54 protein-coding genes and 2 pseudogenes (1 of these 56 running past the window's edge) are annotated in these 56,489 nt (G+C 71.7%); 40 read left to right on the top strand and 16 right to left on the bottom strand.

From position 1 onward, the window contains the following. From hisB to hisF, 7 genes are all read left to right on the top strand, one after another. A protein-coding gene (hisB, locus tag FF096_RS16590) for an imidazoleglycerol-phosphate dehydratase HisB (protein ID WP_155219117.1) crosses the window boundary here: on the top strand, nt 1-458 show its 3' portion. The gene continues 154 nt to the left of window position 1, outside the view; 458 of the gene's 612 nt are visible here — the last part of the coding sequence; its start codon lies beyond the left edge, outside the window; the stop codon is at nt 456-458. Nucleotides 459-492: 34 nt separating this feature from the next. Then, on the top strand, nt 493-666 hold the full coding sequence (locus FF096_RS16585) for a hypothetical protein (protein ID WP_155219115.1): 174 nt from the start codon (nt 493-495) through the stop codon (nt 664-666). Beyond that, nucleotides 663-1,328, top strand: coding sequence for an imidazole glycerol phosphate synthase subunit HisH (gene hisH, locus FF096_RS16580; RefSeq protein WP_155219113.1), 666 nt, complete (start codon nt 663-665; stop codon nt 1,326-1,328). Before FF096_RS16585 ends, hisH begins: the two co-directional genes overlap by 4 nt. A 30-nt stretch (nt 1,329-1,358) precedes the next feature. Beyond that, on the top strand, nt 1,359-1,679 hold the full coding sequence (locus FF096_RS16575) for a hypothetical protein (RefSeq protein ID WP_155219111.1): 321 nt from the start codon (nt 1,359-1,361) through the stop codon (nt 1,677-1,679). A gap of 22 nt (nt 1,680-1,701) precedes the next feature. Continuing rightward, complete coding sequence (priA, locus tag FF096_RS16570) at nt 1,702-2,427, top strand: bifunctional 1-(5-phosphoribosyl)-5-((5-phosphoribosylamino)methylideneamino)imidazole-4-carboxamide isomerase/phosphoribosylanthranilate isomerase PriA (RefSeq protein WP_155219109.1); 726 nt, start codon at nt 1,702-1,704, stop codon at nt 2,425-2,427. Between the two features lie 51 nt (nt 2,428-2,478). Next, nucleotides 2,479-3,477 carry an NADP-dependent oxidoreductase gene (locus tag FF096_RS16565; RefSeq protein WP_309223415.1) on the top strand — a complete coding sequence of 333 codons (999 nt, stop codon included), beginning with the start codon at nt 2,479-2,481 and terminating at the stop codon, nt 3,475-3,477. 67 nt (nt 3,478-3,544) lie between these two features. Then, a complete protein-coding gene (hisF, locus tag FF096_RS16560; RefSeq protein WP_155219107.1) occupies nt 3,545-4,312 on the top strand; it encodes an imidazole glycerol phosphate synthase subunit HisF in 768 nt (255 codons plus the stop codon). A 21-nt stretch (nt 4,313-4,333) separates the two neighbouring features. Here the strand turns inward: hisF and FF096_RS16555 are convergent, their stop codons facing one another. Together FF096_RS16555 and FF096_RS16550 are read right to left on the bottom strand one after the other, a co-directional pair. Continuing rightward, entirely contained in the window at nt 4,334-4,795 is a 462-nt protein-coding gene (locus FF096_RS16555) for a hypothetical protein (RefSeq protein ID WP_155219105.1), read from the bottom strand. Nucleotides 4,796-4,935: 140 nt separating this feature from the next. Further along, nucleotides 4,936-5,589, bottom strand: coding sequence for a hypothetical protein (locus FF096_RS16550; protein ID WP_309223414.1), 654 nt, complete (start codon nt 5,587-5,589; stop codon nt 4,936-4,938). A gap of 58 nt (nt 5,590-5,647) precedes the next feature. Between FF096_RS16550 and FF096_RS16545 the strand changes: the two genes are divergently transcribed. Together FF096_RS16545 and FF096_RS16540 are read left to right on the top strand one after the other, a co-directional pair. After that, nucleotides 5,648-7,102 carry a PLP-dependent aminotransferase family protein gene (locus tag FF096_RS16545; RefSeq protein ID WP_155219101.1) on the top strand — a complete coding sequence of 485 codons (1,455 nt, stop codon included), beginning with the start codon at nt 5,648-5,650 and terminating at the stop codon, nt 7,100-7,102. A 59-nt stretch (nt 7,103-7,161) separates the two neighbouring features. After that, complete coding sequence (locus FF096_RS16540) at nt 7,162-8,475, top strand: low temperature requirement protein A (RefSeq protein WP_309223413.1); 1,314 nt, start codon at nt 7,162-7,164, stop codon at nt 8,473-8,475. A 64-nt stretch (nt 8,476-8,539) separates the two neighbouring features. On the opposite strand, the gene FF096_RS16535 is transcribed toward FF096_RS16540, so the two are convergent. The 3 genes from FF096_RS16535 to FF096_RS16525 form a co-directional block, all read right to left on the bottom strand. Beyond that, the gene (locus FF096_RS16535) at nt 8,540-10,360 is read right to left on the bottom strand and encodes a long-chain fatty acid--CoA ligase (protein WP_155219100.1); all 1,821 of its coding nucleotides are present in this window, start codon (nt 10,358-10,360) and stop codon (nt 8,540-8,542) included. Between the two features lie 141 nt (nt 10,361-10,501). Beyond that, complete coding sequence (locus FF096_RS16530; protein WP_155219098.1) at nt 10,502-11,440, bottom strand: terpene synthase; 939 nt, start codon at nt 11,438-11,440, stop codon at nt 10,502-10,504. A gap of 123 nt (nt 11,441-11,563) precedes the next feature. Further along, entirely contained in the window at nt 11,564-12,193 is a 630-nt protein-coding gene (locus tag FF096_RS16525; RefSeq protein ID WP_155219096.1) for a TIGR03085 family metal-binding protein, read from the bottom strand. A 191-nt stretch (nt 12,194-12,384) separates the two neighbouring features. On the opposite strand from FF096_RS16525, the gene FF096_RS16520 reads away from it, so the two are divergent. From FF096_RS16520 to FF096_RS16510, 3 genes are all read left to right on the top strand, one after another. Then, complete coding sequence (locus FF096_RS16520; RefSeq protein ID WP_155219094.1) at nt 12,385-14,214, top strand: ABC transporter ATP-binding protein; 1,830 nt, start codon at nt 12,385-12,387, stop codon at nt 14,212-14,214. A 53-nt stretch (nt 14,215-14,267) separates the two neighbouring features. Then, complete coding sequence (locus tag FF096_RS16515) at nt 14,268-16,043, top strand: ABC transporter ATP-binding protein (protein ID WP_309223411.1); 1,776 nt, start codon at nt 14,268-14,270, stop codon at nt 16,041-16,043. 64 nt (nt 16,044-16,107) lie between these two features. Further along, nucleotides 16,108-16,872 carry a DUF2470 domain-containing protein gene (locus tag FF096_RS16510; RefSeq protein WP_155219092.1) on the top strand — a complete coding sequence of 255 codons (765 nt, stop codon included), beginning with the start codon at nt 16,108-16,110 and terminating at the stop codon, nt 16,870-16,872. Here the strand turns inward: FF096_RS16510 and FF096_RS16505 are convergent. The 3 genes from FF096_RS16505 to FF096_RS16495 form a co-directional block, all read right to left on the bottom strand. Then, a complete protein-coding gene (locus tag FF096_RS16505) occupies nt 16,850-17,446 on the bottom strand; it encodes a TetR family transcriptional regulator (protein ID WP_155219090.1) in 597 nt (198 codons plus the stop codon). The genes FF096_RS16510 and FF096_RS16505 overlap by 23 nt on opposite strands. A gap of 78 nt (nt 17,447-17,524) precedes the next feature. Continuing rightward, nucleotides 17,525-18,280: an ABC transporter permease gene (locus FF096_RS16500; protein ID WP_155219088.1), complete on the bottom strand. Its 756-nt coding sequence runs from the start codon at nt 18,278-18,280 to the stop codon at nt 17,525-17,527. After that, nucleotides 18,280-19,014, bottom strand: a complete 735-nt coding sequence (locus tag FF096_RS16495) for an ABC transporter ATP-binding protein (protein ID WP_155219086.1) — start codon at nt 19,012-19,014, stop codon at nt 18,280-18,282. The genes FF096_RS16500 and FF096_RS16495 overlap by 1 nt, the downstream gene beginning before the upstream one ends. A 116-nt stretch (nt 19,015-19,130) precedes the next feature. On the opposite strand from FF096_RS16495, the gene FF096_RS16490 reads away from it, so the two are divergent. The 5 genes and pseudogenes from FF096_RS16490 (at nt 19,131) to FF096_RS16475 (ending at nt 23,140) form a co-directional block, all read left to right on the top strand. Continuing rightward, the gene (locus FF096_RS16490; protein WP_155219084.1) at nt 19,131-19,523 is read left to right on the top strand and encodes a MerR family transcriptional regulator; all 393 of its coding nucleotides are present in this window, start codon (nt 19,131-19,133) and stop codon (nt 19,521-19,523) included. A gap of 128 nt (nt 19,524-19,651) precedes the next feature. Next, nucleotides 19,652-20,338, top strand: a pseudogene (locus FF096_RS26705) (phosphoribosyl-AMP cyclohydrolase); the annotation flags it as partial. Nucleotides 20,339-20,518: 180 nt separating this feature from the next. Then, nucleotides 20,519-20,947 carry a phosphoribosyl-AMP cyclohydrolase gene (hisI, locus tag FF096_RS26700; protein ID WP_309223469.1) on the top strand — a complete coding sequence of 143 codons (429 nt, stop codon included), beginning with the start codon at nt 20,519-20,521 and terminating at the stop codon, nt 20,945-20,947. A 76-nt stretch (nt 20,948-21,023) separates the two neighbouring features. Next, nucleotides 21,024-22,577, top strand: coding sequence for an anthranilate synthase component I (locus tag FF096_RS16480; protein ID WP_155219083.1), 1,554 nt, complete (start codon nt 21,024-21,026; stop codon nt 22,575-22,577). 8 nt (nt 22,578-22,585) lie between these two features. After that, nucleotides 22,586-23,140 carry a Trp biosynthesis-associated membrane protein gene (locus tag FF096_RS16475; RefSeq protein WP_309223410.1) on the top strand — a complete coding sequence of 185 codons (555 nt, stop codon included), beginning with the start codon at nt 22,586-22,588 and terminating at the stop codon, nt 23,138-23,140. Between the two features lie 21 nt (nt 23,141-23,161). Here FF096_RS16475 and FF096_RS16470 read toward each other — a convergent pair whose 3' ends face one another. Beyond that, nucleotides 23,162-23,413 carry a hypothetical protein gene (locus FF096_RS16470; RefSeq protein WP_155219081.1) on the bottom strand — a complete coding sequence of 84 codons (252 nt, stop codon included), beginning with the start codon at nt 23,411-23,413 and terminating at the stop codon, nt 23,162-23,164. A gap of 441 nt (nt 23,414-23,854) precedes the next feature. Between FF096_RS16470 and trpC the strand changes: the two genes are divergently transcribed. The 5 genes from trpC (at nt 23,855) to FF096_RS16445 (ending at nt 29,155) form a co-directional block, all read left to right on the top strand. After that, entirely contained in the window at nt 23,855-24,658 is an 804-nt protein-coding gene (gene trpC / locus FF096_RS16465; protein WP_309223468.1) for an indole-3-glycerol phosphate synthase TrpC, read from the top strand. Between the two features lie 38 nt (nt 24,659-24,696). Next, nucleotides 24,697-25,935, top strand: coding sequence for a tryptophan synthase subunit beta (gene trpB, locus FF096_RS16460; protein WP_155219077.1), 1,239 nt, complete (start codon nt 24,697-24,699; stop codon nt 25,933-25,935). A 4-nt stretch (nt 25,936-25,939) separates the two neighbouring features. After that, on the top strand, nt 25,940-26,755 hold the full coding sequence (gene trpA, locus FF096_RS16455) for a tryptophan synthase subunit alpha (RefSeq protein WP_155219075.1): 816 nt from the start codon (nt 25,940-25,942) through the stop codon (nt 26,753-26,755). Nucleotides 26,756-26,816: 61 nt separating this feature from the next. After that, nucleotides 26,817-27,959 carry a prolipoprotein diacylglyceryl transferase gene (gene lgt, locus FF096_RS16450; protein ID WP_309223409.1) on the top strand — a complete coding sequence of 381 codons (1,143 nt, stop codon included), beginning with the start codon at nt 26,817-26,819 and terminating at the stop codon, nt 27,957-27,959. A 14-nt stretch (nt 27,960-27,973) separates the two neighbouring features. Then, nucleotides 27,974-29,155: an NAD(P)/FAD-dependent oxidoreductase gene (locus FF096_RS16445; RefSeq protein ID WP_155219073.1), complete on the top strand. Its 1,182-nt coding sequence runs from the start codon at nt 27,974-27,976 to the stop codon at nt 29,153-29,155. Between the two features lie 116 nt (nt 29,156-29,271). On the opposite strand, the gene FF096_RS16440 is transcribed toward FF096_RS16445, so the two are convergent. Then, complete coding sequence (locus FF096_RS16440) at nt 29,272-30,135, bottom strand: GNAT family N-acetyltransferase (RefSeq protein WP_309223408.1); 864 nt, start codon at nt 30,133-30,135, stop codon at nt 29,272-29,274. A 147-nt stretch (nt 30,136-30,282) separates the two neighbouring features. Here FF096_RS16440 and gltB point away from each other — a divergent pair, with 147 nt between their 5' ends. From gltB to FF096_RS16405, 7 genes are all read left to right on the top strand, one after another. Beyond that, nucleotides 30,283-34,998, top strand: coding sequence for a glutamate synthase large subunit (gene gltB, locus FF096_RS16435; RefSeq protein ID WP_375335352.1), 4,716 nt, complete (start codon nt 30,283-30,285; stop codon nt 34,996-34,998). Beyond that, nucleotides 34,991-36,493, top strand: coding sequence for a glutamate synthase subunit beta (locus FF096_RS16430; protein WP_309223407.1), 1,503 nt, complete (start codon nt 34,991-34,993; stop codon nt 36,491-36,493). The genes gltB and FF096_RS16430 overlap by 8 nt, the downstream gene beginning before the upstream one ends. A gap of 182 nt (nt 36,494-36,675) precedes the next feature. After that, the gene (locus FF096_RS16425; protein ID WP_155219071.1) at nt 36,676-37,476 is read left to right on the top strand and encodes an SGNH/GDSL hydrolase family protein; all 801 of its coding nucleotides are present in this window, start codon (nt 36,676-36,678) and stop codon (nt 37,474-37,476) included. Nucleotides 37,477-37,656: 180 nt separating this feature from the next. Continuing rightward, nucleotides 37,657-40,263: an FtsK/SpoIIIE domain-containing protein gene (locus tag FF096_RS16420; protein ID WP_309223406.1), complete on the top strand. Its 2,607-nt coding sequence runs from the start codon at nt 37,657-37,659 to the stop codon at nt 40,261-40,263. 3 nt (nt 40,264-40,266) lie between these two features. After that, nucleotides 40,267-41,142: a hypothetical protein gene (locus FF096_RS16415; protein ID WP_309223405.1), complete on the top strand. Its 876-nt coding sequence runs from the start codon at nt 40,267-40,269 to the stop codon at nt 41,140-41,142. Nucleotides 41,143-41,269: 127 nt separating this feature from the next. Then, the gene (locus tag FF096_RS16410) at nt 41,270-41,533 is read left to right on the top strand and encodes a DUF6244 family protein (RefSeq protein WP_309223404.1); all 264 of its coding nucleotides are present in this window, start codon (nt 41,270-41,272) and stop codon (nt 41,531-41,533) included. 31 nt (nt 41,534-41,564) lie between these two features. Further along, entirely contained in the window at nt 41,565-41,993 is a 429-nt protein-coding gene (locus FF096_RS16405; RefSeq protein WP_155219069.1) for a hypothetical protein, read from the top strand. Between the two features lie 52 nt (nt 41,994-42,045). Here the strand turns inward: FF096_RS16405 and FF096_RS16400 are convergent, their stop codons facing one another. The 4 genes from FF096_RS16400 to FF096_RS16385 all read right to left on the bottom strand — a co-directional run bounded on the left by FF096_RS16400 (nt 42,046) and on the right by FF096_RS16385 (nt 44,671). Continuing rightward, nucleotides 42,046-42,519 (bottom strand): RloB family protein, encoded by a 474-nt coding sequence (locus FF096_RS16400; protein ID WP_309223467.1) that lies wholly within the window; start codon nt 42,517-42,519, stop codon nt 42,046-42,048. Between the two features lie 108 nt (nt 42,520-42,627). Beyond that, nucleotides 42,628-43,941, bottom strand: a complete 1,314-nt coding sequence (locus FF096_RS16395) for an ATP/GTP-binding protein (RefSeq protein WP_155219066.1) — start codon at nt 43,939-43,941, stop codon at nt 42,628-42,630. A gap of 176 nt (nt 43,942-44,117) precedes the next feature. Further along, the gene (locus tag FF096_RS16390; RefSeq protein WP_309223403.1) at nt 44,118-44,372 is read right to left on the bottom strand and encodes a flavin reductase; all 255 of its coding nucleotides are present in this window, start codon (nt 44,370-44,372) and stop codon (nt 44,118-44,120) included. Beyond that, the gene (locus FF096_RS16385) at nt 44,369-44,671 is read right to left on the bottom strand and encodes a hypothetical protein (RefSeq protein WP_155219064.1); all 303 of its coding nucleotides are present in this window, start codon (nt 44,669-44,671) and stop codon (nt 44,369-44,371) included. Before FF096_RS16385 ends, FF096_RS16390 begins: the two co-directional genes overlap by 4 nt. 321 nt (nt 44,672-44,992) lie before the next feature. Between FF096_RS16385 and FF096_RS16380 the strand changes: the two genes are divergently transcribed. Then, nucleotides 44,993-45,739 carry a helix-turn-helix transcriptional regulator gene (locus tag FF096_RS16380; protein ID WP_155219062.1) on the top strand — a complete coding sequence of 249 codons (747 nt, stop codon included), beginning with the start codon at nt 44,993-44,995 and terminating at the stop codon, nt 45,737-45,739. Further along, on the top strand, nt 45,727-45,921 hold the full coding sequence (locus tag FF096_RS16375) for a DUF397 domain-containing protein (RefSeq protein ID WP_155219060.1): 195 nt from the start codon (nt 45,727-45,729) through the stop codon (nt 45,919-45,921). Before FF096_RS16380 ends, FF096_RS16375 begins: the two co-directional genes overlap by 13 nt. 21 nt (nt 45,922-45,942) lie before the next feature. Here FF096_RS16375 and FF096_RS16370 read toward each other — a convergent pair whose 3' ends face one another. Beyond that, nucleotides 45,943-46,425, bottom strand: a complete 483-nt coding sequence (locus FF096_RS16370) for a hypothetical protein (protein WP_155219058.1) — start codon at nt 46,423-46,425, stop codon at nt 45,943-45,945. Between the two features lie 149 nt (nt 46,426-46,574). Between FF096_RS16370 and FF096_RS16365 the strand changes: the two genes are divergently transcribed. The 6 genes and pseudogenes from FF096_RS16365 to FF096_RS16340 form a co-directional block, all read left to right on the top strand. Beyond that, nucleotides 46,575-47,384 (top strand): TerC family protein, encoded by an 810-nt coding sequence (locus tag FF096_RS16365; RefSeq protein ID WP_155219056.1) that lies wholly within the window; start codon nt 46,575-46,577, stop codon nt 47,382-47,384. Between the two features lie 270 nt (nt 47,385-47,654). Beyond that, on the top strand, nt 47,655-48,467 hold the full coding sequence (locus tag FF096_RS16360) for a triacylglycerol lipase (RefSeq protein ID WP_155219054.1): 813 nt from the start codon (nt 47,655-47,657) through the stop codon (nt 48,465-48,467). Nucleotides 48,468-48,870: 403 nt separating this feature from the next. Further along, on the top strand, nt 48,871-49,236 hold the full coding sequence (locus tag FF096_RS16355; RefSeq protein ID WP_155219052.1) for a YciI family protein: 366 nt from the start codon (nt 48,871-48,873) through the stop codon (nt 49,234-49,236). A gap of 240 nt (nt 49,237-49,476) precedes the next feature. Next, nucleotides 49,477-50,925 (top strand): pyruvate kinase, encoded by a 1,449-nt coding sequence (pyk, locus tag FF096_RS16350; protein WP_155219050.1) that lies wholly within the window; start codon nt 49,477-49,479, stop codon nt 50,923-50,925. Continuing rightward, nucleotides 50,922-51,803: an acyl-CoA thioesterase II gene (locus FF096_RS16345; RefSeq protein ID WP_155219048.1), complete on the top strand. Its 882-nt coding sequence runs from the start codon at nt 50,922-50,924 to the stop codon at nt 51,801-51,803. Before pyk ends, FF096_RS16345 begins: the two co-directional genes overlap by 4 nt. Nucleotides 51,804-51,962: 159 nt before the next feature. Next, a pseudogene (locus FF096_RS16340) lies at nt 51,963-52,262 on the top strand (transposase); the annotation flags it as partial. A gap of 97 nt (nt 52,263-52,359) precedes the next feature. Here FF096_RS16340 and FF096_RS16335 read toward each other — a convergent pair. Next, nucleotides 52,360-54,138 (bottom strand): reverse transcriptase/maturase family protein, encoded by a 1,779-nt coding sequence (locus tag FF096_RS16335; RefSeq protein WP_196222556.1) that lies wholly within the window; start codon nt 54,136-54,138, stop codon nt 52,360-52,362. Nucleotides 54,139-54,722: 584 nt separating this feature from the next. Here FF096_RS16335 and FF096_RS16330 point away from each other — a divergent pair. The 3 genes from FF096_RS16330 to FF096_RS26690 all read left to right on the top strand — a co-directional run bounded on the left by FF096_RS16330 (nt 54,723) and on the right by FF096_RS26690 (nt 56,416). Continuing rightward, nucleotides 54,723-55,610 (top strand): IS701 family transposase, encoded by an 888-nt coding sequence (locus FF096_RS16330; protein WP_375335351.1) that lies wholly within the window; start codon nt 54,723-54,725, stop codon nt 55,608-55,610. Between the two features lie 199 nt (nt 55,611-55,809). Further along, nucleotides 55,810-55,989, top strand: coding sequence for a helix-turn-helix domain-containing protein (locus tag FF096_RS26695; protein WP_309223402.1), 180 nt, complete (start codon nt 55,810-55,812; stop codon nt 55,987-55,989). Next, nucleotides 55,985-56,416: a transposase gene (locus FF096_RS26690; protein WP_309223466.1), complete on the top strand. Its 432-nt coding sequence runs from the start codon at nt 55,985-55,987 to the stop codon at nt 56,414-56,416. The genes FF096_RS26695 and FF096_RS26690 overlap by 5 nt, the downstream gene beginning before the upstream one ends. Nucleotides 56,417-56,489 lie beyond the last annotated feature (73 nt).

Genomic DNA, 56,489 nt, shown 5'->3' with positions numbered 1-56,489 from the left:
TGACCGTGCGTACCGTGGGCGACCTGGAGATCGACGCGCACCACACGATGGAGGACACGGCGCTGGCCCTCGGCGCCGCGTTCGACCAGGCGCTCGGCGACAAGGCGGGCATCCGGCGGTACGGCTCGGCCACCGTGCCGATGGACGAGGTGCTGGTCCGGGCGGCCGTGGACCTCTCCGGCCGCCCGTACGTGGTGCACGACGAGCCGCCCCTGGCGCCGTACATCGGCCCGGTCTACCCGACCAGCATGACCCGGCACATCTGGGAGTCCTTCGGTCAGGCGGCCCGGATCACCCTGCACGTGGACGTGCTGCGGGCGGCCCGACCGGGCGGCAACCCGGACGCCCACCACGTGGTCGAGGCGCAGTTCAAGGCGGTGTCCCGGGCGCTGCGCGAGGCGACCGCCGTGGATCCGACGGCCGGTGGGGCGATTCCCAGCACCAAGGGGGCGCTGTGACCGACCGGGGTACGACGCGACGGAGGTGTCGCCGGTGAGCGGCATCCTGCCCACCCTGCTGCTGATCCTGGCCGGTGTGCTGGTCGGCGGAGCGCTGTCCCTGCACCGGCAGGGAGCGCCCCGGGGCGCGGTGCTGGTGACCGCGCTGCTGGCCATGCTGGCCACCGCCGCGGGCGTGCTCTGGCTGCTGCCGGGGGACGGGTCATGACCGGCCGACCGGGGGTGGCCCCGGCTGCGCGGCGTCGGGTGGTGGTCCTCGACTACGGCTCCGGCAACCTGCGTTCGGCCGAGCGGGCGCTCGCTGCGGCCGGTGCCGATGTGCTGGTCACCGGTGATCTCGCCGCCGCGGCCGACGCCGACGGGTTGGTCGTTCCCGGCGTCGGTGCGTTCGCCGCCTGCGTGGCCGGCATCGAGGCGATCGGCGCCGGTCCGGTGATCGCCGGGCGGGTCGCCGCCGGGCGTCCGGTGTTGGGCATCTGCGTGGGCATGCAGATCCTCTTCGAGTCCGGCGACGAGCACGGGGTGGTCACCAAGGGGCTGGGCCTGCTGCCGGGCACGGTCACCCGGCTCCCCGCCGCCCGGCTGCCGCACATGGGCTGGAACACCGTGCAGGCGCCGGTCGGCTCGGTGCTGTTCGCCGGTCTGCCCGCCGACAGCCGGTTCTACTTCGTCCACTCGTACGGCGTCGTCGACTCCGCCGCGCTGATCGCGTCCGGTGCCCGGGTGACCACTGCCCACCACGACGCCGACTTCGTCGCGGCGGTGGAACGGGGCGCGTTGTCGGCCGCCCAGTTCCACCCCGAGAAGTCCGCCGACACCGGTGCCGCGTTGCTGCGCAACTGGCTGGCCACCGTGCCTGCCGGTGGCTGAGCCGGTGGGTGGCGTGCGTCGGGAGCCACGATGAGCAAGGAACGCGCCCGACGCCGGGCGGTCCGTGAGGCGGAGGCGGCACGCCAGCGGGTGCTGCGTGAGCGCGCCGCCGCCCGGCGGGCCCGCCGCCGGGCGCTGGTCCGTCGGGTGGTGCCGACGGTGCGTCGTGGCCGTACGGGCCGACTGCCGAGATACTCCCGGGGTGAGCGGGCCACCATCGTGGCACTCACCCTGGCCGCGATCGTCCTCATCTGGCTGCTGGTGCCCGACCTGGCGCTGCGCGTGGGGCTGATCCTGTTGCTGCTGCTCGTCCTGCCGGTGATCGTGGTGATCGCCCTGAACCGCCGTTGACCATGCGAGAGGGACAAGACACATGAGCCTCACCCTGTTGCCCGCCGTGGACGTCGTCGACGGTCAGGCCGTCCGCCTCGTGCAGGGCGCCGCGGGCAGCGAGACCAGCTACGGCGACCCGCTGGAGGCCGCGCTGGCGTGGCAGCGCGACGGTGCCGAGTGGATCCACCTGGTCGACCTCGACGCCGCGTTCGGCCGGGGCAGCAACGCGGGCCTGATCGCCGAGATGGTGCGCCGACTCGACGTGCGGGTGGAACTGTCCGGCGGCATCCGGGACGACGCCTCGTTGCGCGCCGCGCTGGCCACCGGCGCGGCGCGGGTGAACATCGGCACCGCCGCGCTGGAGAACCCGCAGTGGTGCGACCGGATCTGCGGCGAGTACGGCGACCGGGTCGCGATCGGGCTGGACGTGCGCGGTCGGCGGCTGGCCGCGCGGGGTTGGACCCAGGACGGCGGCGACCTGTACGAGGTGCTGGAACGGCTCGACAAGGCGGGCGCCTCGCGGTACGTGGTCACCGACATCACCAAGGACGGCACCATGCGGGGGCCGAACCTGGATCTGCTGCGTGAGGTGTGTGCCCGTACCGACGCCCCGGTGGTCGCCTCCGGGGGCGTCTCCACCCTGGACGACCTGCGTGCCCTGGCCACCCTGGAGCCGGTCGGCGTGGAGGGGGTCATCGCCGGCAAGGCGCTCTACACGGAGGCGTTCACCGTGGCGCAGGCCCTGGCGGTCCTGGCCAACCCGTGATCCGGCCCCGGCCCGGCCGCGCCACCACCCCCGCAGAGAGAGGACACCACCGTGCCCACCAACCGTGAGATCCACCTGGCCTCGCGCCCGCAGGGCTGGCCCACGGAGGACAACTTCCGGCTCGTCACCACCGAGGTGCCCACGCCGGGCCCGGGGCAGTTGCTCGTTCGCAACCAGTACATGTCGGTGGACCCGTACATGCGCGGTCGGATGAACGACGTGCGCTCCTACGTGCCGCCGTTCGCCCTGGACGCACCGTTGGACGGCGGGGCCGTCGGTGAGGTGGTCGGCGGCGAGGCCGACGGGTTCGCCCCGGGGGACGTCGTGCTGCACGGGCTCGGTTGGCGCGACTACGCACTGGTGCCGGCGAGGTCCGCCCGGAAGATCGAGCCGGACGTCGCGCCGGTCACCGCGTACCTCGGTGTGCTCGGCATGACCGGGCTGACCGCGTACGCCGGGCTGCTGGAGGTGGCCGCGATGCGCCCGGGTGAGACGGTCTTCGTCTCCGGCGCGGCCGGTGCGGTCGGCAGCATGGTCGGCCAGATCGCCCGGCTCAGCGGCGCGGGTCGGGTGATCGGCAGCGCCGGCTCGAAGGCCAAGGTCGAGCGACTGCGGGCGCTCGGCTTCGACGCCGCGTTCGACTACCACGACGGCCCGGTCCGCGACCTGCTGCGCGATGCCGCCCCCGACGGCGTCGACGTCTACTTCGACAACGTCGGCGGCGAGCACCTGGAGGCCGCGATCTCGTCGATGAACCTGCACGGGCGGGCGGCGATCTGCGGCATGATCGCGCACTACAACGACACCGAGGCACCGGCCGCCCCGCGCAACCTGGCCCAGGTCATCGGCAAGCGGCTGACCCTGCGCGGCTTCCTGGTCAGTGATCACGAGCACCTGCGGGAGCAGTTCGTGCGGGAGGTCTCCGGCTGGCTGCGCGCGGGCACGCTGGCCTACGACGAGACGGTCGTCGACGGGCTGGAGAACGCTCCGGCGGCCTTCCTCGGGCTGCTGAAGGGCGAGAACCTCGGCAAGATGCTGGTGCGGCTGTGACCGGCGGCTCAGCCGGGCGGCCCGGTGCTGTCCGCCGGTGTCGTACGGGCGGCGATAGGCTCGACGCATGACGGTGGCGGTGCGGGTGATCCCCTGTCTCGACGTGGACGCGGGACGGGTGGTCAAGGGCGTCAACTTCCTCGACCTGCGGGACGCGGGTGATCCGGTCGAGCTGGCCGCCGCGTACGACCGGGCGGGCGCCGACGAGTTGACCTTCCTCGACGTCACCGCCTCGGCCAGCGACCGGGGCACGATGCTCGACGTGGTCCGGCGTACGGCCGAGTCGGTCTTCATCCCACTGACCGTCGGCGGCGGGGTGCGGACGGTGGCGGACGTGGACACGCTGCTGCGCGCGGGCGCCGACAAGATCGGGGTGAACACGGCGGCGATCGCCCGGCCCGAGCTGCTCGCGGAGATCGCCGAGCGGTTCGGTCGGCAGGTGTTGGTGCTCTCCCTCGACGTGCGTCGGGCACCGGCCGGCACCACGCCCAGCGGCTTCGAGGTGACCACCCACGGCGGTCGGCGCGGCACCGGCCTGGACGCCGTGTGGTGGGCGCGACGCGGCGCCGAGCTGGGCGCGGGCGAGATCCTGCTCAACTCGATGGACGCGGACGGCACGAAGGCCGGCTTCGACCTCGAACTCATCGGCGCGGTGCGCCGGGTCGTCGACGTGCCGGTGGTGGCCAGCGGGGGCGCGGGCGAGGCGGCCCACTTCCCTCCGGCGATCGGCGCCGGCGCGGACGCGGTGCTGGCCGCCAGCGTGTTCCACTTCGGCGAGTTGACCGTGGCGGAGGTCAAGGACGTGCTGCGCGGCGCGGGTCACCCGGTGCGCTGACGCCGGTCGCTGACGCGACGGTCAGCCGCGGCCGGAGTGCCCCTCGGGGGACCGGCGGGGCATCGGGATGGACCGCACCAGGTATTCCTGCACGGCGGCGGCGTGCTCCTGCTCGTCGAGGTGCCAGTCCGCGCTGCCCGGCTTGTGTCGGCGGCTGAGCACACCCTGCACGGTGTCGACGGTGGTGGCGAGCCCGGCGCTGGGCCGGGAGCGCCACAGGTGCTCACCGTCGGCGGTGAGTCGGAACCAGCCGTCGGAGACGTCGACCAGCCCGGCACCGAGCAACCGGCGGATCGCCTCCTCGATGTCGTGCCGTGCGGGAATGCTCCGGTCGAGGTGGTCGGCTGTGGAGAGCACGTCGGCGAGGCGTACTCCCTCGGGGCGGCGGGTGGTCGTGGATCGTCGATGGCGTCCGGCGCCGCTGGCGATCACCAGCGAGACGAAGATCCATGCGTCGGTACGACGCCAGGCGTTGTCCCCCATGCGGAGATTCTGCCGGGCGATGCGGCGTCAGGAAAACACCGACCGCCGTACTGCGACAGTGAGTGGCATCATGGTCGCCGACTGTCCAAAGGGGTGGACGGGGCGGTTGCGATCCGGTATGTAAACGTGGCGCTGGGTCGTCAGGTGGTCGGGGCCAGCGCGATCCGTTCCGGTGCCGGCGGGTTCGGTTCGGCGACGTCGAACGGGCGCAGGAACAGTTGCGTGAGGGGGCCGATCGCCAGCGCGTAGGCGATGGTGCCGAGGCCGACCGTGCCGCCGAGCACCGCGCCCAGGGCCAGTACGCCGATCTCGATGGCGGTGCGGATCAGGCGCAGTGACAGGTCGGGGCGGCGGGCGACCAGGCCGGTCATCAACCCGTCCCGGGGGCCCGGTCCGAGTCGAGCGCCCAGGTAGAGCGCGGTGGCCACGCCGTTGCCGACGATCCCGGCGACCAGCAGGCCGATCCGCAGTGGCAGCGGCCCACCGGCCGGCAGCAGGGCCAGGGTGGCGTCGACCGCCAAGCCGATCACTATGACGTTGGCGATGGTGCCGAGACCGGGACGCTGGCGCAGCGGAATCCAGGCCAGCAGCACCAGCGCGCCCACCGCGATGACCACGGTGCCCATGCTCAGGCCGGTCAGCCGGGACAACCCCTGGTGGAGGACGTCCCACGGGTTCAGGCCGAGGCCGGAGCGGACCATCAGCGCCATGCTGAAGCCGTAGAGGACGAGCCCGACGAACAGGTGCGTGAGCCGTCGGACGGGCCGGTGCCGGAGATTGCCAATCAGTGCCACGCATGCCACCCTAGAGGCCAATTGGCCGCGCGATAGAGCCAATATGAGGAGAGTGGCTATGGTCAGTCAGGTGCGCGGAGTCCAATTGGCGCGACTCCTCGGGCAGTGGCATGCCCTGCCCGGCCGTCGACGCAGCCCTGACTACGCCGCGCTCGCCGGGGCGATCCGCGGTCTGCTCGCCGACGGGCGGCTCCCGATCGGCGTACGCCTGCCGGCCGAACGGGACCTGGCCGAGGCGCTGCGGATCAGTCGTACCACCGTCACGGCCGCGTACCGTGAGCTGCGGGACAGTGGGCACCTGGCCAGCCGGCGGGGTGCCGGTAGCTGGACCATCCTCCCGGGCACCCACCGGGTGGCTGCCAACGGGCTCTGGACTCCGCTGGACGACCAGGACATGCTCGACCTCGGGGTGGCGGCGTTGGCCGCCCCGCCCGAGCTGCTGCCGGCGGCCCGCGCGGCGGCCGAGGACCTGCCCCGCTACCTCAGCGGTGCCGGGTACCACCCGATCGGCATCATCGAGCTGCGGGAGGCGATCGCCCAGCACTACGCCGCGCGGGGCCTGCCCACCTCGCCCGACCAGATCATGGTCACCAACGGCACCCAGCACGCCCTGGACCTGGTCCTGCGGTTGGCGCTCGCGCCGGGCGGCGGGGTGCTGGTCGAGTCACCGACCTACCCCAACGCCCTCGCCGCGCTGGCCGCGAGGCGGGCCCGGGTCACCACGCACGGCCTGGCCACCGACGTCGACGGTTGGGACGCGGACCTGTTGCTGGGCACACTGCGGCAGGTGCGGCCCCGCGTCGGCTACCTGATCCCCGACTTCCAGAACCCGACCGGGCACCTGATGCCGGCCGAGCTGCGGGAGCGGCTGGTGGCCACCGCGCACGCGGTCGGCACCGATCTCGTGATCGACGAGTCGTTCGTGGACCTGCCGTTGGACGGGACGGACCTGCCGCCGCCGACGGCGAGCTTCGACCGGCACTCCCGGGTGATCAGCATCGGCGGGATGAGCAAGCCGTTCTGGGGCGGGCTGCGGATCGGCTGGATCCGTGCCTCGGCACCACAGGTGCAGCGGCTGGCCGCAGCCCGGGTGGGAGTCGACATGTCCAGCCCGGTGCTGGACCAGCTGGTCGCGGTGCACCTGCTGGACGTCGCCCCGGCCATCGTGGCCGCCCGGCGGGCGCAGTTGGCCGTGCAGCGTGACGCGTTGCTCGACGCGTTGGCCGCTCGGCTGCCGGAGTGGCGGGTAACCGTGCCGCGTGGCGGAGTGACGCTCTGGGTCGAGTTGGACGGGCCGATCTCCAGCGCCCTGGCGCGGGCCGCCGAGGAGGCCGGCGTACGCCTGGCGCCCGGACCACGGTTCGGCCTCGACGGCACGCTGGAGCGTTTCCTCCGGCTGCCGTTCACCCTGCCGGTCACCGACCTGGTCGAGGCCGTCGGACGCATCGCCGCAGTCCGTTACGACCTGGACCGGGCGGGGCAGCCCCGGTGGCGGGAGCCCGTCATCGCCTGAGCGGGCGTCGATCAGGCGATCGCCGACGGCCCCCCGGTGGCGCCGGGCAGACTGCCGGGGTGGACGGTATCGGCAGAGTGCGGTGGTCGCGCGGGCTGCGACCGGGTGCTCCCGGGTCCCGCCCCACCCGGCTGGAACTCTTCTACGACCTGGTCTTCGTCTTCGCGTTCATCAACGTCACCACGCTCACCGCGGCGAACCCCACCCCGCGTGGCCTGGCCCAGGGCCTGGTCGTGCTGGCGCTGCTCTGGTGGGCCTGGGCCGGTTTCGCCGCCCTCGGCAACATGGTCCGCACCGACCAGGGGGTCCTGCCGTTCGTCGCGTTCAGCACGATGGGCGGGGCGTTCCTGTTCATCCTCGCCATGCCCCAGGCGTTCCGGCAGACGACCGGCGGGTTGCCCGGCCCGTTGCTCTTCGCCGTCTGCTACTGCGTGGTCCGCGCCGTGCCGGTGGCGGTCTTCGGGTGGTTGGCCCGCTCCGACGCCGAGCTGCGCCGAGGCTTCCTCGGGGTGCTGGTACGCGGTCTCGTCGTCGGGACGTTGGTGCTGGCCGCCGCGCTGGTGCCGCAGCGGCTGACCGACGATCCCGGTGAGGCGTGGCTGCGGCTGGTGCTCTGGTGCGTCGCCCTCGTCGTCGACTACACCGCGGCGCTGGCCCTGCGCGGCACCGGTTGGACGGTGGTGTCGGCCGGCCACTGGGCGGAACGGCACGCCCTGATCGTGCTGGTGGCCCTCGGCGAGACGATCATCGCGCTGGGGCTCGGCGGTGACTCCGTCGCCGAGCTGCCGTTGACCTGGCCGGTGCTCGTCGCGGCGCTGCTCAGCGTCGCGGTGGTGGCGGGGCTGTGGTGGGCGTACTTCGACACGCTCGCCGCAGCGCTGGAGCAGGCGCTGCACCGGGCCCGGGAGCCGTCCGTGCGGGCCGTGCTGGCCCGGGACGCCTACTCCTACCTGCACCTGCCGTTGGTCGCCGGCCCGGTCCTGTTCGCCCTCGGGCTCAAGGGGCTGCTCGGCGGGGTGGCCGGTCCCCACGTCCCGCTCGGCGGTGCCCGGTTCGCCGGATTCGACCTGCTGGTCCTGTACAGCGGGGTGGCGCTGTATCTGCTCACCCTGGTGGGGCTCGGTTGGCGGGTGCTCCGGCTGGTCCGGTGGCCGACGCTTGTCGGGTTCGCCGTGCTGGGAGTCGCGTTCCCGGTCGCCGCCCGGCTGTCGGAGCTGGCCGCGTTGGCCCTGCTGGCGGTGACCGTGCTGGTCGCCGTGGCGGTGCAGACCCTGGTGGACGCCAGGCTGCGGCAACGGGTGCGGGAGGCGGTGCTGGCGGAGCAGCTCGCCGCCGAGGCCGAGCAGACCAGCTGGCGCGGTCGCCACCTGTGACCGGCCCCGGAAAGCCGTCGGCCCCACACCCGAGGTACGGGTACGGGGCCGACGGCGGCGGTCGTCAGATCTCGGCGACGGTGCCGGCGTACATCTTGTCGATCTCGGCGGCGAAGTTGCTCTCCACCCCACGGCGCTTGATCTTCAGCGACGGGGTGATCTCGCCGTCCTCGATGGTGAGGTCACGCGGCAGGATGGTGACCTTCTTGATGGTCTCCCAGCGGTTCAGCTTCTCGTTGAGCTGGGCGACGTACTCCTCCACCATGGCCTGGGCCTCGGGGGAGGCGACGATCTCCGCGTACGGGCGACCCTCCAGCGGGGTGCCGGCCGCCCACCCGGCGATGGCGTCCGGGTCGAGGGTCACCAGCATCGTGCAGTAGTTGCGGGCCTGGCCGATCACCACCGCCTGCGAGGTGTACGGGCAGGTGGCCTTGAACATGCCCTCGATGTGCGACGGTGCGACGTACTTGCCGCCAGAGGTCTTGACCAGGTCCTTCTTGCGGTCGGTGATGCGCAGGTAACCGTCGTCGTCGAGGCTGCCGATGTCGCCGGTACGGAAGAAGCCGTCCTCGGTGAAGGCGGCGGCGGTCTCCTCGGGCAGGTTGTGGTAGCCCCGCATCACCGGCTGACCCTTGATCAGGATCTCGCCGTCGGTGTCGATGCGGCACTCGAGGTCGCCCATGGCCTTGCCGACGGTGCCGATCCGCAGCCCGTCGGGCGGGTTGACGAAGTTACCGGCGCTGGTCTCGGTCAACCCGTAGCCCTCGGAGATCGGCAGGTTCGCCGCAGCGAAGAAGGTGGCGATCTCCGGGCTCAGCGGGGCGGCACCGGAGACCAGCACCCGGATGCGGCCACCGAGCCGGGCCTGGAGCTTGCTGAAGACCAGCTTCTCCGCCAGGGCGTACTTGAACTTCAGGCCGCCCGGCAGCGGCTTGCCGGCCTGCTCCAGGGCCACCTTCTCCTTGCCGACGCCGACCGCCCAGGCGAAGATCTTGGCCTTCGCCCCACCGGCGTCCTGCGCGGTGGTGACCGACTTGTTGTAGACCTTCTCGAAGACCCGGGGCGCGCCGCACATCAGCGTCGGTCGGACCACCGAGAGCAGCTCGACCAGCTTGTCGACCCGGCCGTCGACGTACGTGGGCAGGCCGACGTGGGTGGCGCCGCAGAGCAGCGTCTTGCCGAACGAGTGGGACAGCGGCAGCCAGAGGTACTGGAGGTCGTCTTCGCGGAGCAGCCCGACGGCCTCCTGCGCCACGCCCTCCCAGCACCAGCCGCCGTGTAGCAGCTCGACGCCCTTGGGGCGGCCGGTGGTGCCGGAAGTGTAGATCAGGGTGGCGAGGTTGTCCGGGCCGATGTCGGCGACCAGGCGCTCGATCAGCTCCGGGTCCTCGGCCAGCCGCTGGGCGCCCTGCTCCTCCAGTTGGGCGAGGGTCAGTTGGGGCACGGCGGCGGACGCGTCGGGCGTGCCGTCGAAGAGCACCACGTGGGTCAACGAGGGCAGTTCCGCTCCGGCGATCTTGGCCGCCTGGTCCGGGTTCTCCGCGAACAGCACCTTGGAGCCGGAGTCGGCGATGATGTAGGTCGCGTCCTCGGCCTCCGTGGTCGGGTAGACCGTGGTCGTGGCGCCGCTGGCGCACATGATGCCGAAGTCGGCGATCACCCAGTCGAGTCGGGTGTTCGCCAGGATCGCGACCCGGTCCTCCTGACCGACGCCCAGGCCGTGCAGCCCGGCGGCGATCGCCTTGGCCCGCTGGGATACCTGTGCCCAGGTCAACCAGACGGGTCCGTCCGGGCCGGGGTGGGCGAAGGCGTGGCGGTCGGGGGACGCCGCCACGCGCTTGAGGAACATGTCAGGAATGGAGCTGTACGGTACATCGAGAGCCATCGCTGTAGCCGCCTTCGGGGGTGGAGGCGTGACGGTCGTCACGGTCGGTGTTCGTTACCGAAGAGTATTGCCTGTCACCGGCGATCGGCTAGCCCTGACGATCATCCCACCAGCCCGTTCCCGGTAGGTGAAACGGTCGTCTCACGCATAACGCGCCGCAGCGCGTGACCAGTCGTAGGTGGCCCGGATCCAGTTCCGTCGGGCGTCCAGCGCCGGACGCACCGCGTCGCCGTGGCTGGCCAACAGGTCGGTCTCGGCCGCCAGGTACGCCGAGAGCCGGTCGTTGAACCGGTCGGCGGCGGCCTGCACTGCCGCCCGTTCGTCGCCGGTCTCCCTGGTCAGCACCGTGATCAGATTGTGCGCGTCCGGCCCGTCGTGGTGCTCCTTGTGATAGGAGAAGACGTCGTTGCACCAGCAGATCAGGTCGGCGGCGAAGATCTCCAGGGTGGCCCAGCGGGGGTCGGCTCGGCGCACGGCCGGCGGAAAGCCGTCCAGGGCCAGGTCGGTCAGGGTCAGACTGGGGTACACCGCCCCGGTGTGTCGGCGCATCTGGACGTACTCGTCGACCGGCGGAATCCGCTCGTACTCCCGGTTGGCCGCCTCCCACAGCAGCGCGAGTAGGTACTCGCGCATCCCGGCGAGGAATCGCAGCAGCACGGCCGGACGTCGATGCTCGCGTACCCGCTGACACAGGTCGGCCAGGCCCGCGGCGAGCGTGCCGGCCGCGCCGGGCGGCACCGGCCCCGGCGCGCCCTGCCGATCGAGGACGTCCAGCAACGCGGCCACGGTCGGCGCGAGGCGGGTGGGCTCGGCACCCAGGCCGTCCTCGTCGCAGGCGTCGTCCATCACGAACAGCCAGGAGATCAGGTCGGTCAGCAGTCGCAGGCGCTCCAAGGGGGCCTCCGGACAGGCTCGACCGGCGAGCCCGGCGGCGTCCGCCTGGTGTAGGCGCTGCCCGTTACTGATCAGTCCGAGTCGCTGTGCCCAGTCCGCGCTCTCTCGGGCCACGCGTTCGGTGTCACTGTGCCGAACGCCGGCGAACGGGGGCTCTCGCAGGGCCGAGACCACAAAGCTTCGCATCGCGCTCCCTGTCGCCGCCCCCCCACGAGGCGGCGCGGTCAGCGTACGGGAGTAGGGATGCCGGTCGGTCGATGAGCTGCGTAACGTTTCGGGATTCCACCGTGACCGGTTCCGCACAGAGGGTTAGAGTGCCAGGTTGGCGTTGCGCAGCCGATCCGCCAGCTCGGTGGGCCCGTCGAGTCGAGTTCGCGCCACGCGTTGCCGACCGGACAGGAACATGGCCAACTCGCCGGGCGTGCCGACCAACCGCAGTGTCTCGCCGCCCCGTCCGGTGGTCAGCTCGCCGTGCTGCGGCGCCTGGATCAGCAATCGGGCGGGGAACCGGCGCAGGGCCAGCCGACCGAGGACGGAAACCCGTCGCCACAACGCCCGCTCCAGCCCGTCCGGCAGCTCGCGGGGCTGCCAGTCGGCCTGGGCCCGGCGTACGTCCTCGTGGTGGACGAAGAACTCCAACGTGTTGGCCAGTTCGTCGGTCAGCGGGTTGCTCACCGGGCTCCACAGTGGAGGACGCCGCACCTGGTCGAGCAGGTCGGCCCAGTCGCCGGCGGCGACCTGCCGTCGCACCCGCTCGGCGTACCCGCTCAACGGCGGGACGAAGATGCCGACCGCGCCGTCCGGACGCCGCTCCCGCACCACCAGGTGCGCGGCGAGGTCACGGGTGGTCCACCCCGCGTTGAGGGTCGGGGCGTCGGGGCCCACGGCGGCCATCGACTCGACGAGTGCCGCGCGCTCCGATCGGGCGTAGCTCGACATGAAGTGATCGTAGGCCGGTCGGGGCGACCTCGCCCGCCGAGCGCGGGACCTCCGGTTGAGGGTGACGTCGGACATATCCCCTCGGGTCGGCGGACCCGGCGGGCAGCGGTAAGGATGAGGGAGGATTATGGCGGCTTACGGCGGGGGAGAATGTGGCAAGCGGGACTAGTCGGGAGGTACTCGGTCGGGGGATGGCCGTCCTCGGGCGGGCCATCCGGGAACAACCGAGGATCTTCGCGGTCGCGGTGGCCGGCAGCGTGCTGTTCGGCCTGATGGTGGTGGCCAGCGCGTTCGTGGTGGGCGCGGTGGTCGGCGAGGTGGTGGTGCCGGCCGTCGAGACCGGTTCGGTCGCGGTGGGTGCGCTGGCGCTGGCCGCCGCGGCGTTGCTCGGGCTGAGCGTGCTGCGGGTGGTCGGCATCTTCGGTCGGCGGCTGGGCGCCGGCTACATGCAGTTCCGCCTCCAGGCCGCCTACCGCCGCCGGGTCACCCGCCGCTATCTGGAGCTGCCGCTGTCCTGGCACCACCGCAACGCCACCGGCACGTTGCTGTCCAACGCCAACTCCGACGTCGAGGCCGCCTGGCAGCCGATCGCGCCGCTGCCCTTCGCGGTGGGCACGCTGGTGATGCTGGTCGGCGCCGTGGCGTCGCTGTTCGCCGTCGACTGGGCGTTGGCGCTGGTCGGGCTGGCCGTCTTCCCGGCCCTGTTCGCGCTCAACGTGGCGTACTCCCGTCGGATGGCTCCGCGTCAGGCCCGGGCGCAGCGGCTGCGCGCCGAGGTCAGCGGCATCGCGCACGAGAGCTTCGACGGCGCGCTGGTGGTCAAGACGATGGGTCGGGAGGCCCAGGAGACCGCCCGGTTCGCGGCCCGAGCCGGTCAGTTGCGCGACGCGCTGATCTCGGTCGGGCGGCTGCGCGGCATCTTCGACCCGATGCTGGAGACGCTGCCCAGCCTCGGCACCCTCGCGGTGCTGGTGGTCGGCGCGTACCGGCTGCGGCAGGGGGCCATCGAGGTATCCGAGCTGGTCAGCGTGGCCTTCCTCTTCACCGTGCTGGCCTTCCCCGTGCGGGCCATCGGCTGGGTGCTGGCCGAGTTGCCGCGCAGCGTCGCCGGTTGGGACCGGATCCGCCGGGTGCTCGACGCCACCGGCGAGATGCCGTACGGCGACACCCGGCTGGACCAGGCCGTGACCGAGCCCGCCACGTTGACCTTCGCCGACGTCGGATTCGCCTACGAGCCAGCCGAGGCGCACCTGCCCGGCACCCAGGTGTTGGGCGAGGTCTCCTTCACCGTCCCGGCCGGAAAGACCGTCGCCCTGGTGGGGCCGACCGGTGCCGGCAAGTCCACCGTCACCGCGCTGGCGGTCCGGCTGGTCGATCCGCTGTCGGGCACGGTCAGCATCGACGGCGTCGACGTGCGGGACCTGGCCGCCGACGTCCTTGCCGACACCGTCGCGTTGGTCGCCCAGGTGCCGTTCGTCTTCGACGACACCGTCCGGGCCAACATCGCGCTGGACCGACCCGGCATCGACGACGAGGCCGTCTGGGCCGCGCTGCGGCTGGCCGAGGCCGACGGGTTCGTCGCCGCCCTGCCCGACGGGCTGGACACCATGGTCGGTGAGCGGGGCACCTCGCTCTCCGGCGGCCAGCGGCAGCGACTCACGCTCGCCCGGGCGTTGGCGGGCCGCCCCCGCCTGCTGGTGCTCGACGACGCGACCAGCGCGGTCGACCCCCGGGTGGAGGCCGCCATCCTGGCCGGGCTGCGCTCGTCGGCCGACGGTGGGCCGGGCGCGTCGATCCTGGTGGTGGCCTACCGGCGGGCGACCATCGCCCTCGCCGACGAGGTCATCTACCTGGAGCAGGGCCGGGTGGTGGCGCGGGGCACCCACACCACGCTGCTGGCCACCGTGCCGGGCTACGCCGACCTCGTCACCGCGTACGAGCAGGCCGAGGTCGACCACGACCGGAAGGACACGTACGACGAGGTCACTCCGCTGGCCTCCGGACTGGAGGTGGACCGGTGAGCACGAGCAGTGCGCCTACCAGCTCCGGTCAGCGCCAACGAAGGGTGGAATCGGTGACCGTCGACCAAGCGCCGGAGCAGGCCGAGTCGACGTGGCGGACGCTGCGTCGCGGGCTGGCGCTCTCTCCGGAACTGCGGGTCGGGCTGGCCGGCACGCTCGGTCTGGCGCTGGTGTACATGGTCGGCCGGGTGGCCGTACCGGTGGCGGTGCAGCAGGGCATCGACCGGGGCATCGTCGGCGGGTTGGACCTGGACGCGTTGTTCACGGTCGTGTCGGTCACCGCGGCGGTGCTGGTGGTGACGACGACCTGCGGCTACCTGATGATGCGTCGGCTGTTCACGGTCAGTGAGACGGCGTTGGCGGGGGTGCGGATCCGTGCCTTCCGGCACGTGCACGACCTGTCGATGCTGCACCAGCAGTCGGAGCGGCGCGGCTCGCTGGTGTCCCGGGTCACCAGCGACGTCGACCAGATCACCCAATTCCTCCAGTGGGGTGGCGTGATCCTGCTGGTCAACCTGGGTCAGCTGGCGGTCACCACGGCGGTGATGCTGGCGTACTCCTGGCAGTTGACGCTCGTGGTCTACGCCGCCTTCGGGCCGGCGGTGCTGGTGATCCGGCTGCTCCAGCGACGGCTCGCCGCGGCGTACGGAGTGGTCCGGCAGCGCACCGGAGCCCTGCTGGCGGCGGTCGGGGAGAGCGTGGTCGGCGCGCCGGTGATCCGGGCGTACGGCATCGCCGGACGCACCGCCCGGCGGCTGGACGACGCGATCGACGGTCAACGACGGGCCCAGCAGAAGGCGATCCGGATCAGCATCCTCGGCAGCTCGGTCGGTGAGCTGGCCGCCGGGCTGGCGTTGGCCGGTGTGGTGGTGCTCGGAGTGCTCCTCGGCGCCGACCGTACGCTGAGCATCGGTGAGATCACCGCGTTCCTGTTCCTGGTGACGCTCTTCATCCAGCCGGTGCAGATCGCCACCGAGGTGCTCAACGAGGCGCAGAACGCGATCGCCGGGTGGCGTCGGGTGCTCGACGTGCTGGACGTCGACCCCGATGTGGCCGATCCGGGCACGCAGGGGCGTGAGCTGCCCGGCGGACCGTTGGACATCCGCTTCGACGGGGTGCGGTTCGCCTACCCGGGCGGGCCGACCGTGCTGCACGACGTCAGCCTGGAGATCCCGGCGAAGAGTCGGGTGGCGGTGGTCGGTGAGACCGGTAGCGGCAAGACCACCTTCGCCAAGTTGGTGACCCGGCTGATGGACCCCAGCGCCGGGGCGGTGCTGCTGTCCGGGGTGCCGCTGACCGACGTGCGGTTCGACTCGCTGCGGTCCCGGGTGGTGATGGTGCCGCAGGACGGCTTCCTGTTCGACGCGACCGTGGCCGACAACGTCCGCTTCGCCCGCCCGGAGCTGACCGACGAGCAGCTTGCCGCCGCGTTCACCGAGCTGGGTCTGGCCGACTGGCTGGACGGGCTGCCCGCCGGGCTGCACACCGGGGTGGGTGAGCGTGGTGAGGCGTTGAGCGTCGGCGAGCGCCAGCTGGTGGCGTTGGCTCGGGCGTACGTGGCCGACCCGGACCTGCTGGTGCTGGACGAGGCGACCAGCGCGGTGGACCCGGCCACGGAGGTGCGGTTGCAGCGGACGTTGGACGCGGTGACCCGGGGCCGGACCACCCTGGCGATCGCGCACCGGCTCTCCACCGCGCAGAACGCCGACGAGGTGATCGTGGTGGACCGGGGACGGATCGTGCAGCGTGGCTCGCACGACGAGCTGCTCCGCGAGCCCGACTCGGTGTACGCCCTGCTCTACGCCTCGTGGTTGGAGCAGACCCGGTAGACGTCCGGGGTCCGATGTCATACCCTCCGAGTTAGGTAAGCCTAACCTCAAAGGAGGTCGTGTGATGCGGCCCAGCCCCGCCGAGATCGTCCGGACGTTGGTCGCCGGCCGGTTGCCCGGCCTCGTCCACCTGGCCTGCCGGCCCGGTCTGCACCACGTCCGGCACGCCACCGACAGCGACGGGCGGGTGCTGCTGCTGGTGCCGGTGGTCAGCGATCTCGCGGCGGCGCTGGGCCGGGGCGTCGACGACCGTGCGGTCGCGGTGGCGCTCGACGTGCTCGACCTGCCGCCCGCCGCCGGAGCGCCGTCGCTCGGTCGGGCCCTGGTCTCCGGGTGGGCGCGTCAGTTGACCGGTGCCGAGGCGCGGGCCGCCGCCGTGGACTTCGCCGCCGTGGATCCCACCGGCGACCTGCTCGACGTCGGCACCCGCTTGCAGCTGTTCCGCTTCGAGGTGGCCGAGGCACGCTGGCACCGGGCGGGCGAGTTGCGCCGGGTCGACCCCCAGGCGTACGCGGAGGCCGAGCCGGATCCACTGCACCCGGTCGAGGCGGAGCTGCTCACCTACCTGGGCGAGGAACGCGCCCAGCCGATGGCGGACTACCTGCGCCACCAGCTCGGCCTGGCCGCCGGACCGGCCGAGCACGCGCCGCGTGTCGAACGGATCGACAGGTACGGGATGCTGGTGACCTTCGGCCGACCGGGCGCCCGGCGACGCGCCCGGCTCTCCTTCGGCCGCCGGCTGGCCGACCAGGCCGACCTGGCCCGGCAACTGCACCCGGCGTTCTGTGCGGGTTCGGCGGCCTCGGTCAACCGGGAAGGTCGCCGGTGAGGTAACGCTGCACGGTCGGGCCGACCGTGGCGACCAGGGTCTCCGGCGCGACGGTGGTGATCGGCTCCAACCGGATCACGTACCGCATCAGCGCCAGCCCGACGAGTTGGCTGGCCACCAGCCCGCCCCGGATCGGCACCTCGGCCGGGGCGACGTCGAGGTGGTCGAGGACCCGGCGCAACACCTGGGTGGTGAGGAACTCGCGCAGCAGCCGGGCCGTCCACTCGCTGCTGACCGCCGAGCGCAGCAGGGCCACCCCGGCGGTGCCCGCAGGTGAGTCCCACACCGTGAGGAACATGCGTACCAGCCGCTCGCCGAGGGCGTCGTGGTCACCGGTGAGCACCTTCGGCAGCATCTCCCGAGGGTCCACCGGAAACTCCATGGCGGTCAGGAAGAGCTGCTCCTTGTTGCCGAAGTAGTGGTGCACCAGGGCCGGGTCGACCCCGGCGGAGGCGGCGATGGCCCGGATGGTGCTGGCGTCGAAACCACGTTCGGCGAAGACGGACCGGGCCGCGTCGAGGATCGCGTCCCGGGTGCCGGGCTTGCCGGGCCGTCGGCCGCTGCGCCGTACCATCGCTCTCCCTCGCTCCTTTCCACGGGCGTGCCGACCCGGCGGGCGCGGTCCACGCCTGCTCGGGCCGGCACCGTGCCCTCAGCCGCTCCGGCGGCGCAGGGTGGCCGCGGCGAGCACCAGCGCCACCACCGCCGCGGCGGCGACGATGGCCGTGTCGCGCCACATCGTGCCGGTCGGTTCGGCGTGCGCGCCGACCTCCTGAAGGGCTTCGACGGCGTACGACAGGGGCAGCACGTCACTGATCGCCTGCAACCAGCCGGCCATCTCGTCGCGGGGCACGAACAGCCCGCAGAGCAGCAGTTGTGGCGCGACCACGACCGGCATGAACTGTACGGCCTGGAACTCGGTGCGGGCGAAGGCGCTGCACAGCAGCCCGAGCGCGACCGCGAGCACCGCGTTCAGCGCGGCGATCATGATGACCAGGGCGCTGCTGCCGGCGGTCTCCAGGCCGAAGACCCAGTAGGCGGCGGCGGAGGCGATGGCCGCCTGCACCGCGCCGGCCAGCCCGAAGGCGATCCCGTACCCGAAGAGCAGGTCGGTCTTGGCCAGCGGGGTGGTGAGCAGCCGCTCCAGCGTGCCGGTGGTCCGCTCGCGGAGCATCGCGATGCTGGTCACCAGGAACATGATGATGAACGGGAAGAAGCCGAGCATCACCAGCGCGATCCGGTCGAACGCCGATGGTTGACCGGGCGCGGTGGGCTGGTCGGCGTACATGTAGTAGACCAGCGTGAGCAGCACGGTGGGCACCGCCACCAGCAGCGCGACGGTCCGCCGGTCGTGGCGCAACTGCCGGAGGATGCGGGTGACGGTGGCGGACAGGATGCGGGGGTTCATCACGCCTCCCCGGTCTGGTCGTCGGGTTGACCAGCTCTGATCAGCCGTAGGAACGCCTCGTCGAGATCGTCGACCCCGGCGGCGGCCCGGATGGCCTCGGGTGTGTCGTCGGCGATGAGCCGCCCCTGGCGGATCAGCAGCAACCGGTCGCACCGCGCGGCCTCGTCCATCACGTGACTCGACACCAGCAGGGTGGTCCCGGTCGCGGCCAACTCGTGGAACCGGGCCCACAGCTCGGCCCGAAGCACCGGGTCCTGGCCGACGGTGGGCTCGTCGAGCACGATCAGCTCGGGCTCGCCGACCAGCGCGCAGGCCAGTGACGCCCGACTTCGCTGCCCGCCGGAGAGGGTGCCCACCAGTTGGCCGGCCGCTGTGGCCAGCCCGACGTCGGCGACCGCGCGATCGGCCTCGGCCCGGCCCCGGCCGTGCAGCGCGGCGAAGTAGCGGGCGTTCTCCCGCACGGTCAGGTCGGGGTAGACGCTCGGGGCCTGGGTCAGGTAGCCGACCCGGTGTCGCAGCAGTGGTGAGCCGGCCGGAGCGCCGAGCACGGTGACCGTGCCGGCGGCGACCACCTGCACGCCGACGACCGCGCGCATGAGTGTGGTCTTGCCACTGCCGCTGGGCCCGAGCAGGCCGGTGACCGACCCGCGCGGCACCGTGGCGTCGATGTCGTGCAGCACCCGCCGCCCGCCCCGGTCCACGACCAGGCCCCGGACGGCGATCGCGTCGACCATCGCCCACCTCCCTAATTCATTGTTTGATGAAATCAACGGTAGATGAAATACCGTCGGTTCGGCAAGGCGCGGGGGTGGGGTCGCGCTCGGCCGGTCGGTGCTGCAACCCTCGAACCATGGACATCGGTACGCGGGAACCGACCTTCACCGTCGGCGAGGCGGCCCAGCGGGTTGGCCTGACCACCCACACGTTGCGTTGGTACGAGCAGGAGGGGCTGGTGGCCCCGGTGGGCCGGGACTCCGCCGGTCGGCGTCGCTACACCACGCAGGACGTCAACTGGTTGCTGCTGCTGACCCGGCTGCGGCGGACCGGGATGCCGGTCCGCGACATGCGCCGCTACGTCGAACTGGCCCGCCAGGGCGACGGCACCCTCGGTGCCCGTCGGGCACTGTTCGAGGAGCATCGGGTGCGGGTGCTGGCCCGGATGGCGGAGTTGGAGGAGGACCTCAAGGTGCTCGACTTCAAGATCGACCACTATCGGCGGGCCGAGTTGGGGGAGCTAGACTGACGCCGTCAAACCGGACGAAAAACCCTACAGGGCGGTAACTCCTATAGCACGGTCAGCCGGGTGGAGAACGGACGGTAAGTCCGTCACCGGTCATTGCGCCCTGATCGGACCTGCGGCACGATGGCGCAGTGGATCACGCTCCGTCACCGGACAGTGGGTTCTTCGACGACTGGGCCGCCCGGCTGCGGGCGAGCGCCGACCGGCCTGTGGTGGGCATCCTGCTGCGGGGCAGCCACGCCCGTCAGGCCGCCACCGCGCACAGCGACGTCGACGTCGACGTGTTGCTCGGTGGCGCTCCGTACGCGGCCCGCCGGGCGTACTTCGCGGAGCACTCCGGTCGATTGACCCACGTCTCGGTCGCCGCCCGGGACATCCGCTCCTGGGTGACCCGACTCGGTGAGCCGGCCGACTGGGCGTTCGGCCTGCCGGTGACCTCGCCCACCCGGCTGCTCTGGGCCGACCCGCACTGGCGGCACCGCATCGACCTGCCGGTGCTCTGCCACCCGGCGGACGAGCCACGGCTGGAGGAACTGATCGCCACGCTGGGCAAGGTGGCCTCGGCCCGCGACGGTGCGGATCCGCTCGGCGCCCACCTGGCCGCCGCCGACCTGGCCCGGCTCTGCCCGTCGGTGTTGCGGCTGGCCAACCCGTCCGTACGGGTGGTGTCCCGCCGGTCGGCCTTCGCCGCCGCCCTCGACCTGCCGGTGGCACCCGTCGGCTACCGCGAGGACATGCTGCGCTGCCTCGGCCTGCGTCCCGGCTCCATCGGCCAACTGTGGGCGGCGGCGTACCGCCTGGTCACCGGCACCCTGCCGCTGGTTCGCCCGTACGCCGACGAGGTGGCCCGCGCCGCCGGTCCGGACCTCGCCGAGGCCCTGCTCGACGGGCGACTGGACCGCTACGTCGAGCAGTTGGCGCGGCCCGGGGGCGCTCCGCCGTCCGCCAGCCGGGAGCCCGCTGGGGTACCCGCGCCGCGTACCGGACAATGGGTCACTGTGCCCGAACCTGACGCGCCGGTGACCGGCGCCCAACCCGACCAGCCGGCGTCGCCGGACGGCCCACGGCGGCCGTCGCGACTCGACCCGGAGATCGCCGGCCGCCTGCGGCGTACCCCCGACGGCCTGGTGGCCGCCGTGGTCCGGCAACACGACAGCGGCGAGGTGCTGATGGTGGCCTGGATGGACGACGAGGCCCTGCACCGCACCCTGACCACCGGCCGGGCCACCTACTGGTCGCGCAGTCGGCGTGAGTACTGGGTCAAGGGCGCCACCTCCGGCCACCACCAGTACGTCCGTTCGGTGGCACTCGACTGTGACGGCGACGCGGTGTTGGTCAGCGTCGACCAGGTCGGTGCCGCCTGCCACACGGGGCAGCGCACCTGCTTCTCCACCGAACTCCCGGTCACCGGCGAGGTGCCGTCATGAGCGAGCGAAGCGAGCGAATCATCAGGCTCGGTGCGGTGGTGCCTCATGGCGGCGCGCAGCGAAGCGGAGTGCCGTCATGAGCGACGGACGGGTGAGCCCGGACGCGGCCACCTTCACCGAGTTGGCCGCTAGGTGGCGGGTGGTTCCGGTCACCCGTCGGCTGCTCGCCGACGCGGAGACTCCGGTGGGCGTCTACCGCAAGCTGGCCGGTGGCCCCGGGACCTTCCTGCTGGAGTCCGCCGAGCAGGGGGTCGGCTCGTCCGGCCTGGCCTGGGCCCGGTACTCGTTCGTCGGGGTGCGCAGCAGCGCCACCCTGGTCGAGCGGGACGGCGTGGCGACCTGGCTCGGCGTGCCGCCGGCCGGGTTGCCGACCAGCGGAGACCCGGTCGAGGTGCTGCGCGAGACGGTGGCGGCGCTGGCCGGTCCGCCCGGCACGCCCGACGACGGTACGCCGCCGCTGACCGGCGGCATGGTCGGCTACCTCGGTTACGACCTGGTTCGTCGCTTCGAACGGCTGCCCGCGATCACCGAGGACGACCTGCGCGTGCCCGAGCTGGGCATGATGCTCGCGACCGACCTGGTGGTGCTCGACCACTTCGACGGCTCGGCGATCCTGGTCGCCAACGCGATCCTGCCGCCGCTGGACGCGCCGGACCGCGACGAGCGGGTCGCCGCCGCCTACCACCACGCGGTGGGGCGGTTGGACGCGATGACCACGGCGTTGTCCCGGCCGATCCCGCCGATGGTCGCCACGGTCGCCCGCCCGCCGGCCGGCGAGGTGCGCAGCCGTACCCCGGAGGGGGGATACCCGAAGGCGGTGGAGGCGGCGAAGGAGGCGATCCGGGCCGGTGAGTGCTTCCAGATCGTGCTCGCGCAGCGGTTCGAACGGGAGACCGACGCCGACCCGCTGGACGTCTACCGGGTGTTGCGCACCACCAATCCCAGCCCGTACATGTACCTGCTCCGCTTCGACGACTTCGACATCGTCGGCTCGTCTCCGGAGGCGCACCTGAAGGTGACCGCCGAGGTGGACGGTGAGCGGCGGGCGTTGCTGCACCCGATCGCCGGGACCCGGCCGCGCGGCGCGACCCCGGACGCCGACGCCCGGCTCGCCGCCGAGCTGCTCGCCGACCCGAAGGAGCGCGCCGAGCACGTGATGCTCGTCGACCTGGGGCGCAACGACCTCGGTCGGGTGTGCCGCCCCGGCACCGTCGAGGTGCCGGAGTTCGCCACCATCGAGCGGTACAGCCACGTGATGCACATCGTCTCCACCGTGGTCGGCACCCTCCGGGCCGACCGCACCGCCTTCGACGCGCTCGCCGCGACCTTCCCGGCGGGTACGCTCAGCGGCGCGCCGAAGGTACGCGCCATGGAGATCATCGAGGAGTTGGAGCCGGTCCGCCGGGGCCTCTACGGCGGGACGGTGGGCTACTTCGGCTTCGGTGGTGATCTCGACATGGCCATCGCGATCCGCACCGCGCTGATCCGCGCCGGTCGTGCGTACGTGCAGGCGGGTGCCGGCGTGGTGGCCGACTCCGACCCGGCCGCGGAGGACCAGGAGACCCGGAACAAGGCGGCGGCGGTGCTGGCCGCCATCGCCGCCGCGGAAACCCTCCGGCCGGCCCGGTGAACGCGACGGTGGAACCCGCGCGCGGTGGGTCGGGTCGGCGTGAGCTGGCGTACGCCGTGCTGCTCTGCCTGGCGGGGGCGGGCCTGGCGCTGTGGGCGGTGACCCGCACCTGGGTGGTCGACTCCGGCGGCCGGGCGGATCCGCTGCTGGTGGAGGAGGGCCGCACCGGCGGGCAACTGCTGCCGTGGCTGCCCGCGTTGGCCCTCGTCGGGTTGGCCGGCGGTGGCGCGGTGCTGGCCACCCGGGGCAGGCCGCGTCGGGTGCTCGGCGGGCTGCTCACCCTGCTCGGCCTGGCTCTTGCCGCCGGTGGGGGCTACGGGCTCCTCGGTGACCTGGGGGATCCGGTCGCCCGGCAGTGGCCGACGCTCACCCTGCTCGGTGGGGTACTGGCCGCCGTCGGTGGTGGGTCGACCCTGCTGCGCGGCCACCGGTGGCCGGCGATGGGGGCCCGCTACGAACGTCGGCCGTCCCGTCCGACCGGGACCGGCGGCCCGATCGAGGGCGGCGGCACGGTCGACGCGTGGGAGGCGTTGGACCGCGGCGAGGACCCGACGGTCCGCTGATCGGCGGAGGTTGGTGGGCGGTCAGCCGACCGGCTGCCGGGCGCGCGCCCGGGCCGCGGCCAGCTCCGCGACCAGCCGGTCCAGCTCGGCTCGCTGGTCGGCGCGGGCCCGGTCGGCGCAGATGGCCTCCCAGGCGTTGCCGGACGCGGTACGCATCCGGTCCGGCCCGATGACGGCGCGCTCCAGGGTGTGGACGACACCGACGGCGAGCGACGCGACGGTGCGCGAGATGGTGGTGAGTCCGATGGTCTGGTGCGGCGCGGAGGCGCTCATGATCACCCCGGGGAGAGATCGTCGTGGCGGTGGGGCAGACGCGTCATCGAGTGCGCCCGAACCCGATGCTGCTCGGCGTCGGTTTCGTGGTGATGACCGCACCGTCAACTCTGCGGTAGGGGAGGTGGCCGGCGCAGGGACTTTGGGCCTTGACCTTGGTCACAGCATAGATGTGCGCGAATGCGTACCCTGGGCGCCTAGCGGTCGGTGCCGGGGGTATGGATGAACGTCGATGATGTCGTGACGCAGAGTCACAAACCGTACGCGCAGGTCGGCCATTATGCCGCAGGCCATTTCGTGAGGAGCGCCATACCCCCGGCGGTCGGGTCCAGGTGGGCCCCCTAGCATCGGCCCATGACACCCGGAGAGGGGAGTCCGTTGGTGACTGCTGAGTATGCGCACGCGGAAGAGAACGAGGCCGGTTCGGCTGCGCCCGCCAGCGTGCTCGACGAGATCCTGGCCGGAGTCCGGGAGGACGTGGCCCGGCGGCAGGAGCAGGTTCCGCTGGAGCGGATCCGTGAACTGGCCGCTGCCGCGCCGCCGCCAATGGACGCGTACGCGGCCCTGCGTCGGCCCGGCGTCGCGGTCATCGCCGAGGTGAAGCGTGCCTCGCCGTCCAAGGGCAAGCTGGCCGACATCGCCGACCCGGCGGACCTGGCCGGCCAGTACGCGGCCGGCGGCGCGCGCGCGATCAGCGTGCTCACCGAGGGGCGTTGGTTCGGCGGGTCACTGGACGACCTCGCCGCTGTGCGGGCCGCGGTGAACATCCCGGTGCTGCGCAAGGACTTCGTGATCTCCAGCTACCAGGTGCACGAGGCACGGGCCCACGGCGCGGACCTGGTGCTGCTGATCGTCGCGGCGCTGGAGCAGAACGCGTTGGTCGGCCTGCTGGAGCGGATCGAGTCGCTGGGCATGACCGCGCTGGTCGAGGTGCACGACGAGGAGGAGACCGACCGGGCCATGGAGGCCGGTGCCCAGGTGATCGGGGTCAACGCCCGTGACCTGCGTACCCTTCAGGTCGACCGGTCGGTGTTCGAGCGGATCGCGCCCGGCCTGCCGAGCAACGTCGTCAAGATCGCCGAGTCGGGCGTACGCGGCCCGCACGACCTGATCCGGTACGCCTCCGCCGGTGCCGACGCCGTCCTCGTCGGCGAAGGACTGGTCACCCAGAAGAGCCCCCGGGAGGCGGTGGCCGAGTTGGTCAACGCCGGTAACCACCCGGCGACGCCCCGCCCGGTGCGCTGACCCGTGCCGCCGACCGTCCGTGAGCGAGAGGACCCGCGATGAGTGCTGACGCCACGAAGTCCGAGGTGCCGGCGCAGCTGCCCGACGCCGCCGGCCACTTCGGCACGTTCGGCGGCCGGTTCGTGCCGGAGGCACTGGTCGCCGCGCTCGACGAGCTGGCCACGGCGCACCAGGCGGCGATGGCCGACGAGACGTTCCGGGACGAGTTCGCCGGATTGCTACGTCAGTACGCGGGCACGCCCTCGCTGCTCTACGAGGCCCGGCGGTTCTCCGCCCAGGCCGGTGCCCGGGTGCTGCTCAAGCGGGAGGATCTCAACCACACCGGCGCGCACAAGGTGCGCAACGTGCTCGGTCAGGCGCTGCTGACCCGGCGGATGGGCAAGCGGCGGGTGATCGCCGAGACCGGGGCCGGTCAGCACGGTGTCGCCACCGCCACGGCGGCGGCCCTGTTCGACCTGGAGTGCGTGGTCTACATGGGGCAGGTCGACACCGAGCGGCAGGCGCTGAACGTGGCCCGGATGCGGATGCTCGGGGCGACGGTGGTGCCGGTGACGACCGGCTCGCGCACCCTCAAGGACGCGATGAACGAGGCGATGCGAGACTGGGTCGCCAACGTCGACGAGACCCACTACCTGATCGGCACCGCCGCCGGGCCGCACCCCTTCCCGGCGCTGGTCCGCGACTTCGTCCGGGGCATCGGCGACGAGGCCCGGGCGCAGTGTCTGGAGCTGACCGGCGGGCTGCCGGACGCGGTGACCGCCTGCGTCGGCGGCGGCTCCAACGCGCTGGGCATCTTCCACGCCTTCACCGGCGACCCGCAGGTGCGGCTGTACGGCTTCGAGGCCGGCGGTGAGGGCATGGGCACCGGTCGGCACGCGGCCAGCATCACCGGCGGCTCCACCGGGGTGCTGCACGGCACCCGGACCTTCGTGCTCCAGGACGACGACGGCCAGACCCGGGAGTCGCACTCGATCTCCGCGGGCCTGGACTACCCGGGCGTCGGCCCGGAGCACGCCTGGCTGCACGACACCGGCCGGGCCAGCTACCAACCGGTCACCGACGCCGAGGCGATGGCCGCCTTCGAGCTGCTCTGCCGGACCGAGGGGATCATCCCCGCGATCGAGAGCGCGCACGCGCTGGCCGGCACCCTGGCCATCGCGCCGAAGCTCGCCGCCGAGTTGGGCCGGCAGCCCACCATCGTGGTCAACCTCTCCGGCCGGGGCGACAAGGACGTGCACACCGCCGGCGAGTACTTCGGCATCCTCGACAAGGAGTGAGGCCATGAGCGAGCGGACCAGCCGGATCGGGGCGGCGTTCGACAAGGCGCGGGCGGACGGCCGGGCGTTGCTGGTGGGCTGTATGCCGGCCGGTTTCCCCACCGTCGAGGGCAGCATCGCCGCGATGAAGGCGATGGTCGCCGCAGGCGTCGACGTGATCGAGGTGGAGATCCCGTACTCCGACCCGGTGATGGACGGCCCGGTGATCCAGCGGGCCAGCGACATCGCCCTGGCCGGTGGGGTACGCACCCGGGACACGTTGCGCGTCATCGAGGCGGTGGCGGCCACCGGTGCGCCGGTGGTGACGATGACCTACTGGAACCCGATCGAGCACTACGGGGTGGACGCGTTCGCCCGGGACCTCGCCGCCGCCGGTGGCACCGGGCTGGTCACCCCGGACCTGATCCCCGAGGAAGCGGGCGAGTGGCTGGCCGCCTCGGACGCGCACGGACTGGACCGCACCTTCCTGGTCGCCCCGTCCTCCACCGACCAGCGCCTGGCGATGACCGCTGCGCACTGCCGGGGCTTCGTCTACGCCACCGCGATCATGGGTGTGACCGGTGCCCGGTCACAGACGTCGCAGGCGGCACCGGTGCTGGTGTCCCGACTGCGTGAGGTCACCGACCTGCCGGTCGGTGTCGGGCTCGGCGTGGGCACCGGAGCGCAGGCCGCCACGGTCGCCGGGTACGCCGACGCGGTGATCGTCGGCAGCGCGTTGATCCGCTGCCTGCTCGACGCCTCCGACGAGGCGAGCGGCCTGGCCGCCCTGCGGGCGCTGAGCGCGGAACTCGCCGAAGGGGTGCGTCAGCCCGACCGCTGAGGCGCGCCGGCGGCGGACCGGGGTGACGCCGAAGGGGTCCGCAGCGGTAGCGTGTGCACCCGTGAGTCTCGCCTCGCCGACGTCCCTGGCCGCCATTCCCAGCCCGAGCAACGCCGTGTGGCAGCTCGGCCCGATCCCCATCCGGGCGTACGCGCTGTGCATCCTCGCCGGCATCGTGGTGGCCTGCTGGGTCACCGAGCGGCGGCTGCGTCAGCGTGGCGTGGCGCCCGGCGCGGTGCTCGACATCGCCGTCTGGGCGGTGCCAGCGGGCATCATCGGGGCCCGGATCTACCACGTGATCACCTCACCGGCGCAGTACTTCGGCACCGGCGGGGACCCGATCAGGGTGTTGTTCATCCACGAGGGTGGGCTGGGCATCTGGGGCGCGGTCGCCGGTGGTGCGGTCGGTGCCTGGGTCGGAGCCCGGCAACTGGGCATCCCGTTCGCCGTGGTCGCCGACGCGCTGGCGCCGGGTCTGCCGCTGGCCCAGGCGATCGGCCGGCTGGGCAACTGGTTCAACAACGAGCTCTACGGCGGTCGCACCGACCTGCCCTGGGGGCTGGAGATCCACCGGATGGACGGCGGGCAGGCGCTGCGCGACGAGGCCGGCCAGCCGATCCTGGAGGAGGGGCTCTACCACCCGACCTTCGCCTACGAGTTGCTGTGGAACGTCGGCGTCGCCGCGATGGTGTACCTCCTCGACCGCAAGCTGCGCCTCGGCCGTGGCCGTGCCTTCGCCCTCTACGTGATGGGCTACACCGCCGGGCGGTTCTGGATCGAGATGATGCGTACCGACGAGGCCAACACCATCCTCGGCGTACGGCTCAACGTCTGGACCGCGGCCGTGGTGTTCCTCGGCGCCCTCGTCTACTTCCTGCGGGTGCGCGGGCCCCGGGAGTACCTGGTCCCGATCGGCCTGCCGACCGCCGCCACCTCGTCGGCGACCTCCGACGTCTCCCAGGTCGACCTGTCGGCGAAGGCGGCCGGCGCCGAGCAGGCGGTGCCCGAGGGCTACCGGGTGGTCAGCGAGGAGCAGTTCCGGCACTGGCAGGCCACCGGCGAGGCGCCCGCCGAGGCGGCGGAGAGCACCGAGCCCTCGGCGCGGGCGTCCACCGGGGCCGACACAGACGCCCCCGAGGACGTCTCCGCCGACGGTGACCCAGCGGACCCGTCGTCGGCTCGGCCCACCGACCGCGACAGCTGAGGCCGGGGGCTGCCATGCGGACCGCGGTGGTGGTCGGCGGCGGGCTCGGTGGCCTGGCGGTCGCCGGTGCGCTCGCCCGTTCGGGCTGGCAGGTCACCCTCCTGGAACGGGCCGACCGGATCCGCCCGGAGCCGGCTGCCGTGGTGCTCTGGCCGAACGGGGTCCGCGCGCTGCGGGCCATGGACCTCGGTGCCGGACTGGACGCGATCGCCACCGGGCTGCCCGATGGTGGCGTACGCCGCCCGGACGGGCAGTGGCTGGTGCAGCCCCGGCCGACGCCGGCCGAACGCCTGCCGGTGGTGGTGCACCGCGAGGACCTGCACGACGCGCTGATCGCGGGTCTGGGTGAGCGGGTCGAGCTGCGTACCGGGGTGACGGTGCGGACGGTGCGCGCCAACCCGGGCGAACGGCCCGCCGTCGGCGACGGTCGACACACCTACGAGGCGGACCTCGTCGTCGCGGCCGACGGCACGGACAGCGTGATCCGGCGGCAGCTCGCCCCGGAGTCGGGGGTGGTCAGCTCCGGCTGCGCCGCCTGGCGGGCGGTGATCCCCTGGTATCGCGCGCCGAGCCTGCCCGACGCGGTCGGCGGTGAGATCCTCGGCGCCGGTTACCGGTTCGTGGCGGCCTCGCTCGGCGAGCGCGGTTCCTCCGGCGCCTCCAGCCGGGGCGGCATCTACTGGATGGCCACCGCGGCGGGTGCGCCGCGTCCCGAACCGCCGGAGACGCAGCTGGCGCTGTTGCGCCGCTGGTACGCCGGCTGGCCCGCCCCGGTCGACGACCTGTTGGCCGCCACCGACCCGGCCGACCTGGTGCAGCGGGAGATCCGGGAGCTGCGTCCACTGCCCCGGGCGTACGGCTTCCCGGTCGGGCCGGGTGGGGTGGTGCTGCTCGGCGACGCCGCCCACGCCATGCCGCCGCACCTCGGCCAGGGCGCCTGCCTCGCCTTCGAGGACGCCGCGACGCTCGCCGCGCTGCTGCGCGAGTCGACCCTGCCCGACGCGGTGCTGGCGTACGACCGGGCGCGTCGACCCCGGGTGGCGGCCGTGGTCCGGCAGACCCGCCGGATGTCGGCCGTGCTGCGTACCCGGGGCCGTCTGGCCCTGCGTGCCCGCGACGCCGCCCTCGGCACCATCACGCCCCGCCTGCTCGGCAGCGCCGCCTCGATCGCCGCCCAGTGGCGGCCACCGGCCTGACCGCTGGCTCTCTCCCCCTCCCCCTTCCTCCGCGTTGATCAAGAAGTTTTGGTCACCAGACGCGCTGATCTCAGACCAAAACTTCTTGATCAACACGGCGAGGGTGGCGGGTGGAGTTAGGGGTGTAGGGGGGTGGGGGAGGCCACGCAGGCGGTGCCGATGCGGCGGAAGCCGACGCGCAGGTAGACGCGGGCGATGTCCTCGCTGCCGGCGGAGAGGAACACCAGGTCGGTCCCGTCGGCGAGCAGGGCGTGGGCCAGGGTGGCGGTGATCGCCGCACCGAGCCCTCGGCGGCGGGCGCTGGGCAGGGTGGCCACCCCGGCGATCTCGGCGACGTCGTCGACCCGCATGGCCATGCCACTGGCCAGCGGGCCGTCGGCCGGGGTGCCGGCCAGTGCGGACAGGCGGCTGCCGTTGGCGATGCTGGCACGCTCCTCGTCGACTGCGGCCTCGTCCAACTCGATCATCGCCGCGTCGCGGTCGGCCGGTCCGGCCTCGCTCCGCCCGGTGCCGGGAGCACCGAATCCGACCGCCGCCACCGCCCGCCGGGCGGCCACCGCCGCGCCGAGGTCGTCGTCGGTCGGGTCGAGCAGCCGCACCGACACGTGTGCGGCGTCCTCCGGGCGCAGCAGGCTCGCCGGGTCGGGCAGGGCGGCCGGGTCGAGCACCATCAGCGGCGCTTCGAGCACGGCCAGACCGGCCGAGCGGGCCACCGGGAGCAGATCGGGGTTGAGGTCGTGCACCCATTCCAGTGCCTCGGGCAGCCCCAACTCCCGCTGCCGGGCGCGCACCCGCGTCACCTCGGCCAGCGACGGCGATCGCCCGGCGGTCGGGTGGGGCCGCGCGTAAAATGGCCATCCGGCACCTTCCCGGACGAAGAGCACCAGAGCGCCGTGATCTTCCACACGCGCCGCGTCCCGGGGCAGCACGTCGTAGAACCGTTCCAACCGGTTGAGAAGGTCGCTACGCTCGGAATCCACGGCGCGAGATTACCCGTCCCAGACTCTGGACGGTGTGATCAATCTGCACTGGCCTTGCGTGGTGGGCCCTAACGTAGACTCAATAGTCCGATACAGGGCCGACGTCGTCCCGACCATGTTCCAGCCTGAGCGACGACAGGAGGCCCGGTGGCCCTTGCGTACCCACACCGCCCCCAGCCGGCGCTGCGAGAAGGCCAGGTAGCGTCCCCTGCCGGCCTCCACGACCCCGCGTACGAGCATGACGCGTGCGGCGTGGCCTTCGTGGCGGATCTGCACGGCCGGCGCTCGCACACGGTGGTCGCCAACGGCCTCGGTGCGCTGTGCCGACTGGACCACCGTGGTGCCCGAGGCGCGGAACCGAACACCGGTGACGGCGCCGGCATCATGATCCAGGTGCCGGACGCGTTCCTACGCGCGGTGGTCGAGTTCCCGTTGCCTCCGGCCGGCGAGTACGCCACCGGTCTGGTCTTCCTGCCTGACGACGACGCCGACGAGGCCCGCGCCCGGCAGGTGGTCGAGAAGTACGCCCTCGTCGAGGGGGCAGAGGTGCTCGGCTGGCGGGACGTCCCGGTCGACCCGAGCGACCTCGGCGAGACGGCCCTGGCGGCGATGCCCCGGGTCCGACAGGTCTTCCTCGCCGCGAAGCGGCTGACCGACACCCCGAACGGCCCGGCCGGTGCCCCGCTGCGCGGCATCGAGCTGGAGCGGGTCGCCTTCTGCGTCCGCAAGCAGGCCGAGCGCGAGTCCGCCGAGCGGAAGGTGCCCGCCTACTTCCCGTCGCTGTCCGGCCGGACCATGGTCTACAAGGGGATGCTCACCCCGGACCAGTTGCCCGCGTTCTACCCGGACCTCACCGACGAGCGGGTGGACAGCGCCATCGCGCTGGTCCACTCCCGCTTCTCCACCAACACCTTCCCGTCCTGGCCGCTGGCGCATCCGTACCGCTTCATCGCCCACAACGGCGAGATCAACACCATTCGGGGCAACCGGAACTGGATGCAGGCCCGCGAGGCGCTGCTGCGTACCCCGGAGCTGCCCGGCAACATCCGGCGGGTCTTCCCGATCTGCACCCCGGCGGCCTCCGACTCGGCGAACTTCGACGAGGTCCTCGAACTGCTGCACCTGGCCGGGCGTAGCCTGCCGCACGCGGTGCTGATGATGATCCCCGAGGCGTGGGAGAACGACCCCGACATGCGCGCCGACAAGCGCGCGTTCTACCGGTTCCACGCCAGCCTGATGGAGCCGTGGGACGGCCCGGCCTCGGTCGCGTTCACCGACGGCGAGATCGTCGGTGCGGTGCTCGACCGCAACGGGCTGCGTCCGGGCCGCTGGTGGCAGACCGCCGACGGGCTGGTGGTGCTGGGCAGCGAGGCGGGTGTGCTCGACCTCGACCCGGCCACCGTGGTGGCCAAGGGCCGACTCCAGCCGGGGAAGATGTTCCTGGTCGACACCGTCGCCGGCCGGATCGTGCACGACGACGAGATCAAGACCGAACTGGCCGCCGCCGAGCCGTACGCCGACTGGCTGCACGCCGGGCTGATCGAGCTGGACGACCTGCCGGCCCGCGAGCACGTCGTCTACACCCACGACTCGGTACGCCGCCGCCAGCAGACCTTCGGCTACACCGAGGAGGAGCTGAAGATCCTGCTCGCGCCGATGGCGCGGACCGGCGCGGAGCCGATCGGTTCGATGGGCACCGACACCCCGATCGCCCCGCTGTCCACCCGGCCACGGCTGCTCTACGACTACTTCCATCAGCTGTTCGCCCAGGTCACCAACCCTCCGCTGGACGCCATCCGGGAGGAGTTGGTGACCAGTCTGGCCACCACCATCGGCCCGGAGGGCAACCTGCTCGATCCCGGCCCGGCGAGCTGTCGGCAGATCGTGCTGCCCTACCCGGTGATCGACAACGACGAGCTGGCGAAGATCCTCTGCATCGACGAGGACGGTGACCTGCCCGGGTTCAAGGCGGTGCGGGTCTCCGGGCTCTACCGCATCCGGGACGGCGGGGCCGGGATCAAGGCCCGGCTGACCGAGATCTGCCGGCACGTCTCCGAGGCGATCGAGGACGGCGTACGGATCCTGGTGCTCTCCGACCGGGACTCCAACGCCGACCTGGCCCCGATCCCGTCGCTGCTGCTCACCGCGGCCGTGCACCAACACCTGGTACGGGAGCAGACCCGTACCCAGGTCGCGCTGATCGTCGAGTCGGGCGACTGCCGCGAGGTGCACCACGCGGCGGTGCTGATCGGCTACGGCGCCGCCGCGGTCAACCCGTACCTCGCCTTCGAGTCGGTCGAGGACATGATCTCCACGGGGGCGCTGGTCGGCGTCGAGCCGAAGACGGCGATCCGCAACTACGTCAAGGCGCTCGGCAAGGGCGTCCTGAAGATCATGTCCAAGATGGGCATCTCGACGGTGTCGTCGTACTGCGGCGCGCAGGTTTTCGAGGCGGTCGGGCTGCACACCCGACTGGTCGAGCGGTACTTCCGGGGCACCCCGAGCACCATCAGCGGCGTCGGGCTCGACGGCATCCACAGCGAGATCGCCGCCCGGCACGCGCTGGCCTGGCCGGCGCCCGGCGCCGAGTCGGTCAGCCTGCTGCCGGTCGGCGGCGAGTACCAGTGGCGGCGCGAGGGCGAACTGCACCTGTTCAACCCGGAGACGGTGTTCCTGCTCCAGCACGCCACCCGCAGTCGGCAGTACGACGTCTTCCGGCAGTACACCGCCAAGGTCGACGAGTTGGCGGCCCGGGCGGGCTCGCTGCGCGGGCTGTTCCAGCTGCGTGCCGGGGTGCTGCCGCCGGTGCCGATCGAGGAGGTGGAGCCGGCCAGCGAGATCGTCAAGCGGTTCGCCACCGGCGCCATGTCGTACGGGTCGATCTCGGCCGAGTCGCACGAGACCCTGGCCATCGCGATGAACCGGCTCGGCGGCAAGTCCAACACCGGCGAGGGCGGGGAGGACGTCGAGCGGCTGCACGACCCGGCTCGCCGTTCCGCGGTCAAGCAGATCGCCAGCGGCCGGTTCGGGGTCACCAGCGAGTACCTCGTCAACGCCGACGACCTTCAGATCAAGATGGCGCAGGGGGCCAAGCCCGGTGAGGGTGGGCAGCTGCCCGGCAACAAGGTCTGGCCGTGGATCGCGCGTACCCGCCACGCCACCCCCGGCGTCGGCCTGATCTCGCCGCCGCCGCACCACGACATCTACTCCATCGAAGACCTGGCCCAGCTGGTGCACGACCTCAAGTGCGTCAACCCGGCCGCCCGGGTGCACGTGAAGCTGGTCAGCGAGGTCGGCGTCGGCACCGTCGCCGCCGGGGTGGCCAAGCTCAAGGCCGACGTCATCCTGATCTCCGGCCATGACGGCGGCACCGGCGCGTCCCCGCTGAACTCGCTCAAGCACGCGGGTACGCCCTGGGAGTTGGGCCTGGCCGAGGCGCAGCAGACGCTGCTGCTCAACAAGCTGCGGGACCGGGTCACCGTGCAGGTCGACGGGCAGCTCAAGACCGGCCGGGACGTGGTCGTCGCGGCGCTGCTCGGCGCGGAGGAGTTCGGCTTCGCCACCGCTCCGCTGATCGTCTCCGGTTGCGTCATGATGCGCGTCTGTCACCTGGACACCTGTCCGGTGGGCATCGCCACCCAGAACCCGGTGCTGCGGGAGCGTTACACCGGCAAGCCCGAGTTCGTGGAGAACTTCTTCCTGTTCCTCGCCGAGGAGATCCGCGGCTACCTGGCCGAGCTGGGCCTGCGCAGCATCGACGAGGCGATCGGGCGTACCGAGCTGCTCGACGTCGCACCGGCGGTCGAGCACTGGAAGGCCACCGGGCTCGACCTCAGCCGGGTACTGCACCTGCCGGAGCTGCCCGAGGGGGCGGCCCGTCGGGGCGTACGCGCTCAGGACCACGGCCTTGAGCAGGCGTTGGACAACGAGCTGATCGCACTGGCCGAGCCGGCGTTGCGGGCCACCGGCCCGGACGCGTCGGTCCCGCTGGTGCGGGCCGAGGTGGCGATCCGCAACGAGCACCGCAGCGTCGGCGCGATGCTCGGCGGCGAGGTCACCCGTCGCCACGGCGGCGCGGGTCTGCCCACCGACACCATCGAGTTCACCCTGCGCGGCACCGCCGGGCAGTCCTTCGGCGCGTTCCTGCCGCGCGGGGTCACACTGCGCCTGCACGGCGACGCCAACGACTACGTCGGCAAGGGACTCTCCGGTGGCCGGTTGGTCGTCCGACCGGACGCGGCGGCGCCGTTCGTGTCCGGCGACGCCGACTCGGGTAGCCGCGCCGAGGACCAGATCATCGCCGGGAACACCATCCTGTACGGCGCGACCGACGGTGAGGTCTTCCTGCGGGGCCGGGTGGGTGAGCGGTTCGCGGTCCGCAACTCGGGCGCGGTGGCGGTCGTCGAGGGCGTCGGCGACCACGGCTGCGAGTACATGACCGGCGGCACCGTGGTGGTGCTCGGCCCGACCGGTCGCAACTTCGCCGCCGGCATGTCCGGCGGGACGGCGTTCGTCTGGAAGCTGGACCGCCGCCGGGTCAACACCGAACTGGTCGACCTGTCCGCACCGAGCGAGGCGGAACGGACCCGCCTGCACGAGCTGGTGCAGCGGCACTTCGCCGAGACCGACTCGGCGATCGCCGAACAGCTGCTCAAGCGTTGGCCGGAGGCGGTGGAGGAGTTCACCGCCGTGGTTCCCCGGGACTACCGCCGGGTGATGGAGATCATGCGGGCCGCCGAAGCCGCCGGCCAGGACGTCGACGACGCGGTGATGAGCGCGCTGGCGGCCCCGCCGCCCGCCGGTTCGTCCGCGCCGGTCTCGCCCGCTCAGCGGGCGGTCGCCCAGGAGGTGGCTCGTGCCTGACCCGAACGGTTTTCTGCGCTACAACCGGCAGTTGCCGGCCCGTCGGCCCGTGCCGGTGCGCATCAGCGACTGGCGGGAGGTCTACCCGCCGGCCGGTGAGGGACTCATCCGCGAGCAGGCCACCCGCTGCATGGACTGCGGCATCCCGTTCTGCCACGACGGTTGCCCGCTGGGCAACCGCATCCCGGACTGGAACGACCTGGTCCGCACCGGCAACTGGGACGCGGCGGTGGAGTCGCTGCACGCCACCAACAACTTCCCCGAGTTCACCGGCCGACTCTGTCCGGCACCCTGCGAGGCCGCGTGCGTGCTCGGCATCGCCGGGGGTGCCCCGGTGACCATCAAGCAGGTCGAGGTGGAGATCGCCGACGCGGCCGGGGCCCGGGGGTTGACACCCCGCCCGGCGGCGGCGCCCTCCGGCCGGTCGGTCGCCGTGATCGGCTCCGGCCCGGCCGGGTTGGCCGCCGCGCAGCAGCTGGCCCGCGCGGGTCACGCGGTGACCGTGTACGAGCGCGACGACGCGATCGGTGGCCTGCTGCGGTACGGCATCCCCGACTTCAAGCTGGAGAAGCGGCACATCGACGCGCGGCTGGCGCAGCTACGTGCCGAGGGGGTCGTCTTCCGGACCGGGGTGAACGTCGGAGTCGACGTCACCGCCGAGCAGTTGCGTGCCCAGCACGACGCGGTGTTGTTGGCCTGCGGCGCGTTGCAGGGCCGGGACACCGACACGCCGGGTCGGCAGCTGCGCGGCGTACACCAGGCGATGGAGCATCTGGTGGCCGCCAACCGGGTGGTCGCGGCGGCGGGCGAGGGGCGGCCCGCGTTGGCCACCCTGCCGGACGGTACGCCGATCGACGCGGCTGGCAAGCACGTGGTCATCATCGGCGGTGGCGACACCGCCGCGGACTGCCTGGGTGTGGCCCACCGGCAGGGCGCGGCCGGGGTGTACCAGCTCGATCTGTATCCGCAGCCGCCCCGGGCCCGCGACGAGAGCCGCGACCCGTGGCCGACGTGGCCGTGGATCCTGCGCGAGTACCCGGCCCACGAGGAGGGTGGCGAGCGGGTCTTCGCGGTGGCGGTGCAGGAGTTCGTCGACGACGGCACCGGCGCGGTGCGGGCGGTGCGGATCGCCGAGGTGAGTGTGACCAAGCGGGACGGTCAGCGGATCATCACGGCGATACCGGGCACCGAGCGGGAGCTGCCCGCCGACCTGGTGCTGCTGGCGATCGGTTTCGAGGGCACCGAGGAGCAGCCGTTGCTGGCGCAGTTCGGGGTGGCCCGTAACGCGCGGGGTGCGGTCGACTCCCGGGCCGACTGGCAGACCGAGGCCGACGGGGTCTTCGTCGCCGGTGACATGCACCGGGGCGCGTCGCTGATCGTCTGGGCGATCGCCGAGGGGCGGGCCGCCGCTGCGGCTATCCACACCTACCTCAATGGCGTCGGGGCACTGCCGGCCCCGGTGCACCCCGCCGCCCACCCCCTCACCGCCCACTGAGATGTAAGGAAGGGCCCCCTGTTATCGCCTGGCGTATAGCAGGGGGCCCTTCCTAACAGGGGTGTCGGTCGGCGCTATTCACTTCATGCAGATGTTTCGATAGCATTACCGACCAGTAACAACCCCTTGGCCACGCGCGCGGTTCTCGGGCTCCACCACCACCCCCATGTGGAAGGTCCGTCATGTCATACCGTCCGCTGGCCCGCGCCCTGACCGCGCTGGTCGCCATCGTCACCGCCGCTGCCGGCGCGCTGGCCGTCCCCGGCGTCGCCCAGGCAGCCGCCCCGATCCACTATGTCGCCCTCGGCGACTCGTACTCCTCCGGCGTCGGCGCCGGACCGTACGACCTGTCCACCTGCCTGCGCAGCCAGAAGTCGTACGCCCCGCTGTGGGCCGCCGCCAACAACGTGGCCAGCTTCCGGTTCCCCGCCTGCGGCGGCGCGGTCACCGCCGACGTGCTCAACAACCAACTGAGCGCGCTCAGCAGCACCACCACCCTGGTCACCATCACCATCGGCGGCAACGACGCCGGTTTCGCCAGCGTGATGACCGACTGCCGGTTCGGCAGCACCTCCAGCTGCACCAACGCGGTCAACGCCGCCAAGGCGTTCGCCACCAGCACGCTGCCGGCCCGGCTGGACCGCACCTATGCCGCCATCCGGGAGCGGGCCCCCAACGCCCGGCTGATCGTGCTCGGCTACCCACGGTTGTTCGAGACCAACTACTGCGGGCTGCTGGCCATGAGCACCCAGAAGCGCACCCTGCTCAACGAGGCCGCCGACGTGCTCGCCACGGTGACCGCCGACCGGGCCGCCGCGGCCGGTGCCACCTTCGCCGACACCCGACCCACCTTCGCCGGCCACGGTGTCTGCGGCGCCCAGCCGTGGATCCGGGACGTCACCGGGGTCATCGAGGCGTACCACCCGAACGCCGACGGCTACCGCTACGGCTTCCTGCCGGCACTCAACGCGGTCACCGGCTGACCGCGCGGGCGGCCGACGGTCCCCGCCGGACCGTCGGCCGCCGCGCGTCCGGTCACCGCCTCACCGATCGCGTCGGTCACGACACGACGGCCGACACGTCCGGTTCGGACTGTGCCGGTGTCGCCGCCGTCCGTTAGGGTTTCTGCGACCAGGCGGCGCTCGGCGGTGAAGGGCAGGGGTGTGGGCAGGCTCGCGTCGGCGTACGAGCAGGCGGTCGCCGCACACCGGGCCGCCCGCGCACACCTCGAATCCGCCCGCACCGCACTGCGCGCCACCCCCGCGTCGAACCCGTCGATCGACACCGACCTGCTGGCCCGGCTGTCCCGGGTCGGTTCCGCACTGGCCACCCCCACCCCGGGCACCCCGCTGACCCGCCGACCCGTTCCGGTCCGCGTCGGCGAGGCCGTGACCGCCGGTGGTGGCTTCCCGGTCCTGCTGCCGCTCGGCGCCGGGCACCACCTGGCGATCGACGGCGACGCCCGTCACCCGGTGGTCGCCGGGCTGCTGCGGGCCCTGGTGCTGCGGCTGGTGGCCACCGCCGAGCCCGGAGGCGTCCGGGTCGCCGCGCTGGACACCGCCGCCCTCGGCGCCACCTTCGGTCCACTGCGACCACTGCTCGACGCCAGCGTCGTCGAGCAGCCGGCCACCACCGACGCCGAGGTCACCGCAGTACTCGACGCCGCCGAACGCCATGCCCGTGCCGCCCGCGAGGCCGACCGGCCCGACCAGGACCTGCTCGTGGTGGTCGCCGCGGCCATCCCCTCGCCCCGCGATGCGGCCCGGCTGGCGGCGCTCACCCACGCCGGTCCGGCCGCCGCCGTCTGCGTGCTGCTCGCTGGCTGGCCGCCCACCGGGCCGGGCGAGTCCGCCCCGACGCTGGGCGCCACCACCGCGCTACGGCTGACCGACGGGTACGCCCGGGTCGGCGACCCGCCGGACGCGCCGTTCAGCGCCGACGGCAGCGGTCTGGCCGCTCCGGTGGTCCTCGACGGCGATCCGCCACCGGCCTCCGTCGCCGCGCTCGCCGCCCACCTGGGCGAGACCGCCCGGCGCAGCCAGACGGTCGGCTTCGCCGACCTGCTCCCCGGGCAGCGGTGGACCGACTCGGCTCGCGCGGGCCTGCGCACCGTCGTGGGCCGCGCCGGGCGCGACCCGTTCCCGATGGCCTTCGACGACGCCACCCCGCACTGGCTGGTCGGTGGGCGTACCGGCGCGGGCAAGACGGTCTTCCTCCTCGACGTCCTGTACGGCCTGGCCGCGCGCTACTCGCCGGCCGAGTTGCAGCTCTACCTCCTCGACTTCAAGGAGGGGGTCAGTTTCACCGAGTTCGTGCCCACCGAGCGCGACCCGTCGTGGCTGCCGCACGCCCGCGCCGTCGGCATCGAGAGCGACCGGGAGTACGGCGTGGCGGTGCTGCGGGAACTGCGCCGCGAGCTGAACCGGCGGGCCACCGCACTGAAGCGGCACGGCGTCACCAAGCTGGCCGACCTGCCCGCCGACACCCCGGTACCCCGGATCGTCGCCGTGATCGACGAGTTCCACGTGCTGCTCGCGGGCAACGACCCGCTGGCCCGCGAGTCGGTCGACCTGCTGGAGGAGTTGGCCCGCAAGGGCCGCTCGTACGGCGTACACCTGGTGTTGGCCAGCCAGAGCATGACCGGCATCGAGGCGCTGTACGGCCGTGCCGAAGCGGTCTTCGGGCAGTTCGCCCTGCGGGTGGCGCTGGCCGGTGGCGGGGGAGTGCTCGACCAGCTCAACGACGCCGCGGCGACCCTGCCGGTCGGCTCGGCGGTGGTGAACACCGCCGCCGGTGCGCCCGGCGCGAACACCGTGATCCGCTTCCCCGACGCGCACGCCGCCTCCGACGAGTTGACCCGGCTGCGCCACCAGCTGTGGCAGGCCCGCCCGGCGAACGGCCGCCCACCGTCGGTGTTCCGGGGCTACGACACCGCCCGCCTGGAGGACGACGCCACCTTCACCGGGTTGCGTCCCGGTGGTCGGCGTCCCCTGGCCCTGGTCGGCCGGACGGTCGACGTGGACGGCACCACCGCGCTGTTCATCATGGACACCGCGCCGGGTCGGCACCTGGCGGTGGTCGGCACCTCGCCCGCCGGGGCCGAGGTGCTGCGGGCAGCCGCCCTGAGCCTGGCCCGCCAGCATCAGCCGGGCGAGGTCACCTTCCAGCTCGCCGCCCTGGTGGCCGCCGCCGACCCGGCAGCCGACGACACGGCGGCCACGCTGGCCGACGCCGGGCACCGGGTGCAACGCCTCGACGCCGCCGCGCTACGCGACCGGATCAGCGGCCTCGCCGCCGCGCTGACCGGCGCGCATCGGTCCGCTGACGCGCCGTCGGGCGACACCACGCCGGGAGCACCGCCAGCGAGCCCGGACGGTGGGCCGGTCGCGCGTAGCTACCTGGTGGTGTTCGGGATGGACGCCGCCGCCGGTCTGCTCGCCGCGAGTGACCCCGGCACGTTCCGCTCCGGCCACGACGACCTGCGGGTGGTGCTGCGTCAGGGGCCCGGCCACGGGGTGCACCTGCTCGGTTGGTGGCGTGGCCTGCGTCGGCTCGCCGACGACCTCGGCGGTACGCAGAACCGCGACGACGTGGCGTGTCTGGTCGCGCTGAACGTGCCGGGCGCGGATCTCGGCCTGCACCTCGGCGTGCACGACCTCGCGTACAATCCCCGCGCGGATCGGGCACTGTTGATCGACCGGCACGACCAGCGGGTCCGGCTGATCGTGCCGTTCGCCCGCGACGAGCACCCCTCCGACGGGCAGGAGTGAGGCGTGTCCACCTTCGACGAGTACGCGGCGTTGGCCCGTCACCTCGCCGCCCAGCAGCGCGCCGGGGAGCAGGGTGCCGCGGCGGCGGCCGAACGGCAGCGGGATCTGAGTGCCGCCGTGGAGTACCTCGACCGGCGGCTGGTGGCCCAGGGGCAGCGCCTCGACCACCTCGGCCGCACCATCGGCATCGCTTCCGGTGGTGGCCCGACGTCGACGGCCGCCACACCCGGCGGGCCCCTGCCCGGCGGGCCTGCCCCGGTGTCCGGGCCGCCCGGTGGGCGTCCGGGGCAGCCGCGTATTGGTTGGGAACCGGGGACGGGGTCGGACGGCGGCGCAGCCGCCGCCCCGGGGCGGCCGGGTGTCGGGGCGTACTCCCAGGTGGGTGTGGGGGAGTCGGACCGGGCGTTGCCGGTGGCGGTGAGCGCGACGGCGGCGGGGGTCCCGGCCCCGCGTGCGGGCGAGGCGGACCCGGCGACGGAGCTGGAGTTGGCCCGGCGCTGGGCCGACGAGGCCGACCGGCACGCGCAGCAGGCCGAGTTGCTCGCCCAGCAGCCGGCGCTGCTGCCGACGTGGTCGTCGCGGGCCCGAGCGCTCGCGGTCTACGCCGGAGCCGCCGGTGTCGGGGTGCTGTTGTTGCTGATCCTGACGGTCGGCTGGAGCCTCGGCGTGGTCGGGTTGGGTACCCTGCTCGCCTGGATGCTCGCCGGCCTGCCTGCCATGGCGTTGATCGGCGGCTGGCTGGTGCTCGGCCGCTGGGGGCGGCCCGCCGTCGGCGCCAGCACCCCGCCGCGCCATCCGGTCCTGGGTTTCCTGGTCTGTTTCCTCGCGGTTCCCCTGGCCTTCTGCGGCTACCTGCTGCTCATCCGGACCATGCGCTGACCCCACTCTCGGCGGTGCGCGACGCTCACGTGGTCGCGGTGCGGGTATGGATCTCGTACGCTCCTGTGTGGTCGCCGCTGCTGCGGAGGCCGCGACGCCGGGTGTGATCCGATCGTGGGGAGGGCGTGTGAGCGCAGCGGAGATGATCGCCAGGCTGGCGGCGGCGGCACAGAAGCTGGACGAGGCGAAGGCGAAGACGGCGGCGGCGGCCCAGGACGCGGCCGAGGCACGTCAACTCGTCGCCGGAGCCCTCCAGGGCGTCGCCGCCGGGCCGCTGATCGGCATGATCGACTCGTATCGGCAGGCGCTCTCGCAGGCCGCTCAGGGGCACGAGCCCGCCCGGCAACACGTCCAGGAGACGATCGCCAAGGTACGCGCGCTGGGCAACTGATCAGAATCGATTGCGGTCGAGGTGACGGCAGATGAGCGACGAGACGCGTGCCGGCGGCACGCTCGACGGCTTCCACATCGGGCAGGTGCCGGTCGGCGTCGGCGACGAGGTGTCCGACTTCGACAACGAGTGGGATGACGTACGCTTCACCAGCCGCTTCTGGGAGCGGCAGACGCCCGACGGGTACCAGGTGGACCTACGGGTGCACGTGCTGCGCGGAGACCGGCTGATCGACCTCGACGCGCTGCACGCCTTCCTCGCCGAATACCACGAGCAGGATCCGGCACAGTGGCAACTCACCGAGTTCCAGCACGGCGACAGCCCCGGTCTGACCGATGACGTTCAGGCGTTCTGGCTGGTCGAACCCGGCGTCGCGGTCAACGTGTTGACCACCCCGGACTTCGGCGACTCGCTCCTGCCCACCGCCCTCTCGATCCAGGCGGCAGCAGATTCGGCCTGACACGCCGCGTACGACCGTGTGACATTGCCTCCCGCTGGTTCGGGCGTCCACCTCACCGCTGTAGGGCGGCGACAAGTTCCCCGACCGAGGTGGAGGGATTACCGGCGGGCGGCGGTTCGAGTCGCGCTGCCCGCTGGCACGCGTCGGTGACGCCGCTGCGGAAGTTGTCGAAGTCGAGCAGGGTCTTGTCCCAGTGGGGAAGGTACTTTCGGAGCAGATCCCGGGCCTTCTTGGCGTCCTCGACATAGCCGGCGTGGTGGCACAGGTGGAGCAGCAGCCACACCTCGAAGCACGGGTTGGACCAGGCTAGCCGTACCCCCGAACGCTGTGCCTCAGCCGAGGCCGCCTCGGGCAGGTAGTGGTCGACGTCGCACACGGCCCATGCCTCGTCGTAGTCGTTGTCCCGCTGTCGGCGGTGGGCGCCGCGTACCAGTTCGATGGGGGAGCCGCGTTCGACGGCGACCGCCACTCTGGCGCTGATCCACGGCTCCCTCTTCAACGCGTCGAAGTAGGCGGTTCGGTGGATTCACCGTTCGTGGCGATCAACACGGTTCGCCGCTGTTCCCGGGTGGCTGGCCGTCTGCGCAGGTCGGTTTCCCGTCGGCCGGTGCCGGATGTGCGGGTTCTCGGTTGTTCAGGACGTCGGGGCGTCATCCATGTCTCCGCGAGTGGCGAGTGCCTGCTCGAACAGGTGGTTGGACAGGTCTGGCACCGCGCCGTAGTTGCCGTTGAGGTAGCGGCGCTGGCGGTTCTCGCCCTCCTTGCGGGGTTTGAAGTCGGTCAGCGGGTAGAGCGAGGACGCCCCCTGGTCGTCCTTCTCCACGAACCAGATCTCGTCGCGGCGCAGGATCTCCTCGGCGTCGATGGTGCCGAGGAGTGCGGCGTCGTGGCTGGTGAAGATGAGTTGACTGCCCAAGGGGTTGACTCTCGGGTTGCGGAACAGGCTGATGAGTTTGGCGGTCAGGATCGGGTGCAGGCTGGCGTCGATCTCGTCGATCAACATGGTGGCGCCACTGCGGAGCATCGCGGCGGTGTGCAGCCCCAGGGTGAGCACTTGTCGGGTGCCGCTCGACTGGTCCTGAAGGTCGAGTAGCGCGGTGCCGGTGTGGCCTCGATGTGCGAAGTGGATCCGGGGAGGACGCATCGAGGCAACCGCAGCCTTCAGCCGTTGCCTGAGCGTGCCCGGTGCGGATTGCTCCTCGGGGTGCGGGTCGGCGTGGACGACGATGTCGACGATGCCCACGTCGGCGGCCTGCAAGAGGTCGACCACGAGTCGCCGCACCTGCTCGGCGTCCGAACCGCCGGCACGCGTCAGGGCGGCCAGTCCGGAGACGGGATCCGTACGCTGGCTCATCAGGTAGAACCATCGATAGGTGTCGTGCAGCGGTTGTGGGTCCGCCGGATCCAACTCCGGGCGGCTGTGGCCGAAACGGGCGACGGTGCTGAGGAAGAGAGCGGTCGGGGCGGTGATCTCGGCGATCTGCTCCAAGGGCCGCCGACCCGACTCCTCGCCCCAGGCGAACTCGTCTCCCTCCCGTTCGAAGATGCGACGCCTACGACCCAGTGGGTAGTGGTAGAGCCATTCGTCGAGCACCCGATCGTCGTCGATGGTGAATCCGTAGGTATGCCGTACTCCGCCGAGCATGAGGTCCACGACGTAGCGCGACGGCTGCCTGGCGATATCGGGATCCAACCGGAACGGCTCTCGGGAGAGCCCCACCCCGGGCTCGACCGCCCGGTCTGATTCCACGACCATCTGTCGCATGAACCCTAGGGCGCCCAGACAGTTGGACTTGCCGGAGGCGTTGGCTCCGAAGATGCCGACGACCTGTACCGCCTGCGGGGCCGGCTCGCCCGCCTCGGTGCCATCGCCGTAGACGGGCGTGAGGTTGAGTTGATGTTCGTCGCGGAACGAACGATGATTGGCGAAGCGGAAACTCAGCAGCATTGGCGGTATGCCTCTACACGTTAGGCGGCTACAAGCCCATCCTTGCGAGTAAACCACGAGGAAGCCGGTCAAGCCCTCCGTCGAAGGAGTCTGTCGGCACGCCGTTGGCCGGAAGGTGCGCTGGACCCGCCCCGGGCGCGGCAGGGGGAATTACCGGCGGCCCGGGGCGGGTGGCTTCAGCGGGATCGGACCGGAACCCAGTCGGTGAAGCGTCGGTGCAGGTCCGGCAGGCGAGTGCCGGGGTGCAGGCGGGCGAGTTGTTCGATGGCCTCCTCGCGCAGGGTCACCAGGTAGACCATGAGCCCCGGGATGTTGTCCCGGTATTCCGCGAGTAGGCGCAGCTTCGCCGGGGAGCAGGGCCAGGCGATGCCGCACGCCCGGCAGCGCCACGTCGGGCGGGACGGTACGTGCTCGCGGGCGGTCACGTTCACCGGTCGACCCGGGCCGGGTGGTGTCGCGATGAGGTACGGGGTGCGGCCGTCTTCGGGCGGTGGCGTTCGGCCGAGGGTGCCGGGTTACGGCGGGTGGCCTCCGGCGGTGGTACGGGGCGCATCCCGGCGGGCCGGACGTAGAGTTCGCGGTGGTCGATGGCGTCGCCTCGGGCGTCGAGTTGGTAGACCTCGACCCAGGCCCAGCCGTCGTAGGTGATCAGGTCCGTGCGTTCCCGGATCACCCGTACCGTGATCGGCCTGCCGAACTGCGGCGAGGCGTCGCGGGTGAGCACGTACACCCCGGGGGTGATCCGAGGGGTGCCGTCCTCGCGTGCGCCTCGGGTCGCAGCAGGACGACCGCGCCATCGTGATGCCGGGAGGCCGTTCACGGGTTTTGGTACGGGCACAGCGCATCCTTCGTCACCTGGGCTTCGTTGAGGTGGGCCGCCCTGTGAGGTGCTCGCCCGCCAGGGCGGCCCGGCGGCAAGCGGAGCGAGCGAAAGGGGGGATCGCGACTCGCGCTCACCGACTGAGAAGTACTGTGCCGAGGGTTGCGAACCAGTAACACCGCGTAGGAGTTTGTAGGTCAGACATTCTGGACGATCGCCATTGGGAGAGGGATGAACCGGGCTGTTCAGATTGCGATGGTGGAGGCAGGACAGACGGCCGACACCCTCGCGGCGCAGGTAGGGGTGGATCCGAAGACTGTCGCGAGGTGGGTGAGCCAGGATCGGGTGCCGCAGACCCGGCACCGCGCCCGGGTCGCGGAGCTGCTGGGCCGGGACATGGAGGATCTCTGGCCGGGCGCGCATCGACGGCGTGAGCCCGCCTGGTTCCTGCCCTGGACCCAGCTGGAGCGGGAGGCCGTCGGACTGCGGTGGTACGAATCAGCAGTGATCCCGGGCCTGCTACAGACCGAGGCGTACGCGCGTGCGGTGCTGGCCTGCGGTCCGCTGGTCGCCGACGCCGAGAGGCATGTCGCCATCCGGCTGGAGCGGCAGGTGGCGGTCTTCGAGCGGGCCCGGCCGCCCCTTGCGGTCTTCGTGATCGACGAGGCCGCGCTGCGCCGAGGCGCGCCGGAGATCATGGGGCCGCAGCTCGACCACCTGATCGAGATGGCACGGCGGCCGAACCTCATGGTGCACGTGCTGCCACTGGCCGCCGGGCTGCACCCGGGTCAGGCCGGGCCGTTCGTGATCGCCACGACCGGGGACGGCGAGGACGTCGGCTACCTCGATGACCAGGCGCAGGGCCGGGTCACGAACGAGGTTGCTCCACTCTGGGCGGTGTGGGATACCGTGAGGTCGGTGGCGCTTCCGCGTGACCAGTCCATCGACTTCCTGAGAGCGCGAGCATGGCTGACCTGACCGGCGCCCACTGGCGCAAGAGCACTCGCAGCAGCTCCAACGGTGGCGCCTGTGTCGAGGTCGCCGACAACCTGCCGGGGGTCATCGGCGTACGCGATTCGAAGGATCCGACCGGCCCGGCGCTGGCCTTCTCTCCGGCCGCCTGGCGGGCCTTCGTCACCCGCCTCTCCGCCACCTCCTGACCGCCCGATCGGCGCGGACGGTCACGACGTCGGCGTCTCGCGTTGCTGTTGGGTGACGTCCAGCAGGTGACACCGGACGATCGCTCGGCAGGAGGTGGCCATGAGCAGCCCGAGGCCGACGGCCATGAGCGGGATTCCGGCCTCGAACGGCAGCTCCGCCACGTAGTCCAGCGCGCTCCGCTCGCCGATCATGGCGAAGCTCGCCGCGACCACCGCCAACGCGGTGACCAGGGTGCCGATGGCGGCCACCATCGCGGCCATCGCCGCCGCCACCGAGGTTTGGGCCCACAGCGCGGCCAAGGCGGCCAGCAGCAGCCACGCGAAGGTGAGCAGCGTCCAGCCGCCACCGCTGCTCAGTGACGCGTACTCCCAGCCGGAGAAGGACCACTGGTAGCGGCGGCCCTTGCGGAACCAGGGCATCAGGTAACCGACGAGGATGAGCAGGGTGGACATGAGCATGCCGACGTCGACTGAGAACAGTGGGGCGCGCTTCGCCGTGGACATGAGCCTCCCTCGTCGCTGTTCAGGAGCACAGCATCCTATGGTGCGGGCGGGCCCGTCACACCGAGGGTGACGTGGTGGGTCATCATGATGCGGATCAGTCGATGGCCCGGGTGTCGACCCGGCGGCAGGTCGTGAGAGTCGAGGATGGCATGGAGTTCTTGACCAGTCCCGAGCTGTGGATCGCCTTCGCGACCCTGCTCCTGCTCGAGATCGTGTTGGGCATCGACAACGTCGTGTTCATCTCGATCCTGTCCGGTCGGCTGCCCGAGCACCAGCAGGCCCGGGCCCGGACGATCGGCATCTCACTCGCCCTGATCACCCGTCTGATGCTGCTGGCGTCGTTGTCCTGGATCATCGGCCTGACCGCACCGCTGTTCACCGTGCTGGGGCAGGAGATATCCGGTCGCGATCTGATCCTGTTGCTCGGCGGGATCTTCCTGGTGGGTAAGGCGACATACGAGATACACGAGCATCTGGAGGGCCCCGACCACGCCCGCGAGGGCGGCAAGGTGATCTCCTTCGGCGCGGTCATCGCGCAGATCCTGGTGCTGGACGTGGTCTTCTCGCTCGACTCCGTGATCACCGCGGTCGGCATGGTCGACGAACTCGCCATCATGGTCGCCGCCGTGATCATCGCGATGATCATCATGTTGGTGTCGGCCGGTGCGGTCAGCAGGTTCGTCAACCAGCACCCGACGGTCAAGATGTTGGCGCTGTCGTTCCTGCTGCTCATCGGGGCGAGCCTGATCGCGGAGAGCTTCGACCAGCACATTCCGAAGGGCTACGTGTACGGCCCGATCGCGTTCTCCATCTTCGTGGAGGTTCTCAACCTGCGGGTCCGCGCGCGGCAGCGCCGCCAGCAGGAGCGCCAGCCGGTGCAGCTGCGTCCGACGTACGTGAAGGACGGGTCGTCCCGTCCCGACACGGAGTCCGAGCCGGAGGTGACCCCGGCCGGCTGAGCCGGAGGTGACGCTGGCCGGCTGAGCCGCGCCGAGCCCGACGCCGCACGCACCGTCCCGGTGTGTGCGGCGTTCCTCGTTCGTGGACGGCCGCGGCGGCGACGTCCGGCCAAGTGGCCGTCATTCACGCCCTCGCCAAATGTCTGCTACCCGCGCGTAACTTTTCATTGACGTTTCTAGATCGTGGCCCGCATTATCTAGTGCACGGTCGATCGGACACCCCACCGCCTCCACCCGGCAACCCCGGGATCCCCCTTGGGAGGTGCAGCGATGCTGCTCCGAAAGGCTGTCCCCGTCCTGGCTCTCACCCTCGCCGCCGTCCTGTCGGCCCCGGCTGCCGCCGGGGCCGCACCCACCCAGCCCGCCGGTCCCGGCGGGACCGTCGACGTCACCGCCACCGATGACGGCCTGCGCGCGTCGGCCGCGGCCAACCCGGTCATCGTGGTCGGTGGGCTCAGCAGCATCGCCGCCCTCTACGAACCGCTCGCCGCCCGGCTGCGCGCCGACGGCTACCGGGCCTCGATCTACCAACTGCCCCATCTCGGGCTCGGCGACATCGCCGCCTCCGCCGCCGGGCTGCGCGGGTACGTCGAACAGGTCCGCTCCGCCACCGGGGCCGCCAAGGTCGACCTGGTCGCACACTCCGAAGGTGGCCTGGTCAGCCGCTACTACATCAAGAACCTCGGTGGCGGCGGTACGGTCGACCGCTACGTCAGCCTGGGCACCCCGCAGTACGGCACGTACGTCGCCAACATCGCGACGTTCCTCGGTCTGGGCAGCTGTGCCGGAGTGGTCGCCTGCCAGCAGATGACCATCGGCTCGTCGTTCCTCACCGCCCTCAACGCGGGCGACGACACCCCCGGGGCGGTGCGCTGGACCACGGTGCGGACCTGGCAGGACGAACTGGTCCGACCGGTCGACAACGCGATGCTGGCCGACGGGGCGACCAACGTCCTGATCCAGTCCCGGTGCCCGCTGCGCGTGGTCGGCCACCTCGGCCTGGTCATCGACGGCACCACCTACACCGTCATCCGGCAGGCCCTGCGCGACGCCGCGATCCAGCCGAACTGTCTCGCCCTGTGACCCACCCGACCATCGGTCGGCAGGCAGCGACGTCCCGACGTCGCTGCCTGCCCCGTCGGGCGGTCGGCCCCGCGTCAGCTCCGAGCCGCCCAGTCGGCTTGGTGCTGGTGCTCCGGAGGCCCACCTGTTACCTCTGAGCGGGACAGTGCCTCGTCGGTGACCTCCGCGTACGGCAGTGGCTCGCCCGCCGGTTCGCGACCCTGCACCGATGCACCCCCCGCCGTCGGCCCTACGCATCGACCACACGGTAGCGGCCGACCGCCCGGCGGTCACCCGGCGCACCGCGCCCGGTACGGCGGCGACGGGATCGGCGGAGCGCCCGTGCGACCGGGCGGTCCGTGGGAGGCTGGACGGTACCGCCGCACGCACCGCCAGGCGTCGGCGGGCGGCGGAGAGGGTGGTCATGTCGAAAGAGCCGCAGGTCGACTTCGCGCTCGACACGTACGAATGCATCGTGCTGTATCCGGGGGCCGCCGGGCGGGCGCTGCCGGCCGAGACCATCCAGCGGTTGCAGGCCGAGCACGCCGCACACATGCAGGCGTTGCAGCGCCGGGGGATCATCCTGGTGGCCGGTGCGGTGGACGGCACCGCCCGGGTGCCGGACCCGCCGCTCGGCTTCGGACTGGCCCGCACCGGTTCGGTCGACGACGTGCGCAGCGTGATGGAGGCGGACCCGGCGGTGCAGGCCGGCCTCTACCGGGTGGACGTGATGACCTTCCTCTGCCCGGCGGGCTCGCTGGAGTTTCCGCTGGTCAAGACGGAGAGCTGAGCGGTCCGGCGGCTGGCCCACCATGTCATCGGACACTCACCGACAGTGGTCGAACCGGAGCGCCCCGACACGCACTGGCGTCAGGGGCGTACCATTCCGGCGCGCGGTCGCCGTTGCCCGCCATCGACGTCCGGAGCGTCCACGCTCGCCGGCTGCGCGCGTGAGCCGCGCCGTTGGACGACTGTTCCGCATAGCGCAAGGGGTCGGCCGGTGGTCCGACCTGGAGGAGAGACTAGCCTGATGGGCGTGACACGCCGCGCGAAGATCGTCTGCACTCTTGGCCCCGCCACCTCGTCGCCCGAGCGTATCCGCGGGCTCGTCGAAGCCGGTATGAACGTGGCGAGGCTCAACTTCAGTCACGGTAGCCACGCCGACCACGAGGCGGTCTACCGGCTCGTCCGGGAGGCGGCCGAGGCGGCGGGTCAGCCGGTGGCGATCCTGGCCGACCTCCAGGGGCCGAAGATCCGGTTGGGTCGGTTCGCCGACGGGCCACACGAGTGGCGTACCGGCGACTCGGTGGTGATCACCGGTGACGACATCCTGGGCACCAAGGAGCGGGTCTCCTGCACCTACCGCAAGCTTCCGCAGGAGGTCAAGCCCGGCGACCGGCTGCTGATCGACGACGGCCGGGTCGCCGTCGAGGTCACCGACGTCACCGGCAACGACATCCGGGTGCTGGTCACCGAGGGTGGACCGGTCAGCAACAACAAGGGTGTCTCGCTGCCCAACGTGGCGGTCAGCGTGCCGGCCCTGTCCGAGAAGGACGCCGCCGACCTGCGCTTCGCGCTCGGTCTCGGTGTCGACCTGGTCGCGCTGTCGTTCGTCCGCTCCGCCGACGACATCAAGCTCTGCCACGCGATCATGAGCGAGGTCGGCGTGCACCGCCCGGTGCTGGCCAAGGTCGAGAAGCCGGAGGCGGTCGACCACCTCGAAGCGATCGTGCTGGCCTTCGACGGTGTCATGGTGGCCCGTGGTGACCTGGGCGTGGAGCTGCCGCTCGACGAGGTGCCGCTGGTGCAGAAGCGCGCGGTGCAGCTGTGCCGGGAGAACGCCAAGCCGGTCATCGTGGCCACCCAGATGCTCGACTCGATGATCGAGAACTCGCGGCCGACCCGCGCCGAGGCGTCCGACGTCGCCAACGCGGTGCTCGACGGCGCCGACGCCGTGATGCTCTCCGGGGAGACCAGCGTCGGGAAGTACCCGGTGCTCACCGTCAGCACCATGTCCAAGATCGTCACCACCACCGAGGCCGGGTCCATCCGGGTGCCGCGCCTGCAGCACGACCCGCGTACGCACGGCGGCGCGCTCACCGTGGCCGCCTCCTCGATCGCGCGGGCCATCGGCGCGACGGCGCTGGTCGCGTTCTCGCAGACCGGTGACACCGTGCGCCGGCTCAGCCGACTGCACTGTGACCTGCCGCTGCTGGCCTTCACCCCGGTGCCCGAGGTGCGTGCGCAGCTCGCCCTCTCCTGGGGGGTGGAGACCTTCCTGATGCCGTTCGTGCAGCACACCGACGACATGTTCCGCCAGGTCGACCAGGCGCTGCTCGGGCTGAACCGGGGCAACCCCGGCGACCTCGTGGTGATCGTGGCGGGCAGCCCGCCCGGCACCCCCGGCTCCACCAACACCCTGCGGGTGCACCAGCTCGGATCGCTGGTCGACGCCGCGTCGGCACGGGCCCTGCAATGACCGGTGGCTCGCTCGTCGGTCAGGCCGCCGTAGACCAGTTGCTGGAGGTCCTGGACCTCGCACCGACCGGGGACATGTCGTTCCAGGGGATGAGCCCGCCGGTCGGGCCGCAACGGGTGTACGGCGGTCAGGTCGCCGGCCAGGCGCTGGTCGCCGCCGGACGCACCGTCAGCCCGGAGCGCGTGGTGCACTCCCTGCACGGCTACTTCGTGCGGGCCGGCGACCCGAGCGAGCCGATCGACTACGAGGTGGAGAACATCCGCGACGGCCGCTCGTTCTCGGTGCGTCGCTCGGTCGCCCGCCAACACGGCAAGACGATCTTCTTCATGTCCGCCTCGTTCCAGCGGCAGGAGGAGGGGCTGGACCACCACGCCCCCCTCCCACCCGACGTGCCGGGGCCGGAGTCGGTGCCGACCATGGCCGACCGGCTCTCCCGGTACCCGGAGCGGCTGGGCATCTGGGGGCAGATCCCCCGACCGATCGACGTGCGCTACGTCGGCGAGCCCGGGTGGGTACGCCCCGGCGACCGGCCGGCCGACCCGCACCAGCGGGTGTGGATGCGCATCGACGGCAAGCTGCCCGACGACCCGCTGCTGCACGCCTGTGCCCTGGCGTACGCCTCCGATCTGACCCTGCTCGACTCGGTGCTCTCGGTGCACGGCGAGGTGTGGGGGCCGGGCGGGGTGGTGGGCGCGAGCCTGGACCACGCCCTGTGGTTCCACCGGCCGTTCCGGGCCGACGAATGGTTCCTCTACGACTGCTGGAGCCCGTCGGCCTCCGGGGCGCGCGGGCTGGCCACCGGCCGCATGTTCACCGTCGACGGCAGGCACATCGCCAGTGTGGTGCAGGAGGGCCTGCTGCGCCGGGTCGGCGCCTAGTACTCCAACGTCAGTTGGTTTCGGTGTTGGGCGTGGCGTGGGCATGAGGGCGGCCACCGCGTTGATCATCGATGGTTTGTGAGGACAACCGAAGATCGTGCGGTGGCCGCGTGCCACAGCGTAGACCCCGCCGGGTGGCGGGTCATCCTGGACGAGGCGGTGACGCGTGTCGCTGGCCGGTTCGTGCGGGCAGAGCCGCGCCGGAGCGCCGGGCAGTTCGTGGAAGGGCTGCTGTCGAGCGTGGAACGCAAGACCTGCTGGTCCCTGGCAGAGTGGGCGGGTCACGCTGATCCGCAGGCGATGCAGCGGTTGCTGCGTACGGCGGTGTGGGACGCCGACGCCGTCCGCGACGATCTGCGCGACGTGGTCGTGGCCCGGTTCGGTGACTCGGACGCGGTGCTGGTCGTTGACGAGACCGGGGACCTGAAGAAGGGCACGCATTCGGTTGGGGTGGTGAGGTGGGGCGTTGACGAGGTGCCTGCCGGGGCGGGTCCTTTTCCAACGCCCTCCTCCCGAACCGGACGGGCCCGTTTCCGAGCATCCGGCTCTCCGGTGACTACTGCGTGAGTGAGGCGCTGTTCCCGGAGTGGATCTGGTGGTGGCAGTCGGCGCAGACGATGAGCGTCTTGCGTCGCCGCTTGACCATGATCTTCGTCCAGGTGTTCTTGCGTGACTGCCCGGCCTGGTTGAGGTCGGCGAGTTTGCGGACGTGATGGACCTGGACGTCCACCGTGCCGTCGCAGACCTCGCACCTGCCTGCGAGGAGCCGGTTGATCAACTCCTTGCGGGCGACGGCCGGGACAGGACTGCGGTCGATGGGGACCGCGGTCTTCTGCCGTTTGAGTGGTATGCCGCCGAACCGGGCGACCAGTGGTGCCCTGCCCTCACGCTCGACGCGGGCCTCGAAACACCGCCGTTTGCCGTGCTGGGTGTCGATGGACGCCCGGTATTTCCGGGCCATCTTCGACACCGCTGAGCGGTGCTTGAGGGCCAGCGTCTTGAGCATGGAGGTCTCCATGACCCAGCGCAGCCGGCTCAGTCGCCAGACATCTCCGGCGGGCAGGTAGTACTGGACGATGCCTCGGTACTCGGCTCCGTAGGTCGCGATGATGGTGTGGTCATCGTGGTTGACCAGCCGGGTCCGATGCGCGGGTTCGCCGCGCTGCAAGTACCTGGCGCACTTGGCCTTGATCACCGTCTTCGGCACGCGTAACCCGATCGTGCCGTTGACCGTCCGGTTTCCACGATGGTGCATGTGGTCGCCGTGCTGGACGGTGATCTCATAGCCGAGGAATCTCGCCGCGCCTGTGCGGGCGTGCGTGATCAGCGTTTTGTCCTCGGACAGTTCCAGCTTGAGATCGTCGCGCAGGAACTGAGCGAGACGCCGTTTGATGTCCTCGGCTTCGGCTCGTGGTCCGACGAACCCGAGCAGGGTGTCATCGGCGTAGCGCACGTAGCGCAGCCGCCGGTAGCCGGGATCGTTCGGGTCCCGGCTGGGCAGACTGTGCAACTGCTGGCGCAGTTTCCGGGCCGTGGTGCGGTCACCACGGACACGGGCACGTGCGGCCGCGTCTTGCACCCGGCAGTACGCACGGTTCTTCGCCCTGCGTTCGCCTCGGGTGTACTCGGGGATGAGAACGTTCTCGACGAACGTGTCCAACCGGTGCAGGTAGATGTTCGACAGGATCGGGGAAACGACCCCACCCTGCGGAGCCCCGCTGAGCGTGGCGTTCCAGACCCAGTCCTCCAGGTATCCGGCTGTGAGCATGTTGCGCACCAGCCGCAGAAACCGGTTGTCGTGGATGCACTCCGCCAGCGTCGACAGCATGACCTCGTGGTCCAGCGTGCCGAAGCAGTCGGAGATGTCACCCTCGATGAACCAGGCCGTCGCCGTCCAGGTGGTCGCCACCTCGCGTAGCGCGGTGTAGCAGCCCCGGCCGGGACGGAACCCGTGGGACCGGGTGGAAAACCGTGGCTCGTAGTACGCCTCCAACAGCAGGCGCATCACCTCGCCGACGAGTTTGTCCGACCAGGTGGGCAGGCCAAGCGGTCGCCGTTTCCCGTTCTTCTTCGGGATCCACGCCCGCTTCACCGGACTGAACCGGTAGCGCTCCTGACGCATCGCGTCGATGATGCGACCGATCTTGCCCAGCGACATGCCGTCCACGGTCTCCGCGCTGGCCCCCGGTGTCATCGCGCCCTGGTTGGCGTAGATGCGTCCGAAAGCCAGAAGATACAACTGCGGATTGAACAACTGCCGATACAACTCATCCAACGGCAGGCCACGCCTACCGCGTTCACGCAGGACACCCAGCACCGTTTCGGCGCTCTGCATTTCGCATACCTCCCGATTCCTGTGGTGTCCGATCACCTGCGCTCCTTCGCCCTGCAGACGGCTTTCCCGTCCTCCTCGGCCGGACGCGACCCCGGCGACTACTACGAGCGCTCCGTCGCCGTAGGGCTCGCGCCCCGTAGGCGATCCCGCGTTCGTCTCTGTTGCACGTGACAGCACGACGTAGGCGACCCACTCATCTCCTTGAATGCCCTCGCTGGGCATCGCCCTGCGCCCCGGAGGTTGCCCCGACCACGCTGTAAAGCCGGAGCAGGACGCGGCGCCGGTTCCAGGCGTCATTTCCGGCGGATGGTACTTTTCATCGTCTGGAGATTGGGTTTCAAGCAATCCAGCCTTCGCCATATCGCGCGGGTCCCACGACGCATCACGTCAGACGCCTGACCATGACCGCCGGTTTCCTGGCATGCTCTTGTCCCCATCGCCTTTCAGCTCCGGGTAAGCCATCAGACCCAAGAACCTCCCTCCAAGTTCCTCCCAGCTGAGCTGGGAATACAACAGAGCGCCTCGCGGCGCACCAACGCCAGTACACCGGCACCGCCGGCAGGATCGAGAACAGCCAGGTCGGGGTGTTCCTGGCATACGTCACCCCGCACGGGCGGGCGCTGATCGACCGCAGGCTCTACCTACCCGAGACGACCTGGTGTCAGCAGCCCGACCGCCTCACCGCCGCCGGCGTCCCCGACCAGGTCGGGTTCGCCACGAAGCCTGCCCTCGCCCGGCAGATGATCACCGCCGCTCTGGATGCCGGTGTCCCGTTCGGGTGGGTGACCGGCGACGAGGTCTACGGCGCCGACCCCGGCCTACGCGCCGACCTCGAACACCGCGGGATCGGCTACGCCCTGGCCGTCGGCTGCGACCGACGCGTGGCGGTCAACGACGGCCGCACCCTCATCCGCGTCGACGACCTCGCCGACCGGATCCCCACCACCGAGTGGCAACCGCACAGCTGCGGACCGGGAGCGAAAGGACCCCGCGACTACCTGTGGGCCTGGATCACCACCGCCACCCAGCCGGACGAACACCGGTGGCTGCTCATCCGCCGCAACCGCACCACCGGCGAACTGGCCTTCTACCTGTGCTGGTCACCCAGACCGGTCCCGCTGCACACCCTCGTAAGGGTGGCCGGCTCCCGCTGGAGCATCGAGGAGCTGTTCCAGACCGGCAAAGGCCAGGCCGGCTTGGACCACTACCAGGTCCGCAGCTGGACCGGCTGGCACCGGTTCATCACCCTGGCCATGCTCGCCCTGGCCATCCTGACCATCCTCACCGCCCAGCAACCCGACGCCGAACTGGAAATCATCGCGCTGACCGTCGCCGAGATCCGCCGACTCCTCAACGCCTTCGTCCTCACCGCGACGCTCCCACCAGAACACACCCTGCACTGGTCGACCTGGCGACGAACATCCCAAGCCCGCGCCCGACGATCCCACTACCAGCGCAGACAGGCCAAGTGACGTTGGAGTACTAGTGCCTCGTCTTTGAACGTTGATCGTGTAATCCGCCGGTTCTGAGGGTCTATCGGGCAGGCTGTCTCCCAGCACTTGTGGTGGGAGGTGGTGGCCGGTGGGTAGACGGCCGGAGGTGTTCGTCCGGCAGGTGTCGATGGCCGAGGGGCAGCGGTTGTAGCGGATCACTCGGACCGCGAAGGATCCGGTGAAGCTTCGTAGGGCGATCGTGGTGCTGATGTCGGCTCAGGGGCAGCCGGCGCCAGACATCGCTCACCTGCTCAAGGTTAGCGAGGACTATGTGCGGGACGTGATTCACGCGTTCAACGAGCGGGGGTTCGACGCGCTGTCCACAAAATGGAGCGGGGGCGCACCGAAGACGGATTGATGAGCGGACCCGCGACTGGATCTGCGTCATCGCCCGGTGCGACCCCCGCTTCCTCGGCCAGCCGTTCTCCTGCTTCCTCAAGACCCTGCGCAGCCGCTGGCCCGACCAGCAGATGTATCTGATCTGCGACAACTTCTCCCCGCACAAGCACCCCGAGGTCCGCACCTGGTGCGCCGCCAACCAGGTCGACCTGGTGTTCCTGCCGACGTACGCGTCCTGGCTGAACTGGATCGAGGCCGAGTTCGCCGCCGTGCGCTACTTCGCCCTCAACGGCACCGACCACCGCAGCCACGCCGAGCAGGACGCCGCCATCGGCGACTACATCCGCTGGCGCAACCAACGCGCCAGACCGAAAACGTCATTCGCCGCCGGCTCCAAAAATCCGCCATCCCGATTACCCGTTCAAGGCTGCATGGCGAGGCGCTAGTACGGCAGCCGCCAATTGCTAGCTGACCAGGGTGTAGTCCCTGCTTAGCCGTGCGCGTTGGTGGAACCAGCGG

Origin of the sequence: Micromonospora sp. CP22 (assembly GCF_009712475.1) — a bacterium.
Lineage (GTDB): Bacteria > Actinomycetota > Actinomycetes > Mycobacteriales > Micromonosporaceae > Micromonospora.
The sequence above is the reverse complement of the archived record's forward strand: the minus strand, read 5'-3'. Positions and strand labels throughout refer to the sequence as shown.

Excerpts from the sequence above, each read along its gene's own strand:
- hisH (WP_155219113.1), top strand. The coding sequence starts at position 663 with ATGACCGGCCGACCGGGGGTGGCCCCGGCTGCGCGGCGTCGGGTGGTG.
- FF096_RS16575 (WP_155219111.1), top strand. The coding sequence starts at position 1,359 with ATGAGCAAGGAACGCGCCCGACGCCGGGCGGTCCGTGAGGCGGAGGCG.
- priA (WP_155219109.1), top strand. The coding sequence starts at position 1,702 with ATGAGCCTCACCCTGTTGCCCGCCGTGGACGTCGTCGACGGTCAGGCC.
- hisF (WP_155219107.1), top strand. The coding sequence starts at position 3,545 with ATGACGGTGGCGGTGCGGGTGATCCCCTGTCTCGACGTGGACGCGGGA.
- FF096_RS16555 (WP_155219105.1), bottom strand. The coding sequence starts at position 4,795 with ATGGGGGACAACGCCTGGCGTCGTACCGACGCATGGATCTTCGTCTCG.
- FF096_RS16545 (WP_155219101.1), top strand. The coding sequence starts at position 5,648 with ATGGTCAGTCAGGTGCGCGGAGTCCAATTGGCGCGACTCCTCGGGCAG.
- FF096_RS16535 (WP_155219100.1), bottom strand. The coding sequence starts at position 10,360 with ATGGCTCTCGATGTACCGTACAGCTCCATTCCTGACATGTTCCTCAAG.
- FF096_RS16530 (WP_155219098.1), bottom strand. The coding sequence starts at position 11,440 with ATGCGAAGCTTTGTGGTCTCGGCCCTGCGAGAGCCCCCGTTCGCCGGC.
- FF096_RS16525 (WP_155219096.1), bottom strand. The coding sequence starts at position 12,193 with ATGTCGAGCTACGCCCGATCGGAGCGCGCGGCACTCGTCGAGTCGATG.
- FF096_RS16520 (WP_155219094.1), top strand. The coding sequence starts at position 12,385 with ATGGCCGTCCTCGGGCGGGCCATCCGGGAACAACCGAGGATCTTCGCG.
- FF096_RS16510 (WP_155219092.1), top strand. The coding sequence starts at position 16,108 with ATGCGGCCCAGCCCCGCCGAGATCGTCCGGACGTTGGTCGCCGGCCGG.
- FF096_RS16505 (WP_155219090.1), bottom strand. The coding sequence starts at position 17,446 with ATGGTACGGCGCAGCGGCCGACGGCCCGGCAAGCCCGGCACCCGGGAC.
- FF096_RS16500 (WP_155219088.1), bottom strand. The coding sequence starts at position 18,280 with ATGAACCCCCGCATCCTGTCCGCCACCGTCACCCGCATCCTCCGGCAG.
- FF096_RS16495 (WP_155219086.1), bottom strand. The coding sequence starts at position 19,014 with ATGGTCGACGCGATCGCCGTCCGGGGCCTGGTCGTGGACCGGGGCGGG.
- FF096_RS16490 (WP_155219084.1), top strand. The coding sequence starts at position 19,131 with ATGGACATCGGTACGCGGGAACCGACCTTCACCGTCGGCGAGGCGGCC.
- FF096_RS16480 (WP_155219083.1), top strand. The coding sequence starts at position 21,024 with ATGAGCGACGGACGGGTGAGCCCGGACGCGGCCACCTTCACCGAGTTG.
- FF096_RS16470 (WP_155219081.1), bottom strand. The coding sequence starts at position 23,413 with ATGAGCGCCTCCGCGCCGCACCAGACCATCGGACTCACCACCATCTCG.
- trpB (WP_155219077.1), top strand. The coding sequence starts at position 24,697 with ATGAGTGCTGACGCCACGAAGTCCGAGGTGCCGGCGCAGCTGCCCGAC.
- trpA (WP_155219075.1), top strand. The coding sequence starts at position 25,940 with ATGAGCGAGCGGACCAGCCGGATCGGGGCGGCGTTCGACAAGGCGCGG.
- FF096_RS16445 (WP_155219073.1), top strand. The coding sequence starts at position 27,974 with ATGCGGACCGCGGTGGTGGTCGGCGGCGGGCTCGGTGGCCTGGCGGTC.
- FF096_RS16425 (WP_155219071.1), top strand. The coding sequence starts at position 36,676 with ATGTCATACCGTCCGCTGGCCCGCGCCCTGACCGCGCTGGTCGCCATC.
- FF096_RS16405 (WP_155219069.1), top strand. The coding sequence starts at position 41,565 with ATGAGCGACGAGACGCGTGCCGGCGGCACGCTCGACGGCTTCCACATC.
- FF096_RS16395 (WP_155219066.1), bottom strand. The coding sequence starts at position 43,941 with ATGCTGCTGAGTTTCCGCTTCGCCAATCATCGTTCGTTCCGCGACGAA.
- FF096_RS16380 (WP_155219062.1), top strand. The coding sequence starts at position 44,993 with ATGAACCGGGCTGTTCAGATTGCGATGGTGGAGGCAGGACAGACGGCC.
- FF096_RS16375 (WP_155219060.1), top strand. The coding sequence starts at position 45,727 with ATGGCTGACCTGACCGGCGCCCACTGGCGCAAGAGCACTCGCAGCAGC.
- FF096_RS16370 (WP_155219058.1), bottom strand. The coding sequence starts at position 46,425 with ATGTCCACGGCGAAGCGCGCCCCACTGTTCTCAGTCGACGTCGGCATG.
- FF096_RS16365 (WP_155219056.1), top strand. The coding sequence starts at position 46,575 with ATGGAGTTCTTGACCAGTCCCGAGCTGTGGATCGCCTTCGCGACCCTG.
- FF096_RS16360 (WP_155219054.1), top strand. The coding sequence starts at position 47,655 with ATGCTGCTCCGAAAGGCTGTCCCCGTCCTGGCTCTCACCCTCGCCGCC.
- FF096_RS16355 (WP_155219052.1), top strand. The coding sequence starts at position 48,871 with ATGTCGAAAGAGCCGCAGGTCGACTTCGCGCTCGACACGTACGAATGC.
- pyk (WP_155219050.1), top strand. The coding sequence starts at position 49,477 with ATGGGCGTGACACGCCGCGCGAAGATCGTCTGCACTCTTGGCCCCGCC.
- FF096_RS16345 (WP_155219048.1), top strand. The coding sequence starts at position 50,922 with ATGACCGGTGGCTCGCTCGTCGGTCAGGCCGCCGTAGACCAGTTGCTG.
- FF096_RS16335 (WP_196222556.1), bottom strand. The coding sequence starts at position 54,138 with ATGCAGAGCGCCGAAACGGTGCTGGGTGTCCTGCGTGAACGCGGTAGG.